The organism is Paenibacillus oryzisoli (assembly GCF_050467285.1).
GTDB lineage: Bacteria > Bacillota > Bacilli > Paenibacillales > NBRC-103111 > Paenibacillus_E > Paenibacillus_E oryzisoli_A.
Genome location: NZ_JBCMUN010000007.1, coordinates 288,358 through 346,028 on the forward strand (window position 1 = coordinate 288,358; position 57,671 = coordinate 346,028).

At 52.2% G+C, this 57,671-nt stretch carries 45 protein-coding genes (1 of these 45 running past the window's edge); 1 reads left to right on the forward strand and 44 read right to left on the reverse strand.

The window, feature by feature from the left end:
* Positions 1 to 128: 128 nt before the first annotated feature.
* The 10 genes from ABE504_RS13700 to ABE504_RS13745 all read right to left on the reverse strand — a co-directional run bounded on the left by ABE504_RS13700 (position 129) and on the right by ABE504_RS13745 (position 17,510).
* Entirely contained in the window at positions 129 to 1,769 is a 1,641-nt protein-coding gene (locus ABE504_RS13700; RefSeq protein ID WP_430089185.1) for an extracellular solute-binding protein, read from the reverse strand.
* 57 nt (positions 1,770 to 1,826) lie between these two features.
* Entirely contained in the window at positions 1,827 to 2,723 is an 897-nt protein-coding gene (locus ABE504_RS13705) for a carbohydrate ABC transporter permease (RefSeq protein WP_430089187.1), read from the reverse strand.
* Between the two features lie 13 nt (positions 2,724 to 2,736).
* Positions 2,737 to 3,705: an ABC transporter permease gene (locus ABE504_RS13710; protein ID WP_430089190.1), complete on the reverse strand. Its 969-nt coding sequence runs from the start codon at positions 3,703 to 3,705 to the stop codon at positions 2,737 to 2,739.
* A gap of 287 nt (positions 3,706 to 3,992) precedes the next feature.
* Positions 3,993 to 8,786 (reverse strand): hemoblobin-interacting domain-containing protein, encoded by a 4,794-nt coding sequence (locus ABE504_RS13715; RefSeq protein ID WP_430089192.1) that lies wholly within the window; start codon positions 8,784 to 8,786, stop codon positions 3,993 to 3,995.
* 136 nt (positions 8,787 to 8,922) lie between these two features.
* Complete coding sequence (locus tag ABE504_RS13720; RefSeq protein ID WP_430089195.1) at positions 8,923 to 10,545, reverse strand: response regulator transcription factor; 1,623 nt, start codon at positions 10,543 to 10,545, stop codon at positions 8,923 to 8,925.
* Complete coding sequence (locus ABE504_RS13725; protein WP_430089197.1) at positions 10,523 to 12,418, reverse strand: cache domain-containing sensor histidine kinase; 1,896 nt, start codon at positions 12,416 to 12,418, stop codon at positions 10,523 to 10,525. The genes ABE504_RS13720 and ABE504_RS13725 overlap by 23 nt, the downstream gene beginning before the upstream one ends.
* A gap of 195 nt (positions 12,419 to 12,613) precedes the next feature.
* The gene (locus tag ABE504_RS13730) at positions 12,614 to 13,420 is read right to left on the reverse strand and encodes a M55 family metallopeptidase (RefSeq protein ID WP_430089198.1); all 807 of its coding nucleotides are present in this window, start codon (positions 13,418 to 13,420) and stop codon (positions 12,614 to 12,616) included.
* A 52-nt stretch (positions 13,421 to 13,472) separates the two neighbouring features.
* A complete protein-coding gene (locus ABE504_RS13735; protein ID WP_430089201.1) occupies positions 13,473 to 14,381 on the reverse strand; it encodes a sugar phosphate isomerase/epimerase family protein in 909 nt (302 codons plus the stop codon).
* An 86-nt stretch (positions 14,382 to 14,467) separates the two neighbouring features.
* Entirely contained in the window at positions 14,468 to 16,222 is a 1,755-nt protein-coding gene (locus tag ABE504_RS13740) for an exo-alpha-sialidase (protein WP_430089204.1), read from the reverse strand.
* A gap of 37 nt (positions 16,223 to 16,259) precedes the next feature.
* Positions 16,260 to 17,510 carry a sialidase family protein gene (locus ABE504_RS13745; RefSeq protein WP_430089207.1) on the reverse strand — a complete coding sequence of 417 codons (1,251 nt, stop codon included), beginning with the start codon at positions 17,508 to 17,510 and terminating at the stop codon, positions 16,260 to 16,262.
* Between the two features lie 217 nt (positions 17,511 to 17,727).
* Between ABE504_RS13745 and ABE504_RS13750 the strand changes: the two genes are divergently transcribed.
* Positions 17,728 to 18,630, forward strand: a complete 903-nt coding sequence (locus ABE504_RS13750) for an AraC family transcriptional regulator (protein ID WP_430089210.1) — start codon at positions 17,728 to 17,730, stop codon at positions 18,628 to 18,630.
* 137 nt (positions 18,631 to 18,767) lie between these two features.
* Here the strand turns inward: ABE504_RS13750 and ABE504_RS13755 are convergent, their stop codons facing one another.
* From ABE504_RS13755 to ABE504_RS13920, 34 genes are all read right to left on the reverse strand, one after another.
* Positions 18,768 to 19,589: a sugar phosphate isomerase/epimerase family protein gene (locus ABE504_RS13755; protein WP_430089213.1), complete on the reverse strand. Its 822-nt coding sequence runs from the start codon at positions 19,587 to 19,589 to the stop codon at positions 18,768 to 18,770.
* A gap of 13 nt (positions 19,590 to 19,602) precedes the next feature.
* Positions 19,603 to 20,766, reverse strand: coding sequence for a dihydrodipicolinate synthase family protein (locus ABE504_RS13760; protein WP_430089216.1), 1,164 nt, complete (start codon positions 20,764 to 20,766; stop codon positions 19,603 to 19,605).
* The gene (locus ABE504_RS13765) at positions 20,767 to 21,930 is read right to left on the reverse strand and encodes a Gfo/Idh/MocA family protein (protein ID WP_430089219.1); all 1,164 of its coding nucleotides are present in this window, start codon (positions 21,928 to 21,930) and stop codon (positions 20,767 to 20,769) included.
* Between the two features lie 111 nt (positions 21,931 to 22,041).
* Positions 22,042 to 22,839 carry an AraC family transcriptional regulator gene (locus tag ABE504_RS13770; RefSeq protein WP_430089221.1) on the reverse strand — a complete coding sequence of 266 codons (798 nt, stop codon included), beginning with the start codon at positions 22,837 to 22,839 and terminating at the stop codon, positions 22,042 to 22,044.
* The gene (locus tag ABE504_RS13775) at positions 22,836 to 23,921 is read right to left on the reverse strand and encodes a Gfo/Idh/MocA family protein (protein ID WP_430089224.1); all 1,086 of its coding nucleotides are present in this window, start codon (positions 23,919 to 23,921) and stop codon (positions 22,836 to 22,838) included. Before ABE504_RS13775 ends, ABE504_RS13770 begins: the two co-directional genes overlap by 4 nt.
* 108 nt (positions 23,922 to 24,029) lie before the next feature.
* Positions 24,030 to 28,904, reverse strand: coding sequence for a DUF7594 domain-containing protein (locus tag ABE504_RS13780; RefSeq protein ID WP_430089227.1), 4,875 nt, complete (start codon positions 28,902 to 28,904; stop codon positions 24,030 to 24,032).
* A gap of 105 nt (positions 28,905 to 29,009) precedes the next feature.
* A complete protein-coding gene (locus tag ABE504_RS13785) occupies positions 29,010 to 30,650 on the reverse strand; it encodes a hypothetical protein (protein WP_430089230.1) in 1,641 nt (546 codons plus the stop codon).
* A 44-nt stretch (positions 30,651 to 30,694) separates the two neighbouring features.
* Complete coding sequence (locus tag ABE504_RS13790) at positions 30,695 to 31,696, reverse strand: NAD(P)-dependent oxidoreductase (RefSeq protein ID WP_430089233.1); 1,002 nt, start codon at positions 31,694 to 31,696, stop codon at positions 30,695 to 30,697.
* A 46-nt stretch (positions 31,697 to 31,742) separates the two neighbouring features.
* Positions 31,743 to 32,588, reverse strand: a complete 846-nt coding sequence (locus ABE504_RS13795; protein WP_430089236.1) for a sugar phosphate isomerase/epimerase family protein — start codon at positions 32,586 to 32,588, stop codon at positions 31,743 to 31,745.
* Positions 32,589 to 32,599: 11 nt separating this feature from the next.
* Entirely contained in the window at positions 32,600 to 34,933 is a 2,334-nt protein-coding gene (locus tag ABE504_RS13800) for an AraC family transcriptional regulator (protein ID WP_430089239.1), read from the reverse strand.
* 27 nt (positions 34,934 to 34,960) lie between these two features.
* Positions 34,961 to 35,848, reverse strand: coding sequence for a carbohydrate ABC transporter permease (locus ABE504_RS13805; protein ID WP_430089243.1), 888 nt, complete (start codon positions 35,846 to 35,848; stop codon positions 34,961 to 34,963).
* A gap of 14 nt (positions 35,849 to 35,862) precedes the next feature.
* Positions 35,863 to 36,771, reverse strand: coding sequence for an ABC transporter permease (locus ABE504_RS13810; protein WP_430089246.1), 909 nt, complete (start codon positions 36,769 to 36,771; stop codon positions 35,863 to 35,865).
* 120 nt (positions 36,772 to 36,891) lie between these two features.
* The gene (locus tag ABE504_RS13815; protein WP_430089249.1) at positions 36,892 to 38,499 is read right to left on the reverse strand and encodes an extracellular solute-binding protein; all 1,608 of its coding nucleotides are present in this window, start codon (positions 38,497 to 38,499) and stop codon (positions 36,892 to 36,894) included.
* A gap of 298 nt (positions 38,500 to 38,797) precedes the next feature.
* Positions 38,798 to 40,348 (reverse strand): extracellular solute-binding protein, encoded by a 1,551-nt coding sequence (locus tag ABE504_RS13820; protein ID WP_430089251.1) that lies wholly within the window; start codon positions 40,346 to 40,348, stop codon positions 38,798 to 38,800.
* Positions 40,349 to 40,384: 36 nt separating this feature from the next.
* Positions 40,385 to 41,266, reverse strand: coding sequence for a carbohydrate ABC transporter permease (locus tag ABE504_RS13825; protein ID WP_430089254.1), 882 nt, complete (start codon positions 41,264 to 41,266; stop codon positions 40,385 to 40,387).
* Positions 41,267 to 41,288: 22 nt separating this feature from the next.
* Positions 41,289 to 42,230: an ABC transporter permease gene (locus ABE504_RS13830; protein ID WP_430089257.1), complete on the reverse strand. Its 942-nt coding sequence runs from the start codon at positions 42,228 to 42,230 to the stop codon at positions 41,289 to 41,291.
* Positions 42,231 to 42,444: 214 nt separating this feature from the next.
* Entirely contained in the window at positions 42,445 to 44,631 is a 2,187-nt protein-coding gene (locus ABE504_RS13835) for a helix-turn-helix domain-containing protein (RefSeq protein WP_430089260.1), read from the reverse strand.
* Positions 44,632 to 44,815: 184 nt separating this feature from the next.
* Positions 44,816 to 45,346 carry a hypothetical protein gene (locus tag ABE504_RS13840; RefSeq protein ID WP_430089262.1) on the reverse strand — a complete coding sequence of 177 codons (531 nt, stop codon included), beginning with the start codon at positions 45,344 to 45,346 and terminating at the stop codon, positions 44,816 to 44,818.
* A 79-nt stretch (positions 45,347 to 45,425) separates the two neighbouring features.
* Positions 45,426 to 45,974 carry a CBO0543 family protein gene (locus ABE504_RS13845; RefSeq protein WP_430089264.1) on the reverse strand — a complete coding sequence of 183 codons (549 nt, stop codon included), beginning with the start codon at positions 45,972 to 45,974 and terminating at the stop codon, positions 45,426 to 45,428.
* Between the two features lie 97 nt (positions 45,975 to 46,071).
* On the reverse strand, positions 46,072 to 47,016 hold the full coding sequence (gene mdh, locus ABE504_RS13850; RefSeq protein ID WP_430089266.1) for a malate dehydrogenase: 945 nt from the start codon (positions 47,014 to 47,016) through the stop codon (positions 46,072 to 46,074).
* Positions 47,017 to 47,034: 18 nt separating this feature from the next.
* Positions 47,035 to 47,415: a BMC domain-containing protein gene (locus ABE504_RS13855; RefSeq protein ID WP_430089269.1), complete on the reverse strand. Its 381-nt coding sequence runs from the start codon at positions 47,413 to 47,415 to the stop codon at positions 47,035 to 47,037.
* Between the two features lie 4 nt (positions 47,416 to 47,419).
* Positions 47,420 to 47,692, reverse strand: coding sequence for a EutN/CcmL family microcompartment protein (locus ABE504_RS13860; protein WP_430089272.1), 273 nt, complete (start codon positions 47,690 to 47,692; stop codon positions 47,420 to 47,422).
* Positions 47,693 to 47,706: 14 nt separating this feature from the next.
* Positions 47,707 to 48,387 (reverse strand): hypothetical protein, encoded by a 681-nt coding sequence (locus ABE504_RS13865; RefSeq protein WP_430089275.1) that lies wholly within the window; start codon positions 48,385 to 48,387, stop codon positions 47,707 to 47,709.
* Positions 48,388 to 48,389: 2 nt separating this feature from the next.
* On the reverse strand, positions 48,390 to 49,046 hold the full coding sequence (locus ABE504_RS13870) for a phosphate propanoyltransferase (protein WP_430089278.1): 657 nt from the start codon (positions 49,044 to 49,046) through the stop codon (positions 48,390 to 48,392).
* 43 nt (positions 49,047 to 49,089) lie between these two features.
* Positions 49,090 to 49,383 (reverse strand): BMC domain-containing protein, encoded by a 294-nt coding sequence (locus tag ABE504_RS13875; protein ID WP_430089281.1) that lies wholly within the window; start codon positions 49,381 to 49,383, stop codon positions 49,090 to 49,092.
* A gap of 27 nt (positions 49,384 to 49,410) precedes the next feature.
* Entirely contained in the window at positions 49,411 to 50,943 is a 1,533-nt protein-coding gene (locus ABE504_RS13880; RefSeq protein ID WP_430089284.1) for an acetaldehyde dehydrogenase (acetylating), read from the reverse strand.
* A gap of 43 nt (positions 50,944 to 50,986) precedes the next feature.
* Positions 50,987 to 51,637 (reverse strand): ethanolamine utilization microcompartment protein EutL, encoded by a 651-nt coding sequence (gene eutL / locus ABE504_RS13885; RefSeq protein WP_430089287.1) that lies wholly within the window; start codon positions 51,635 to 51,637, stop codon positions 50,987 to 50,989.
* Positions 51,621 to 52,568: an ethanolamine ammonia-lyase subunit EutC gene (eutC, locus tag ABE504_RS13890; RefSeq protein ID WP_430089943.1), complete on the reverse strand. Its 948-nt coding sequence runs from the start codon at positions 52,566 to 52,568 to the stop codon at positions 51,621 to 51,623. The genes eutL and eutC overlap by 17 nt, the downstream gene beginning before the upstream one ends.
* Before the next feature lie 37 nt (positions 52,569 to 52,605).
* Positions 52,606 to 53,982: an ethanolamine ammonia-lyase subunit EutB gene (locus ABE504_RS13895; RefSeq protein ID WP_430089290.1), complete on the reverse strand. Its 1,377-nt coding sequence runs from the start codon at positions 53,980 to 53,982 to the stop codon at positions 52,606 to 52,608.
* Between the two features lie 17 nt (positions 53,983 to 53,999).
* A complete protein-coding gene (locus ABE504_RS13900; RefSeq protein WP_430089293.1) occupies positions 54,000 to 55,463 on the reverse strand; it encodes an ethanolamine ammonia-lyase reactivating factor EutA in 1,464 nt (487 codons plus the stop codon).
* A 33-nt stretch (positions 55,464 to 55,496) separates the two neighbouring features.
* Positions 55,497 to 56,000 carry a EutP/PduV family microcompartment system protein gene (locus ABE504_RS13905; RefSeq protein WP_430089296.1) on the reverse strand — a complete coding sequence of 168 codons (504 nt, stop codon included), beginning with the start codon at positions 55,998 to 56,000 and terminating at the stop codon, positions 55,497 to 55,499.
* A gap of 14 nt (positions 56,001 to 56,014) precedes the next feature.
* Positions 56,015 to 56,356 carry an ethanolamine utilization microcompartment protein EutS gene (gene eutS / locus ABE504_RS13910; RefSeq protein WP_430089299.1) on the reverse strand — a complete coding sequence of 114 codons (342 nt, stop codon included), beginning with the start codon at positions 56,354 to 56,356 and terminating at the stop codon, positions 56,015 to 56,017.
* Positions 56,357 to 56,419: 63 nt separating this feature from the next.
* Positions 56,420 to 57,199, reverse strand: coding sequence for an MgtC/SapB family protein (locus tag ABE504_RS13915; protein ID WP_430089302.1), 780 nt, complete (start codon positions 57,197 to 57,199; stop codon positions 56,420 to 56,422).
* 68 nt (positions 57,200 to 57,267) lie between these two features.
* Positions 57,268 to 57,671, reverse strand: partial view of an HAD family hydrolase gene (locus tag ABE504_RS13920; RefSeq protein ID WP_430089305.1) — the 3' portion only. It continues 403 nt past the right edge of the window; only the last 404 of its 807 coding nucleotides appear in the window; its start codon lies beyond the right edge, outside the window; its stop codon occupies positions 57,268 to 57,270.

Consider the following 57,671-nt stretch of genomic DNA (forward strand, 5'->3'; position numbering starts at 1 on the left):
TTCATCGGTATACTTGTTCGGGAAGTCTACATTGTGAAAATAATTTTACATTAAACGAAAGAAACGGAGCTAAGCACAAACTAGCGCTTAGCTCCGTTTCTTTCAACTATATCAAGCTCCGAACAGCTTCACTTGGACTTGGCGTACTTCTCGTTGTACATCTTGACAAGCTCGTCGGTTTTCAGCTTTTTGAAGCCGTCGACGAAGGCATCCCATTCCGTCATCGGTTTTTGGCCAAGAATGAACTTCGTCAGGTTTTCGCTCATATACGTCTTTAACGGGGTCGTGATCTCAGCAAGCTTCGACGATTCGTCTTTGGACCAGTTAATGGACGGTTCGGGATCGCGCAGCGCGTTCATTTCCTTCAATTTTTTCATCCGGTCTGGAATGACGGCTGCCTGTTGATCCTCGCCTGCCTTGAACCCGAGCAGACCATAGCGGTTGTAGGAAGGAATGACGCCGGTCAGCCACCAGCTGCCATAGCCGTAATCCGTTTGTTTCTTCATCCCTTCAGGATACTTGCCGTCAGCTCCGACCGTCCAGACGCTTTGGGTTTTGTCGAGCTTATACCCGGAAGGCGTCGTCTTATCGCGGGTGAACGTCTCGTTTTCAACGCCAAGCATAAAGAATTCAATGCCCTCGTCGCTATACGTGTAATCCATCGCTTTGATGATCTGGTCGATGTATTTCGATTTTTTATTAATCACCATTGGCGAGCGGTACCCAATGTTATAGTGCGGATCGAGATTTTGCGTATAAACTTTGCCGTCGATGCGAAGCGGATAAATCGGCTGAATGTCACGAGCCGGGTCTTTCTTCGGATTGAGATTATTCGACATCGCGAGCTGCTCCATCATGAGCGGGAACTGACCGCTCTCGTAACCTGCGAACAGCTCCTGATCTTTCATCGTCAGGAAATTCGGATGCAGCAGCTTCTCCGTGTACATCCAGCGCATCAATTCCGTCCACTCCTTGTACCGGTCCTTGAAATCAACTGGCGCAAAAACAAATTTCTTCGTCTCAGGGTCGAGCATGATGCCGTTGCCCGGGCCGTTATTCACGTTAATGCCAAAATACATTTGTGTCCGCTCGGCAAAATAGTCGAAACCGAGCCGTGTCGAGGTAATGTAGTCGCCCGTCTGCTTCTTGAGCGCGAGCATCGCTTTCTTGAAGTCGTCGATCGTCTGAATCTGGCTGGCGTCCATTCCCTCTTTCTTCAGCAAATCATTGCGCACAAGCCAGAGCGTGGTAGCAAAATCGAAATCCTGCACGAGTGGAAAACCGTACATCTTGCCGTCATCGGGATTCCGCATTACCTTCTCGACTTCAGGGTATTTCTTTAACCATTTTTCCAGATTCGGCAGCTTGCCAGCCTTGATATAATCGTCAAGCGCCACGAACAGCTGCGGTCCGTAATCCTTGAAGGTCCGGTCGTCCTGGAAAAATTTCATCATATCCGGCAGTTGGCCGGAGCTGAGGACGATGTTCATTTTTTCCTTAAACGCATCGCGGGGCGGGCTGTTCACGTTGAATTTGACGCCTGTCCGCTTGCCCCACTCGACGAACACCGGCAAATCGCTGCCGATCGGCAGACCTGGATCCCACGGCGTCAAGACTTCCACTGTCGGAATTTCGGTGGCGGCAACTTTGCCATCCCCGGTCGAAGCGGTCGGTGCGGCGGCTTTGTCTGTGGTCTGGCAACCTGCCAGCACCGTCATGCAGATGGATAAGGCGGCGGCTGTCAGCCGCCAGTTCGTGGTTTTACGCATTAGAACCCCTCCTGAATCGTTTATACAAACTCCGCTCGATGCCCTGCTCCGCTAACTTCAGCCTTTCACGGAGCCGACAAGCACGCCTTGCACGAAAAACCTTTGAACAAACGGGTAGATAAGGACGATGGGACCGATTGTTACGAAGATCGTCGCCATACGCACACTGATCATTCGCCCTGCGCCGGCGACCGGATCAACCTCCAGCGAATTGGCCTGGTCAAGCGCTCCCTGCGACAGCACTTCATTGGCGACAAGAATGCGGCGGAGAATGATCGTGAGCGGCTGCATTTCCGGCGACGTTAAGTACATGAGCGGGCCGAAGTAAGCATTCCACAAGCCAACTGAAGCGAACAGCGCGATGGTTGCCAGAATGGCCTTGGATAGCGGAATGACGATGCGGAACAAAATTTGCCAATCGTTCGCGCCGTCGATAAAAGCAGATTCATACAGCTCCTGCGGCATCGCCTGGAAATTGGTGCGCAGAATAATAATGTTCCAGAAGCTGAACGCGGCCGGCAGCGTGATGGCCCACATCGTGTCGAGTAATCCGATATTTTTAATAAGCATAAAACTTGGAATGAGACCTCCGCTAAAAAACATCGTGAAGGTGAACAGCACGGACAGCGGCCGGCGTGCCCGAAATCGGTTGATCGACAGCGGGTATGCGGTAAGGCAGCCGATGAGCAGGACGAGGAACGTACCGAGCAGCGTATAGCGAATGCTGTTCCAATACGCCAGTACAATTTGATTATCCCGTAAGACGGCCATATAGGCCTCCCAATTGACACCCTGCGGCAGCAGCAGAACCTTGAACAAGCCAACCGGCACCGGGTTGCTGATGGAAAGTGCGAACATATGCACAAATGGCAGCAGGATCGACAACGTCAGCAACAGCAGCGCAACGATATTTGCCGTATCGAAGAGGCGGTTGGCGAAACCGGTATTTTTCACTTACAAATTCCTCCTACCATAACGAATTTTGCTTCAGCGCGCGGCTGGCACGATTGGCAACGTACAGAATAAAGAATGCAGCAACGCTATTGAGCAGGCCGACGGCGGTGGCGTAGCTGAAATTGCGGTCGATGATGCCCCTACGGTACACATACGTCTGAATGACGTCGCCAACCTCATAGATGGCCGGATTGCTCATCAGGTAGGCTTTCTCAAAGCCGACGTTAATGATATCGCTGGCGTGCAAAATAAACAAAATCGTAATGGTCGGCAGCATGCCCGGCAAGCTGATATGCCAGACGCGGCGAAACCGATTCGCGCCGTCCATATAGCTGGCCTCATATAACTCGGGATCAATGCCGGTCAGCGCGGCCAGATACAGAATCGAGCCCCAGCCGATGCCCTGCCAAATGCCGCTGCCGATGAACAACGTACGAAAGTACGATGACTCGTTAAAGAAGGCAATGGGCTCTAACCCGAACGACCCTAGCAGCAAATTCACAGGTCCGTTCGCGCCCAGCATTTCCATCATCATGCCGACGACGACAACCATCGCAATAAAATGCGGCAGGTAGCTGACCGATTGAAAAAACTTTTTCAAGCGATTGCTCGTCAGCTCGTTCAGCAGCAACGCCAGCAGAATAGGCGGCCAGAACCCGAAAAGCAGACTATACAGGCCAAGCAGCAGCGTATTCTTAACGACTCGCACCGCATATGGATCGGCGAAGAAACTTTGAAAATGCTTGAAACCGACCCACGGGCTGCCGTCAAATCCGAGAATAAGATCGTACTGCTTAAAAGCGATTATAATGCCGTACATCGGGACGTAATGGAACAGCAGAAACCCGATTACGCCCGGCAGCACCATCAAATATAAATGCCCACTCTGCCGCAACTCTCGCAGCCAGCTTGCTCCCCTCCGACGCTCCTGCGGAACGCCGAGCGCAGCGGCCGCCCTGTTCTCTTGTAGTTTGTCGTTCATTCCGCTTTTGTTTCCTCCCTTTCTCCGGCAGCCCGCTCCGTCCGGGCGGCAGCCGCTGCAGCGACGCCTCGTACGGTTCGGTTCATGTCGGTTGCGCTTACATTCCTATTATATAAGCGCTTTCATTAAGGAGAAATAGACGAATCGAAGGCGAATATGGATGAATAAAAGAAAAGTCAAGGCCTGCTGTGCAGCGGACAGCGCAGCAGGGGAGTCCTGTAAAGGGCTCCCCTGCTTTCCTGTGCGCAAAGGTGCAGAACGGCGCCTGTATTGCCCAATGGGCTGACTTATTCCGGCGCTCCTGCGGTCACCTTCACATTGTTCCAATACAATTGTGTATTGACGCCGGTTGTGCTGCCGCCAACCATAATCTTCGTAATATCGTCGGCCGTCTGACGGAAATTGCCCTGTGACACAACCTGCGTGCCGTCCAGATACATATCCATTTTCTGCGTTTGCGGATTAACGACCAGACGCACTGCATACCACCGATCGGACTCCAGTGGAGCAGCGACAACCGTCTGCGTACCGTCCAAATACCAGAAGCCGGTCTGATCGGCGAGCAAGGACACGGCGTTAGCGCTGCCCTGCGACTGCACATACACGGCAATTCCGCCGCCCGTCGCCGGATTCGTGCCCAGATTAATACGGAAATCAAAGTCTATCGTCACTGTGCGTTTCTGCTGCACGAACTCCGCTGTCGCGCTTGGGAAGCTGCCGCCCGTGTTGTCGTAGACGTTCAAGCTTTTGTCGGCAGCAGACGGGAATTCAGCGATTTTAATATAGGACCCGCCGTCCAGTACCGGCTTATATGTCCAGTGCAGCGGTACGTCGGTTTCGCCGTAGCTGTCAAACGATTCGTCCAACAGGACCGGATCAGCTTCCGTCACTTCGACAGCGAGGGTACCGGTCACCGTCACGCCGCCGGCGGTAAACTGTGCCGTAAGCGTCGTTTCGCCAACGCTTAGGGCGTGGACAACGCCCTGCTCATTCACAATGGCAACAGTCGGGTCGGAGCTGGCGAAGACCATATGCTCGCCGGTAATATCCGCTTCCGCAACCGTCCCGTTATCGTTGAACAGCGCTTTCACCGTCAGCGGAGCGCTGGCATCCAGTACGAACGGCTCGGGCAGTCCGTCGAGATTCACGCCCGTCAACACGCCTGGAGGCAGCGTCAGTCCGCCATAGTTCAACGCTAGTCCGGTCAAGGATGCCGTGAATTCAGATGCTTGTTTGCCTGCGGCTGCGAAGCCACCCCCGAGCAATGTGCGCATGGCCAGCTCATGCGAGCCAAGTGCCGTGCCGTACGATACACCATCAGCCGAATAATAGGCGCGGTAGCTGCCACCTTCGCGCGCTAACTTCAAATATCCGGACGTGGCGCTTATATCAAGATTTGCGGCGCCTACCTGGCCGTTGTCTTCATCGCGCCAGTAAAGCTTCCAGCCGCTGCCCTGCACATTGGCGGCTGCGACGAACTTGGCGTTAGAGGCAGGCGTCTCACGCACCATCAAGCCCGACAAAGCGCCGAATGTCTCACTGACGGGCGGCTCCAGCTTAACCGTGAGCTCATAATTTTGCCTTGGAGTCGCGTCAATGTGGCGGTAGACGTAAGAGATTTGGTCCATCGAGCCGTTGTCTCCCGTGACCGGGACATCCAGGCCCCGCCCCTTGCTCACGAGCTGGTATGTCGCACCGCTCACTGTAGCGCCGCCATTCCTGGCCGGGTTGCCGATCGCAAGCCCGGACCATGGCGCCGGCAACGCAAAGTCGTCTGCCGCCGTCAGCGATGCGGCTGTGCCGCTGCCGATGCGCAGAATGCCCCACTCGGTCAGCTCCGGCACCGTCAGCTCATGTTTGCCGCTTCCTGCGCTCGTCACCGCGAGTGGCAGCGGGTCTTGACCAGGCCGGTACAGGACCGCCTGAAGTGAAGCGCCGCCGAAGAAATCCGCATCGGTCAGCGTCACTTTCGCCCCCGTAACAGCTTCACCGCTGCGATTGAGCAGATGCACCGACTTCGGCGCATTGGCGTCGGTAGCGGACCGAACGATCGCATAGACCTGATCGACGACGCTGACGCTCACGGCGCTGTGCGCGGAAAGCCACGTCGCATCAATCGTCGGCACCGACACGACCTGAGCCCCTGTATCCGCAATCCGCTGCTGATCGTCCGTGTCAAAAGATGATACCGGCGAATACGCGATCAGCGTATCCAGACCGTCCAACGTCTGCGCGCGCAGATCGTAATGCGGCAGACTTTCATTCGCGGTCACCGTACGGAACGGCACACCCGCCTTAAACAGCTTCATCGACAAGTCGGTCAGCGTATTGCCGTTCAATTCGTCCCATTTCAGCAGAATTCCCACTTTACCCGGCGGCTCGTGTCCGTCGAACAAGAAAGGATATTGCCGGATAAAATGAAACATATCCCCATACTGCTCAACGGTTCCGAAATAGCGGGTCGAACCTTCCAACCAGGCGTCCCATGGCACCAGCATATATTGGCCAAGGGCGTAAGCGGCGGCAAGCGATTGCCGGATATTTCCTGCCTGAAACGGCAGCGGCGACATGATATGCGGTTTGCCGAGCCCGGACGCAATGGTGCCGTTCGTCACGATGTTGTTCAAACTCATGGCACCTTCGTTATGCTCACCCATGCCATAATCGAACAAATCGTGAATGAAATGCGTCTGGGCGCTCGCATCGCGAATAAATGAAGCATTGTTCGAATATTCGATCGGCCGTCCTGCGTACGTCTCCATATCTTCGCGCATGCGCGTGTGGAAGTTGATCGTTTCCTGCTTCATAAACGCGCCGAAGATGCTGTCGAGCGGCGTAAGCGCCTTTTTCGTCATATAATCGGCATTTGTCTCAATGTCCAGTGTCGTTTGCAAAAAGGTTTTATAGTTGAACGTCTCAATATGATCGATGCCGAAGCCGCTCAGCTCCGCAGTTGTATAGTGCTCCTGCAAATAATCGCGGAATGCGGTCATGCATGGCTCACAGAAATCGCCGCCGAATTTGTAGGCATCTACGCTGCCCACCCAGTCATCGAACTGGAACGACGACGCCCCAGCGTCAATGGCGCTTTTCGCCGTAGCCAGCACCTGGTTGTAATACACGGGGTCGCTCATGCTGCCCCAGGTTGCTCCCCAGGTCATCCACGGCGCGACGATGTCGGTGCCGTCGAAATATTTGGCCCGGCCGCCCGAGCCGTTGTTCATGTTCAGCGAGCCCTGGAAACCGACGCCCAGCCGCACGATATTCGAGATTTTATCCTGCTCCGTCAAATACGTCCATTTGTCATCCGTCGCCATAAACCGTTTGAGTACGTCCAATGTGCCGAGCTGGCCGTCCTGGCCATCCGTCCGCCACCAGCGGGAAGACAGGAAGACGCTCGAATAGCTGTCGAACGAATTCGTTTCTACACCGGGAGCAGGCGGAACGACTGGCTCCGACACAGAAAGCTCGGGCACTCCCTGATAGATGCGCACGTTATCCAGGTTGACGATGCGCACATAGTTCACTGCGTCGCCGTAGTAAGCGCCGCTTACCCGAAGCTGCGACAGATTGGCCGTTCCGTCATAACGGAATGGAATCGCGCTTTTCTTCAGCGTCCCATCCACATAGACGTCATACGATACCGTCTCCGGATGGACCGCGATGGTCAGCGTACGCCAGGCATGTACCGGCAGAGAAGTCGCTACATCCGTTGTTGTCGTCGTTGTGCCGACCGTGCGGAACGATGTAATCTTGGTCGGCAGCAGGTTGAGCGCCACCGCCGTTTTGCCTGTCGTATCATTCACGTAAAACAAGATGTTTTCTTTTCCCGCTGTCGCGCCATCGGGGAGCTGCACATCGGCCTGAATCGTAAAAGCGCCGCTTTGCGGTGAGAACGTCTTCGTGATCCCCTGCGTATTTTGACGGCTGGCGTCATAAATTTGCAGATAATGGTCGCCGTCGAGCTTCTCCTGCACCTTGACGTACGAATCGCCACTCACCGAAACGCCCCAGCCGGACGGGGTCGAACCCAGTGCCATAGGATTGAACGTTTCGTTCAGCAGGTCGGCGTAAATGGTCTGTTGCACCGTCGTGGTGAAATAACCGGCTGCTTGCACGGTGACGGTGTACGTTCTGCCTTCCGGAAACAGCGATGCGTCCAGCGTCAGCTTGCCGGCAGAAGCCGAATACTCGGAGGCAGCTGCGACTGCGCCATCGACGGTCACCTTCGTGATCGCCGTCCGCCAGGTCGCATCGTCCGTGAACGTTAATTCGATCGGCTGCCCCGGAACGGCCGACGTCGTATCGGGCGATAGCTCCGGCGGCGCCAGCAGCCTGATATCGCCTGTGTATATGTTTACCTGATCCAAATTGACCACGCGAACCGGATTCGACGCCTCGTTGTAAAACGCGCCTGTCACCTGCAACCGGCTGAGATTCGTCACATCGTCATAACGGAACGGAACCCCCGATGCTGCCAACGAGCCGTTCAAGTAAAAGTCGAAGGTCTTGGCTGAAAAATCCGCCGACACGATGATATGCTGCCAGGACGACATCGCCAGCCCCTGCGCCAGCGTCGTAGAGGTCGTCGTGCCGCCTACTGTGCGATACGATAGAATCCGGGAGGGTTGAAGGTTCAGCGCCACTCCTGCCTTACCGCTTGAATCAAGCACATAGAACAGCACATTTTCCTTGCCGGCCGTGCCGCCAGGCGGAAGCTGCACGAGCGCCTCGATGGTCAGCTGTCCGGTTTGCGAGACGAACGATTTCTGAATGCCCTGCGTATTTTGCTGACTGACATCGTAAATTTGCAAATAGTTGTTACCGCTGCTCTCCTGCTTCACTTGCACGTAAGAATTGCCTGTGACCGACACGCCCCAGCTGGGCGGCGTTGAGCCGACCGTCATGGCCTCGAACGATTCGTCGACGAGCGGCGTGTCGCCAGTCACACCGTCCGCATAAGCAGCCGGTACACCAAAGGCCGGCAGCAGCATCACCCAGACGAGCAGCCAGACCAGAACCAGCCGTAGTTCTCGCTTGCCCTCCCCTTTCATTGTGAAACGTAGATGTTTACTGTTCAATCCCTTGCACCTCCACGTAAAATGATATCGCTTACATGGCAAGTATACGCTTCGGCTTTTCGCCTTGAGAATGGACGAATCCGAGCACGACATGGACAAATGGACGACATTTACGAAGCATTGGGGATAAGGAGGCTTATTTCATAAACTCTGAGGGCGATTGCCCGGTCACCTTCTTGAACACGCGGCTAAAATAAAGCGGATCGGCGTAGCCGACGCGGTCGGCAATATCCTTTAACAGCAGCTCCGGCGAGTTGGCCATGAGCGATTTGGCCTGCTGCACGCGCCATACCGTCACATATTCGCCCGGCGTCACACCGCGTGCTTTCTTGAAGATGGCACTCAAATAATTCGGTACCAGTCCGAACTGACGGGACAACTGCTGGAGTGTAATCGACGAAGCATAATGCGCTCGCAGGTATTGTTCGATGCGGGCAACGGTATCCTCCTGATGAGCGGATAGACGGGCTTCAACCGACACGTCTTTTACCTCGCTCAGCTTCATCAGCTCCGCGAACAGAGAGGCAGCACCTTCCCGCAGTTCGATGTAATCCAGCGAGTGCGACAGCAGCGTGTCCAGCTCCTGATTCGCGAGGATGAAGGTCTCGTCGCGAAACGTTGGCCAATGCTCCTTCAAATCGTACAGCGTCTTCCTAAGCAGCATATCCACGCGCAACTGCGTTGCCGATTCCGCCTCCCATATCTGCGTCAGCCTCTCCAATTCCGCGCGCATCGCCTCAGGCTGCCGCCGCAGCACCGCCTGAGCCAGCCGGCGATAATCGTCACGGGGCGCTTCCGCTCGCCCACGCTCCGACCTGGAACCGAAGCCCGAGCGCCCGATACCCGCCGCCAGCGGCAGACGGCTGCGCAGCTCCTGGGCGATGCGACGGAGTTCGCCAAGCCCTTGCAGACTGCCGGCGACAACCGTCAGCGGCATGCGACCGCTCGCGGCATGCGCCAGCAGCGCATGGGACGCGGCTTCCGCGTACGAGGACGCTTCCGCGTGAAACCTCGCAGCGTCCGTACATGCCCCCACGTTTGACGCCCTCTCCGCGATATCCCCGTCCACAGCTTGCGATGCTTCTCCCGCCCTGCCGTTTGTCCCGACCAGCAGCAGCCGCTCATTGGCGCGCTCGCCCTCAAGCACCCACCAGCCCAGCCGGCCCGTCTGGGGCTCAGGCAGGCTTGCCGCCCATGGCGCCGAGGTCCAGAACGCCTTGCCTGGATGCAGCGCATCGTCCGGCGAGACACAGTACGGTCCCGCACACCAAAGCGAAAGCGCATACGACGCATAGTTCAAGCCCCCTGGAATCAGTTGCCCTTGCAGCGGTTCCCCTTGATCCAACATCTCCTGGAGCCAGTCGGTGTCACGCCGCTGCTCGGCGTCGTCCAGCTTGGCCGCGACCCGCTCCAGCACCTCGCGTAAATCCTCCTCGCGCAGCGGTTTCAGCAAATAATCCTCGGCATGGAGCCGGATCGCCCTTCGGGTATAATCGAAATCATCGTACGAGCTGACGATAACCGGAATCAGCCCGGCATATCGCCGCTTCGTCTCTGCGATTAATTGCAGGCCGTCCATGACCTGCATCCGAATATCGGTAAACAACACATCCGGCTTTAGCTCGGCTATCTTCTCCAACGCCTCCTCACCGTCGTAGGCTTCGCCGATGACGCGGTAACGCGCATCGGTCGCCTCGATCCATCGACCAAGCGCCCGGCAGAAACGGATTTCATCGTCAACTACGAGTACTGTCGGCATTCTGCATCCTCCCCCCGTTTCCTGTTCCCTGTGTCCGTTCGCCGGGCAACCCCGGCTGCAGCCAACCGATCCGCACGATCGCGCCGCCGGCCGGATCGTTGCTTAGACTGAAATCCAGCCGGCCGCCTGCATCATACTGCAGCCGTGCGTAAGTGTTATACAAGCCGCTGACGCCAAGCTCCTGCCCGCCGCCAAACGATTGTCCCTTCGCTGCAGAGGCTTCGCCATGGCCGAAGCGCTCCAGCAAAGCGTGTGGAAAGCCCTCGCCGTCATCCCGGATTTCAATAGATGCACAGCCATTCTCGAGCAGCGTTCCGCGGATGTCAATACGCCATGGATATCGTTTGGCAGCGAAGCCGTGCTTGAAGCAATTTTCGACGAATGGCTGCAGCGACAGCTTGGGCAGTCGAAGTTCCAGCATCTCTTCGGGAACATCGATCGCAAATTGCAAATGCGCCTCATAACGGAATTTCATAATATTCAAATAATTCCGTGTGTGTTGAATTTCATCTCGCAGCGTAACCGTCTGCTCTGCCGAATATGTCATATAGCGGAACATGTCCGCCAACATCGCCGTCAGTTGCACAATTTCCCGGTTCCCCGTCTCCTGCCCGAGCACGCCAATTAGCGAAAGCGTGTTGTACAAGAAATGCGGGTGAATTTGCGCCTGCAGCGCGGTAAAATGCGCCTGCAGTTCGCGGGAGCGCGAAAGGATTGCCTCCTCCTTCGACGCCTCGAGGCGGTCCAGCATTTTTCGAAAGGAATGATGGAGATGATGGATTTCGTTATGCGTATTATGCGGCACGACACCCCCGAAGGCCAGCCGCTCATGCGCGTCTGGAAGCGAATCGAGCTGGACCTTGTTCATCGAGTCACGCAGCCTGCGCAGCGGCTTCACAAGCATTTTAACGGAAAAATAGGAGGTTAACATGGTCAGCACAATCACGATCAGACCTGTACCCGCGAACAAATACCCCGCCTGGCGCTGCGGGCGCAGAAGCTCGCTCTCCGGCTGAACGATCATCACCGTCCAGCCCGAATATGGCGCCCGGGCGTAGACGACAAGCTGGCGGGAGCCGTCCGGCAATCGTTCGTACGTCTGTCCTTCCGAGGCTTCGCTTTGCGCCTGCACCCCGGACATCGCTTCCCGAACACGCGTCAACCCGGTCTCCGGGGAGAAGGGATAGATCGTTTGTCCATCGCTGCCGGCAATGAGTACGCGCTTGCCTCCCGTTTGCGACTTGACCGTCATCGTCTCAATGTAGTCGTACGGAAGCTGAATTTCAATCAAGGCATTCGGCGAGGAGGCGTCGCCCAGCTTGCGGATAACAGATATGACCAACTTGCCCCCGTTGTCCCAATCGTCGCGATGCGGCGGCAGCAGCAGCCGGTATTCGGACTTTTCGAACTGACGGAACCAATCGATCGTTTGCAGCCGATCGCGAACCGTCACTTTATCGAAATAAGCGCCGGTAGCCAGAAATGCGCCGGATCGGCTCAGAATCGAAACGCGGTGAAAAATTTGCGGATCGACACCAACAATGGAGGAAATCGCCTCCTTCACCTTGTAGGCATCCTCCGGATGATCGTCAAAGTACGTTTGCGCATTCGACACGTACGGAAGATAATAGAAGGTATTGGCAATCGTCGGATTAAATTTCATCTGCATGACGAGCCGGTCCATCGTGTAGATCGAGTTGTCAAGCTGCTGCGCCAGACTCTGCGACTCTCCGCGAAATGTATGGACCATCGATTCAATGTTTACCTTCTGATAATACCAATAAAATACAGAGAAAGCGCTAACAATAATACCGGCGATCCCCATGGAAAAGACGATAAACAGCTTCGTTTGAAAACTGATTCTACGATTCATTCTTACCTCGCGTCCTTCCGGCCAGACGAACAAAATGGATAGCATACCCGAACGACAGGCGGCAGCGCACCGACAATGGGCACGCTGCTTTGCTATCGTTATTGTCTTTTTCGCTACATGTGCCGCATTCCCTTCTCTTGCTCGAGAATACTACCCTTCCGCCCGAAATTCCCGCTGACCTCCCGACTATCACCGTTACTCCGCTTTGGCAATCAAATACTGCTCCCATACCTCCAGTACCGATGCTCCGCGCAAAATAAGCCGGTCCGGTCCGACAAAACGGTCTGTCAACCGGGCCTGCAGCCTGTTGAGCAGCTCCCCCGGCTTAAACTGCATCTCCAGCTCGATCGGACCCTCGAGCCGGTACGGTTTCATCCGGGGCGCAGCCGCTGCACACCGAAGCGCGCCTTCCTTGAGCAGCGAGGCCGTCCGCGCCGGCGGCAGGCAGGCCGCCGCCGAATCGCCAAGCGATTGCTTGACGCTGACCGTTATCGTATCCGGGAGCAACGCGGCCGTTTCCTTCGCGCCCTCCGAATCCGCAGTGACCATCACAAGCGGCACACCGGCCTCGCCGGCCAGCAGCGCTTCAAGACCGATCTCCCCGACAACGACCCCGTTGACGCTCATTGTACGAATGTCATGCTCATAGTTATGATTCAGCAGCGATCCCGGCATCTCTGCCCGCGCATGCAGGCCGAGCAAAATCATGCCGTCGAAGCTTTCATCGAGATACGCCCGATTGTCTGGCGTATAGTGCGGCTTGCCGCAAATCGCGGTCACCCGCGGGTCCAGTTGGTGCAAGTCGACATTCGTTCCAAAAAAATGAATATCGTACAGCACGACTTCCTCCTCGGGCGATTGCAGCAGCCCCTTCAGTACCGCGAGTAAATCGTGCATCAGCATGCCTCGGCCGAATTCGTAATCGACTGCGCCCGGTATTACCTGCTTCATATTGACAACACCGGTGACGCCCTCCATATCCACGCGAATCATCCATTTCATTGCAGCTTTCCTCCATACGTCCATTGATTCATATATGCGTATCCGCCTCAGGCTACACTGCGCGCCAGGCTTTTTCCAGCTTTTCCAGAAAAATATCCACACTTTCCCGTTCGCTGCGGCCCGGATACGGGCGCATTTCCAGTGTAACGGTCGGCCGCTCTCCGCTTGAGCCCAGATAGCCCGACGCAAACAGCGCTTTCAAAAACTCGACCAGCTCCGGCACGTCGTTCTCGCCCCCAGGATAACCCCACGGCGGGTGCATATCGCCGTAAAGCGGATCAGCCGGATCGCGCTTCACGCAGCTTCCGAGATGCACGTGACGAATGTACGAGCTCGAGTCGGCGACTGCTTGTGCGAACGTCTCTTCCATGAGAGGCACATGTCCCATATCGATCAGCAGACCGATATTCGGCTTGCCCGCCTCCTGAACGCGGCGCACAACCTCAGCCGCCTCGCGGGTCGAGCCAATCAGCAAGTTTTTGCCGATTGACCGGTCAAACGGTTCGATCATCAGCGTCAGCTCAGGCACCGCAGCGCATAGCTTCGCGACGTAGTCGACAAAGGCCTCGGTCTGCTCCGCAATTTGCGCAGGTCCCGGATTTGGACCGCTGGCAATGACGGCCTTCTTCGCGCCGATTGCCTGCGCCCTCTGCAGATGCGACGCCGCTGCCGCAACCGTTTCATTGCGAATAGCTTCGTCGGGGCTGTTCGGATTAAGCCGCGGCCCACTCAGCAGGGGACAGTTGTACACCGGAATACGGCCGCTATCCCGCACCTGCCGTATCTGTTCGACTGCAATATCCGCCTCCTCCGACACGAACAGATCGATAACCTCAAACTCCGGATAGGACAGCACTTCGGGCAGCGAAACGCGATGCGCCTCCGCCGAATCAAAGCTGGCGGGGAATAACAAATGATGATTGATGCCCAGCTTAAAATAGTTGCGGTATGATTGCTGCATGTTAAGCTCCTCTCTATGCATCGATGAATAGGACCGGACCCGCAGGGCTACAAGCGAGCCTCACTCGCTGCAGCCGGTCGACTCCACTATCTCCCGGAGCGGTAATTGCCAACTGCCTCCGACGTCAGCAAATAGCGGTCGTACAGACGCAAAGCCCCCACCGTCACCGTTTGAGCGCCACCGATGACCGCCAGCTCGCCGCCATTGACGTCGCGAAGTTCAGGCGAGAAGCGCCCCCAGCCGAACTGGCGCTGCGTGCCGCCATCGCACAGCTCGCCGTCGATCACCATCGTCATGATATGTGGACCGCCATCGACGATGATGGCCGCATGATGCCAGCGGTTCGGGAGCAGCAACCCTTCATCCGATTCCCACGACGATTCTGAACGACCGTCATTCATCGTCAACCGGAGGGTTCCGCGCGCCGTCAGCGAAGCGGCAATCCCTTTGCCGTCCGCTCCACGCGTATCAAGAAGCGGACCGGCTGCGCTGCGGCTTCCGGCCAGCAGCCACAGCTCTACCGTGAAGCTGCCCCCGTTCTGCAAAGACGGCAGCTTCGGAAGCGCTGTCGGCTCACCGGCAAGCGCTGCGGCGTCCGCCTCGTACAGCAGACCGCGCTGCGTCCGCTCGGCTGCGCCGGAATCATGCTGCCCCCACATCGCTTCAAGCAGCGCCCCGTCCAGTTCGTGGATCCGGGCAATTGTTTTTTGCGTTTCCGAGATGTAATACTTTCCCCCGTCCTCGATGAAATCGGGGTAGCTTACGCGAATTGCCGGATCGTCGTCGTACAGCACAATCTCCGGTTGCGACCAGTGAATAAAGCCGTCCTTCTCGACCCCTCCGCACATCCAGACCGGATTGCGGTCCTGGTACGCTAGCGACGGTGTTGCCCGGTTGTCCTTGCCGTGGTTATGGAACCACAGAATGAATTTACCATTGCTGAATTTCCGTACGAAGTTCGCCGCCCGCGGATGCTTGATCCGCCGTCCGCCCGGAGAATATTCCGCATACTGCGAGGTCGTCCACGTATGCCCGCCGTCTCGGCTGTAAGCCTGTCCGTTATGACCCTCGACGGTGCGAAATGTGCAGTACAGACTGCCGTCGGAGAGGCCCGCCGGGTTATGCTCATCGGCTACCCGCCCGTGCGGCGCTCGTATGCCAAATTCGCCATCCGGCAACGTTTCCCACTTGATCCTGGAAGCGTCGCGCTCGTTCACAATATTGTCGCTCTTCATAAAAATGCCTTCCGACGACGCCATGAAACCTTCCCCGAAGCTGCCGACTTTGGCCAGCCCCATATATACCGCACCCTGGTGAATGATCGGTTTGCCGACGCCCCAGAAAAATTGCGGCTCGCCGCCATACGGATTGTTGCGGTCGATCGCCATGGACCGGATCGGCACCTTGTACCGCTCAGCCGACCAGGTGCGCCCGTCGTCGTCGGAATACTTAAACATCAGATCTCCGAGCGTATCAACACGCGAAATCAGCTCGCCGGAGTCGCTAATCACATCCTGGCGATTGTCGGTATTGTACGTATAGAACGCATAGATACGCCCCCCTGGCACTAACAGCGGCATAACCCACGAAGCTTCCGGTCCGTCAGCTGGTTCAATGTCAATCAGCTCCGACCATGTCTGTCCACGGTCCCGGCTTATCGTGGAGACGACGTGCTGTCCTCTCTCGCCTTCAACACCCTGACCCGTTGTCATGACGCAAACCCATTCGCCTCGCTCCGTCACAACAATGTAAGGCTGATCGCAATAAAATTCACGAGGGATTTCCAACCCCCATTTAATATTTCTTGCATCACGCCACTCGCTGACCATCTTCTCGTTCATTGCTCCGACTCCTTTGCGCATTATTCAATCTCCCTATTTACAACGCTCCATCCGCCAACCAGTTGTCAGGTATGTCCTTACCGAGCAGAAAATGTTTCCGGTCCGGGTACCACAGCACGCGCCGTTCCCCCCATTCTGTCAGACTTGGATACGTGGCGATCTCACTCGTTCCCTTCGGCCCGAAAGTCACACCGTCGGTATCGAGAATTTGTCGTGGCTTCGAAAACCAGAGTGGCTGCTCCGCTTCAGGGTGAAACTCACCGACTGCGATAAACGCCGGACGACGGTTGTGCAGCGCATGCTGCGGCTTGTATTCGCCGAGGTGGCCGTCGTTATTGTGAAACACAAGCAGTACCTTGCCGCTTGCCAGCTGGTACAACGGGCATGACGCAATCGGCTGCTTGATCGGCTCCCCGCCATCCTGGTAGCGCAGCACCTGCGTCGCCGACCAGCTTCCACCGTCGTCAGACGATACACTGTACCAGATGAAGCCGGTAAAGGTACGCATCACACACAAGATTCTTCCGTCCGGCAGCAGTACCGTACTCGGTTCCTGCGCCACCGAGAGGTGCGGCCTATTCGGGAACGGCACCGCCAGCCCTTCGTTGTCGTCCGGAAGCCACGTGATGCGCAGATCCGCCGGATCAGGCCCTTCGTCCAGGTTATCGAAACGCATAAACATCGCGCGCGAGTCCTTGCTGTACCATCCAAGCGGAGTTTCCGCTGCGTGAAACGGGCTGCTCCACTGGGTATAGCCGACCATCCAGCGTCCATTGCTGTCGCGAATCGGCTTTTGCCAGACGATCCAGTTGCGCGGCACGTCCGGGTCAGGATGATCGTACCGGTTTCGCTTCATCGGCACATCTGCACCGGACGCCCAACTGTGTCCGTTGTCGTCGGAGTAGACACAGCCCATCGTACCCGATGTCTGTGGGTCCAGGTCATGAACGCCCACGTCCCTCGTGTAAAAGACGTAGATGCGCCCTTGCGCGGAAACGACGGGAAATCCCCAACTTGCCTGGCCGCCTCGGCCGCCGGGCTTTGTTCCCGCTACATATTGCGGCCGGCTCCAGGTCACCAGATCACGGCTGCGCGCCAGCACAAGATGGTTGTCGCCATGCCCCTCGACCGAGCTTTGCGTCCAGAGTGCCAGAAGCTCATCGCCTTCCGGTGATTCAAATACAAGAAAATGCTCGTTGTCGCCCGTATAGGCGTCCTCCGGCGGAATATAGACGACGATGTCGGGATGACTGCGCTTCCATTCCGTGGTTTTATCGATAGCCGTCATAAAAGAAAGGCCCCTCCTTTGTTCGCTACGTTGTTGAATGCCGTCTTGCAAATGTCTTGATGTGTACGGTCTGTTTGCTTTGCCGTACGTTAAGCTTATCAGGATGCGGCACGGAGTGATGGTCTTTTTTTTGGGGCTTTTGCAAACAAAATTTAGGATTTGTAGTATACTGAACTCGCAGCCGGCAGTAGGGCCGGTACGCTGGGAGGTGAGCTTTATGCAAGCGTCATTTGAAACCGCCGAAGAGCTGAGCGGCGAGGTCGAACTGATTTTTCGGGAATCTCCCGTCCTGCTGTATTACGAGCTCGATTCGATTGCACCCTTTCCAGGCTTTCAGAGTCATGACGGCGTAGAGATGTATTATATCGAACAAGGACAAGGTCGCTATTTGGTCGGAGACCACGCCTACCCTCTGCAGGAGGGCACCCTGATGATGATCCCGCCGTTTACGCTGCATAAGGTGATGCAAACGGACATGGACCGAATGCTGTGCCGGAACGTGCTGATGTGGAAGGAAGCGCTGCTGAGCGAGGACTGGGAAGAGGAGCTGCCGAACCCGCTTAGCTTGCTTAAGGGGGACTGCTGGAGAATGCAGTTCGACGGGCGTGACCGCGAGCGGATCAGACAGCTGTACGCCGTCATACACGAGGAACTTACGGGACGAAGTATCGGCTACAATGGCGTCATTCAAGGAGCCATTCGCGAGCTGCTCATTCGTTGCTACCGGGCGCACGAAGCAACTGCGTCAAGCGGCGGCACAGCGGCCCCCAACGATTTGCCCGAGGAAATCGCGTATTTGGTGCAATATGTCGGCGCGAATTTCCAGCACGAGCTGTCGCTGAATAAGCTGAGTAAGCTGGTCCATATGAATCCCTCGTATGTGAGCAGCATTTTTCATAAATATACCGGTACGACGCTCACTAAACTGATTACGATTAAGCGCTTGCATCATGCCAAAAAGCTGCTTCGCGAGACGAAGCTGCCGGTGACGGATATCGCCTACCAATGCGGCTTTAACAATCATTCGTATTTCATCAAGCTGTTTAAACGAATGGAGAATTGCTCGCCGCTGCTGTATCGTCGCCAGCACCAGCCGTCGGAGACGGATGTGCAGGCTTAGGCGGCCGTGACGATAACACAGGCGCGTAGCCTTCTGACCTTCCGCTTGGTATGAACTTTGCAAATCTGCATTTTTGAAGCTTGCAAAAAGCCAGCAGACCCGAAGGTTTGCTGGCTTTTTATTGGAGACGCAATCAATCAAACATGCTCCAAATATCGTGCTTGCATGGTTGCTAAGACGTCATCTCCTGGTTGATTCCAGATCGCTTGATTGAAGATTTCCACTTCAATCGGCCCCTGGTATCCCGTCGCTTCAACGGCGTGCCGAATGGAACGAATATCAATGACCCCGTCTCCCATCATCCCTCGGCCGAGCAACATATCAGGTGTAGGGACGATCCAATCCGACACATGGAACCCGAGAATGCGTCCGGCTGCACCACGAATTTCTTCATACAACTCTGGGTCCCACCATACATGAAACACATCAACGATAACACCGACTTGATCAGCCGGAAATTGGCGCGCGATTTGATTCGCTTGCTTAAGTGTGTTGACGACTGAACGTTCAGCAGCATACATGGGATGCAGCGGCTCGATGCCGAGCTTCACACCACACGATTTGGCATAATCGGCCACCTTGGCGATGCCTTCTTCCACCATCGATCTCGCCCCGGCGATATCCCGATCCGGCGCAGGACCGCACACGAGCACAAGCACGTCGGTGCCAAGCGCTGCAGCCTCTTCGACTGCACGGCGGTTGTCGTCGATTCTCAATTGACGCTCTGCAGCTGTCGCGGCAGGAAACATACCTCCTCGGCACAAGCTTGAAACTTGCAGCCCATGCGCATCCACAATACGCCTGCTTTCGGCCAGTCCCGCAGCCGATACTTTGTCGCGCCAAAGCGCGATCGACGGAACGCCAGCGCGAGCACAACCTTCTGCCGCTTCCCGCACACTCCAGCGGTTAATCGTAATCTGGTTCAGACTTAATCTATCCAACGATTGAAGTGAGCTCATACGTATCTCCCCCCTATTCGATTCCCGCTAATATTAGCGCGTTCCTCATCCGTTTCATGGCCAACTCTGAGTCACGCAGCAGCCCCGCTTGATCGGCCAGAACGAAAAGCTTCGATAAATGGACGATTGAACGTGCCCCTTCCGCGCCGCCTACCATCCGGAAATGTGGCTGATGGCCGTTTAAATAGGCCATGAACACAATGCCAGTTTTATAAGCAAACGTAGGTTTCTGGAAAATGTGACGCGATAGTTCCACAGTTGGGTCCAGCAGTTCGTCATACAATGACAAGTTGCCATGATCCATTGCCTGGATCGAAGCAGCAGCAACCGGGGCGATGGCATCAAAAATACCGAGCAACGCATGACTGTAGCCTTGCTCATCGCCTTTAATCAGTGACGGATAATTGAAATCATCCCCCGTGTACATACGCACACTCTCTGGCAGACGGCGGCGCATTTCAATTTCTTTCTCCGCATCCAGCAACGAAATTTTAATGCCGTCGATCTTGCCCTGATATTCGTGAATGATCTGTAAGCAAACCTCCATCGCCTGCCCCAAATCCTCATGCCCCCAGTACCCTTTCAGGTTCGGGTCGAACATATCGCCCAGCCAGTGTAAAATGACCGGTTGCGACACTTGGCTTAATATTTTCCCGTAGACGCGCATATAGTCTTCCGGGCTCTGCGCGCAGCGAGCCAGCGCGCGGCTTGCCATGAGAATAACTTGCCCCCCAAGTCCTTCGATGTAGGCTACTTGCTCTTCATAGGCACGCTCTACATCAGCAATTGTCACTGTTGGCCCGGCCGACAAATGATCCGTACCTGCTCCGCAAGCTATCTTGCCACCCACAGCCTGTGCCTCTCGAACTGAAAGCCTAATGAGTTCTTTCGACGTTTCCCAGGTCAGTCCCATCCCCCGCTGTGCAGTATCCATTGCCTCGGCAACAGATAACCCGAGCGACCATAAATAGCGGCGGTATGCCAAGGTAAGCTCCCAATCCAATGCCGATTGATGAAGGGGATCCATGTCTGCAAGCGGATCGGAGACAACATGTGCCGCTGAAAATACGGTACGACTTTGCAGCGTACCCGTAATCGTCGGAATCGATCGCTGAGGCTGCAGTTGATAGGAGACAATCTCACCTAACGCATTCGGAAGTCGAATGGAACCTGGCATTTATAATTCCTCCTGTAACGTCAGCTTTGGAACGTCCACCCAACGTCTCTCTTTCCATGATTGCAGCCCGAGATCAGACATTTGTGTCCCCTTGGCTCCTTCAAGCAGATCCCAAGGGAACGGCGTATCGGCAACGACATGCTTCAGAAAAAGCTCCCATTGAATTTTAAACCCATTATCAAACAATTGGTTGTCAGGCATCGCCTGCCATTGCTCCGTGAACTTGAACGGATTCGGAATGTCTGGATTCCAAACCGGCTTCGGCGTGTTGACGCGGTGTTGTACTTTGCAATCTCGGAGCCCTGCGACTGCGCTCGCTTCCGTGCCGTCCACTTGGATCGTCAGCAAGTCGTCCCGATCAACACGCACCGTCCAGGATGAATTCGCTTGCACGACAATATCCCCTTCTAATAAGAACGTTGCATAGGCCGCATCATCGGCCGTGCACACATAGGGGTTACCATTCTCATCTATCCGTTCTGGAATGTGTGTCATACCCAAACAAGAGATGGCTTTCACTTCCCCAAACAAGTTATCCAACACGTATCGCCAGTGAGCAAACATGTCGACGATGATGCCACCGCCGTCTTCTTTACGATAATTCCAAGAGGGGCGCTGTGCTGACTGCCAATGACCTTCGAAAACCCAATAACCGAACTCCATTCGTACGGACAGGATTTTACCGAAGTAGTTCGCATCGATCAACCGTTTCAACTTGATCAGTCCCGGAAGAAACAGCTTATCTTGCACGACGCCGTTTTTCACGCCTGCCTTACGGGCCAATTGGGCAAGCTCGAGTGATTCTTCAAGAGACGTAGCTGTCGGCTTTTCACAATAAATATGTTTACCTGCAGCGATTGCCTTGCGCACGCAAGTTGCCCGATATACGGTTGACTGCGCGTCAAAGTAAATCGTATCTTCTGGATTGGCTAAGCAAGCATCCAGATCTGTGCTCCATCGTACAATTCCAAACTTACCTGCAAGCGCTTTCAATTTTGTTTCGGAACGTCCAACCAAGATGGGATCTGGGATCACGATATCCCCATTGGGCATCGTAATGCCCCCCTGCTCGCGTATCGCGAGGATAGAGCGGATCAGATGCTGATTCGTTCCCATCCGCCCGGTTACACCATTCATAATAATTCCGATAGTAGCCGTTGCCATGTTAGATCTCCTCTCGTATATGGGTTTGTTGCTTTCTATTTCACTATAAGCGCCGATGCCGACATTGTCCTCGCAATTCCGTATTCAAATTCTCAATTTCGGAACAACTGTTTAGGGTAGACGATCTTCCTGTTGCTTACGAAATTGTTCAGGGGACGTCCCTGTGAAATGCTTGAAGCTTCGATAGAACGTAGCGATAGACTCATACCCCACCTCGAAACAAATCGTAGCGACGCTCTTCGTCGTCTCAATCAACAATTTTTTGGCAACGGTATGCCGAACTTCATTGACATATTGGATCGGCGTTAATTGATACTTCTCTTTGAAAATGGTATGGGCATACCTGACGCTTACTTGAAATTTTTGCGCCAGCAGCTCAGCTGTCAACGACTCAAAATAATGTTCGTCCACATAGGCTCGAATTCGCTCTGCCCGTAAACTATTCGCATTATCGATGTGGACATGATGCCTCATCCTGCTAAGAAGCAGCAGAAGCTGGCCTACGTAAGAACGCATTGCCCAATCGCTGAATTTGAGCGGCTTTCGCGATTCAAACAGCAATTTACGCAGCAGAAGCCGACATTCATTCGCATATAGGGGTTGTAATCGGAAAGGTGCAGAATGATCCAGGTCGATATCCGACACTTGCATAGGCGCAATGATGGAATGTAAAAGCTCAGGCAGTACGGTCAGCACTAGCAGATTTAACTGGCTTTCGGAAGAAACCGCATGCTCTCTTTTTGGAGATACGAAGACCACATCGTTGTCTCTGATAAGATAGGGAACCCCTTCAAGAACGATCGTCCCTTCTCCGTCGATGACAAAAAGAACTTGATACTCATCATGATGATGAGACTGATAACGGTAGCTTTTGGTGTGCTTGTTTTCCGAAATGTGAATGCCTCTCATGTCTGGTCTCCTTCGTAATTCTTTCCCAATTCACGAGCCTCGGAAGATGTCCTGTCAATGTTCTGTGAACGAGCGTATCTCTTTTTCCGTAATCGAATACAATCCGCCACCTCTACAATTTGAGGAGCTAACTCTACCCCTCCCTCCTGCGCAGCATTGTTCCGAATCATATTAAAAAAAGATTCATTCTCAGCGTAAAAACCGTTTGTGATATACATATCGCTACTATCCGTAAACAGGTCTCCCCTTGTATCACTAATGATATGCCCATTCTTAAAATGGACTAACCTTCCGGGATTGTCGTGTGAAGCCCATATCGGAAGCTCTGCAAATATCGTCTGATGTAACGAGTTCACTGTCGCACGTTCAATAACTACACCTGCAACCGGACAAAAATGGAGATGTGCGATTACACCGGAGGCAAATCTACAATCCATGTAGATATTCGCAACATGCTCTCCTAAAGAAGGCAACTCCTGATAAGTAAAATGAATTTCATCAAAAGGGGACTCTGCCAAAAATGCAACTGCACTTATTCCATGTATCGCCGTGGTATAAAAATCCGGTTCCGTCCTACCCGTACGATAAAAATCGTAACGTATCTGGTGAACTTTTTCTAGTTTTAGATTCGCTTTCATCATTTCCTTTAGTTTTACCATGACTGGTATATACCAGCGGTTAAATGCAACTTTATTGGGAACTCGATTTTTTTCTACAGCAGCGACAATTGCTAACGTCTCTTCTTTGGAAAGGCCGGGCGGCTTCTCCATCAGAATTGGGTATCCTTTCTCAATAACCTTAACGGAAAGTGCAGCAATGAATGATTCTTTAACGACCAGACATACTGCATCCGGTTTCTCAGTATCCAACATTTCGTCGATATCGGTATAACAAGCTTTAAATCCGAACATATGCTGGAACTCCTTGGCCCTAATCGGGTCCAGATCACAGCAGGCCGCTAATATGGTACCGGGGTAAAGATCAGCATACTTTTTATAGGAAGGTCCATGAACTCGCGTGGAATGCCCGCCACACCCAATAACACAAACTTTAAAGCTCACCTGTATGCGCCTCGCTTTCATATAAAGTTAATAAATAAAGAACGCCAGACAAAGGAAACCCCTAGGCATTCCGTTCATCTGGCGCTACTCCTCTTATACCCGGGACACTATGCTCCCGCACCTTATTCGCTAATCCGCTGTCATCACCGTCAAATACGGGCGGTAAGTGGCGCTGCTGGTCTCCTTGCTCAGGATGGCTACATAGCCTTCGCTCGTCTGTGTGCCAATGCCGATGCTGGCCGCGCCGTCGCCGACATACTGAGCGTACACGTACGGCGTTACATCGAGCTCAATCCAATTCCCCGACGTCGTCGCGACGCCCGACGCAAGCGTTGTGCCAAGCGCCGGCCGATTCGCCTCTGACAACGCCGACTCGGTCCACATATCGTCGGCAACGCCGTACAGTGTGAGATCTACTTCATTACCGGAATAAAGCGACGGTTTTTTGACCGCGTACAGGTGCAGCTTGGCACTAACAATGCGACTCCCACTTGCTAGCGACGATAAGTCGAACTTCATATAGCCATAGCGGGATGTGCCAGGATCACTCGGTGACTGCTTGACCTCCATCGCCGTCAGGCTGCCAAAATTGTCGTTCGTTCGCCAAGTGATCGTATAGGCATCGTCCGTCGGCGCGTAATTCGCACTGTTCATGGAATAGACCGCGGCCGTAGCCGTGCCTGTATGGCCTGCCGCATCGGCGAAGTTGAATGTGAAACTGCCGTTGGCACTGAACGTGTAGCTGGACGAGCCGCCGTTATTCGTGATCGTCACCGGCTCGCTGGGCACCAGTGTAGCTACGGTGCCACCATACGTCACCTCCTCGACGCTGTAGGCGATCGTTGCCGTTGGCGCTGTCATGTCAACCGCGATCGTACGGCTCTGCACGAGACCAGGATTGCCGCTTCCGTCCTTGGCCCGGTATTGCAGCTCGTACGTACCGTCCTCATCGAACATAAGTGACGAGGCGTATGGCTGCCAGGTGTTCCCGGCGTCTAAACTGTATTCGAGCGTCGCTCCCGTCGGGAACGGATCCGTGTAGCCGAGCGTTGCAGTCACCGGTGTCGTATACCAGCCGTTCAGCCCGTTCGGCGATGCCGGAGACAAAGCAAGCGTGGCCGGCGATGCCCCTTCCCGCGTCGTCACCTCCAGATACGGCTGGTAATTGGCGCTGCTGGTCTCCTTGCTTAGGACAGCTACATAGCCTTCGCTCGTTTGTGTGCCGATGCCGAAGCTGGCTACACCGTCGCCGGCATGCTGCCCATATACGTACGAGGTGACGTCCAGCGTGAGCCAATTGCCCTGCGCCGTTGCGACACCGGATGCAAGTTCAGTACCGAGCGCCGGTCGGTTCGCCGCTGTAAGCGTCATCTCCGTCCAAGTGTCGTCTGCAACGCCGTAAAGCGTAAGATCCGCTTCATTGCCGGTGGCGAGCGATGTTTTTTTGGTCGCGTACAGGTGCAGCTTGGCGCTAACGATATTGCCCCCGCCTGCCAGTGAGGACAAATCGAATTTCATATAAGCGTTGCGATTGGCACCGGGGTCGCTGGGCGACTGCTTGACCTCCATCGTCGACAGGCTGCCGAAGTTGTCGTTCGTTCGCCATGCAACCGTATACGCATCGTCCGTCGGTGCAAAGGTTGCCGCATTCGTGCCGTCGTACACGGTAATGAGCGTTTGTGCCATCCGGGTCTGACCGTTCATCCGGATCACCACACTGATGTTTGCCGTGCCTAGACCATTGGCCGTCACGACGCCATTTCCGTCTACGGACGCAACCGACGGCAAGTCGCTCGCGAACCTCACGTCGGCGCCCGCCAGGTTAGCCGGGCTCGTATCGCCCATCGTGACGGACAGCGCGAGTGCGGCGTTGTGTCCCAACACGATGCGTGGCTGCGCAGCCGTAAGCGATACCTCTTTCATAAACGGCTCGCTGTCGAAAATGCCAGCTTCGGTAATAGAATTAAAGGCACTCTTGCTATTGCCTCGCCCAATCACTTTCACATAACGAGCGTTCGTTGCGGCGAAATCGAAGAACTGCAGGTCCTGTGTGGTGCCGCTGCTGCTGCCGCTGAATACCGTCGTCCAGTTGTCACCATCCGGAGAAAGCGCGATATCGAGATTGGCCGTTCGCGCATCGCCTGCATAGAATGCCAGCGCCACGCTGCTCACCTCACGCTCCGTCCCGAGGTCGAACTGCAGCCATTTGCCGATCCCTTCTTCCGACCAGAACGTGGCGGAATCGTTATCGATCGCGTTCATCGGATCGCTGGCTGCGGGGTCGCTCGACGTAACGCCGACGATATCGAGCGTACCTGCCCCGCGCGGATATTGATACACCAGGTCAAACGTATATACCGATTGCGCCGAACCGTCGGCCGATGTCACTACCACGGTCGTCGTGCCGGGCACCTGCTGCGCGGGGATCGTCTCCACGCTTGCCTTGGCGTCGGCGGGGATGCCGACGATGCTCGGAACGTTCGTTCGACCAACGACCGGTACCGTGTATGCGAACGTACCGGAGACAAACGTATCCAACGGTTTGCCGTTCACCGCCGCTGCCATCAGACTGGCGTTGGCCCCAGTGCTCGTTCCGTTCGATGTCATCCGCAGCATGGAGCTATTGCCGTCCCAGGACACAACGGAATGGAACACGGCGCCTACCAATTGCAGCGGCACATACACCGTATCATTCACCGACGAGGGCGCGTGCCGTAGCGTAACGGTGGAACCATCGACAAGCGCGTCTGGATCGCCCACCGTCAGCGCAAACGTGCTGCCGCCGGCATTTCCTGTCGCCGTATGCGTCGTTCCGTTCCATGTCCACGTGGCGCCGAGCGCATCGAATACGGATGCAAACGGTACCATGACCGTGCCATCCTCCGTACGGGCTGCCTCGGTTAGGGCATGAAGCTGGCCATCACGGACGATCTGCATCCCTTGCGTGCGGTAATCGTTCGTGCCCGACAACGAGGCCGTATCCGTAGCGGTATTAAGCGAGACAGTCTGATTCCCGACGGTGAACGTCCATTCATTGCCGCTTCGCGTGTAGCCTACCTGCTGCGGTGAATCCGTCGCTGCTGACCACGAGAAGGCGACGGCATTCTGCAGGTCATCTGTCGTTGCACTCAGCTTTACTGCTTGCCATGCCAGCGCGTCATAACGGGTCGGGACGCGACGCGTGTCGACGCCAATATCCAGCCCATCTTGCGTCAGTGGCACGATGCGCAGCGCGGATGATGTACCCGGCACCAGGAATCCGTTGTCCGACTGAGGAACGAGGTACTGGTTCTCCGGCCAGAAGCGGAAATCCAGCGTGCGGGGCGCATCGAGCGCAACGTCGTCAACGACAATCAGCACATCCGGTTTAAGAAACAGCAAGTGCCGCCTGTATTTGGTCAGCCCGAGCGAAGGGTCATACGCTGCGGTTGCGTCACCGACCATATAGTCAAGCCCAGGGGACGAAGTCGCTTTGGCCACATTCGGATCTGCCTGCAAGTCGTGATACGGCTGTATCGTCATCCAGTCGCCGCCTTCGCCAAGCTGTCCCTGACCGTCAATCGTCATGGAATTGTGATTAAGCGTAAGCTTCGGCCATGCATACCCGTCGTCGCGAATCAGCGACTCGCCGTTGCCAAACAGCAGGAACGAGCCGGCAGCCGGATCAACGTGGCCAGAGCCCCAGTCATACTGAGGACTGAGCCCATTGCTCAGCTCCAATTCCTTGTGCCCAAGCGGCGGGCCGGAACGGAAGAACAGCGCTGACTCATCCCCATCCCAGGAGCTACGCGCGTTTACGATATCGAGATCGCTGAAACGGTTCATCGTAGGCAGCGCTCCGGCTGCCGGCGAAATGGCCGGAACCGATGGATCGTACCAGAACAAATCCATGAACACCCGCTTGGGGGTGGTGATGCCGGCCGCAACCGTTTGGTCCGCCAGCCATTGCATATTGCCATCATTGAACCTGCTGGCCAAGAGCCGCAGCATATGCTCCATCACGTTACCGTTACCGGTGCTGTCGCCGAAGGCGAAGAAATATTTGTCCTTCGTCCAGCCGTTTACCGGCAAGAAATTTTGCAGCAAAAACGCCGATGTTTGCGAGAACCATTCCGTTGTAAGCAGATCCGTTCCGAGCAGTTTATTGGCCATGTCGGCATACGTAAACAAGCTTTCCATGCCATAGAACAAATAGTCCATTCCTTCGTGGTTCGCGCCGTCTTCCGGCAGCACGGACATCGTCGTGCTGAAGTTGCGATTCGCCGTTTCCAGCCACGGCAGCACCGTCGGCTCCTCGTCGTACATCGCCATCGCGGCTGCTGCCATTCCGGAAACGGCTACCCAATTATGATTTTGCAACCAGGAGCGGTTCCAGTAGGATTGTCTTGTTAACGTTGCCTTCTCGTACACCTTGCCGCCCTCGAGCAGCATCTTGGCACGCATCGTGGCCTTCGTCGGCTCGTCCAGATCCGCGAATAGCCAGTCGTAAGCCTGCGCGAGCGCCATCAGCGCCTGACCGGTTGCCAAGTCGGGCGCCGGCTGCCACTGCGGATAGCCGCAGACGGCCTCGATCCATTCCACTGCGGAATCGAGATACTTCTGGTCGCCGCTGAGCACATACGCCATGGCGAGTGTGGGGATGATGTCGGTAAGCGAGGAGAACACTGGATCGGCAGCGGCCAAGCTGCCGTCCACCGTTAACGGCGGATGGGTTGACACGGCGTCGTCCGCCTTGGCATACGTGGCCGCAACTACATCTGCGAATGCCGGCGTCGCGCTTTTCACGTGAATGTCAGCCAGTCCGGAAGCATCCATCAACAACCTCGGATGCGCGCCTTCGTACGACTCCAGTTGATCATAATCGATGGCGAACGCTTTTGTATCCAGCCCTTGGTAAATCGGATCTTCTTCCGCACGGACTGGTGCAGCGAGCCACGGGGCCAGCATCGTCAAGACTAGCGTTAGAACTAGCGATTGGCTAAGTAGACGAAATTTGCTATTCATTTTATCGAACTCCCCACTTATTCGATTTTATTCCTCCAATATCAGATGAAGATTGTAGTACGAGTCTCTCCAATTCGTTCTTGATTCCACTCCTCTCGCCTTTGTTTAATGACGCGTCTTCAATCGAAGTTCCAGCTGAGCAGCATATACAGACAGGGGCGCGATTGGACCATGATTAAGTGCTTCCACATATCCCCAGTCATCCGAACGGTTGTACGTACTCCGTTCTACCTTCACCTCCTCACCCGGATCACTCGCAAAAGCGCCGACTACGATACTTTTCGGATACATGCGGTGATCTTGCAGCGTGTCTATGCCCATATGGCAGCTCCAATACCAAGCATAGAACAATTCATCCCGGCGTTCCTTCTTTAAAAGTAAAGTTTCCGTCTTCGACCTCGCGTCGCCATACGTATTCCATCCTGGCTTTGGTTCGGAATGCGTATATCTTAGATTCCAAAAGGTATTGTATTGTCCCGTGTACGGCAGATTGAAGATCGCGCCACCTCCCGATATCTTGGAAACGCCAACCATATTCTCGAACAAATTGAAGCTTGGCGCTCCTCCGCCATGAGAGTCGATCTCGGTACCTGCTGCATGGAACCGTATGTCGGTAAAAACGTTCCCCTGCGTCGTCCCCTCGATGCCGACCCCATGCGTAAGAAACGAGCGAATATCAATGTCGGCGAACAGGTTGTCGCATGCGTGCGCGTAACATTTCATGCCGAAATGTCCAGGGTGTCCGTACATTTCGACCTGACATACCGTAACATTCCTGCTGTCTCTAAGCTGGATCCCCTGCGTGTAATTGTTCATCACGACATTTCGAACCCATCCGTGCGCCACGCGGTGCATACAGATCCCCGACCAACCGTAGTCGACTTCGTGGTTCTTGTGATGGTAGTATCCTCCTCCATCCCATGCGCTTTCCAATCGGAGATCTTCGATCCCCACCCCTCGCAGCATATCGATCCGGCAAACAAACGGTGCACAAGCGAGCAACACATCGCGACGCAACGGCTGCTTCAAGCGGATATGCCGTTCATCCAGCACGCGGTCGATTTCAACCAGCCACTGGTAGGAAGCGGCTCTACGAGTGCCGGCGGTATGTGCATCTTCCCAAGCCGGATCGAGCTCCAGCGGAGCAATCAGCTCGCGAATTAACGTTCCATCGTCGTCCGTATTTCGCATGCAGAGCAGGATACAATCGCCCTCCTTGAGCAGCGAAGTATCGGATAAAGAAAGGACGGTCTCACCCTTATGAGCGTTTTCGGAAATGGTGGCAACTTGCGGCAGTTCCTTCGGGCTTAGAAACTTCTCGTTCCCGAACAAGGCATCCCCTGTGTGGATGATACCCGGAGAAAGCCAGGGCATCTTCTCCGACAGGATGGGACGATGCTGATAGAACACTGTTCCATCGCTCCCGCTTCCTTCCCCTTTCAGAACGACATGACTGTAATTCATCTTCAGGTAATTGTCCTTGCCCGGATCCATTCGAAGATCATAGCGTCCCTTCGGGAAAAAGAGAACGCCGCCGCCACGCTTTCCGACCGTGTCGATCAGCTGCTGAATTCGCTCTGTCACATCCATTCCCGTATCCGGAACGATTCCGAAATCGCTTACCGGGATCAGAACCAAATGCTCTGGCATCTCTTCTTCCCCATACTTGTACCCGGCATAGGAAAAATCCGGCAAAATCGATTGGTTTCCTTTCGCCATATACTCGTCAAAAATTACTGCTTGCATCGTCATCTCGTCCTTCCGGTTTCATAATACGAGTCGTCAATCGGTTACCTCGGCGTGAGGCGGTTAAATTTATCCCTCGTTATGCTTCCATGCAGGCTTTCTCCCTTGACGAACCGCTCCAAATCGGCAATCACGGTTGCGCCTAGACGTGTCTTCCAATAGCCGGAGTACCCGCCGATATGGGGAAGACACATGACGTTCGGCAGCTTAAGCAGCGCATGATCCTTATCCAGCGGCTCTTGGGCATATACATCAAGCACGGCGGACAGTCTTCCCGACGCCGCATGCTCCAGGAGCGCCGATTCGTCCATGATCGGCCCCCTTGCCGTATTGACGATGAGTGATCCATCCTGCACCAGTGCAAGCTCGTTCCGACCAATCATTCCAATCGTGGCCGGTGTGAGCGTATTATGCAGCGAGATAATTCGGCTTCTGCTCAGCAAATCAGGCAGGCTGCACAATTCCACGCCAAGACCCTCCGCTTCAGCCAAGGAACAGTTGCGGGAAAATAGCAGAATCTTCGGTGCGTACGGTTGAAGGAGACGGATCACTTCCCTGGATATATCGCCGTATCCGATCAAGCCGATCACCTGGTTGTACAGGCCCAACACAGTTTCCTTGCTGTTAGCGGACCACCGCCCCTGCTGCAAACCTGCCTGATACCCATGAAGATTCCAAGCTCCGGCCATCATCATCGCGATCGCCGCTTCCGCAGTTGATTTGGCTAGCGCCGCATTGGCGTTGACGACGGCGATCTCATGATCGAATATGCATTCCTCGACGATCGGGACAACCGTGCCTGCCGCATGGCCCACAAATTTCAAGTTTCCAGCTTGCTCCAGAACCTGTCTCGTTACTTTCGGCGACCCCCAGGAGGTAAGGCAAGCATCGAACTCACCAATGTCCGCAGCCAACTGTTCGGATGTATACGGCTTTCCCTCTTCCACCCAAACGACCTCTGAAAATTGTCGCAAGGTATCAATCGCATCGCGTTGAAAAACCATGTTCTTCAAGCTGCTTTCATAAACGGTTATGAGTGTTTTCATACCAACCTTCCTTTTCTCGATGAGATGGCTGTAATTGCAGTTTTTCTCATCTTGTTCTCTCAAGCAGCTTGCGCATGTCATTCGCATATTTCGGCAGTACGACTTCAGCCTCCGCCCACGGAACTCGTAATTCTTCCCGCCATTTGGGCTCCCATTCGAGCGATAAGTACCCCTCAAACCCGGCTCCCTGCAAAAGTGATACGATACGGGGGATGGGTATATTCCCCTCACCAAAAAACGTATATTCCCAATCATGCTGCATCGGGTCGTCGAACGGTCGACCGTCTTTCAAATGAATGTGCACGCATCGATTACCAAGCATTGCGATCGTTTCTTCGGGCTCTTCGCCGTCCTCAAGGGAATGGATAACATCCCATATCACCTTGCAGTTTTCTCTGGCGACATCGCGAAGAAGCGGACTCAGCGCTTTGCCGGTAGCAAATTCATTGTGCGTCTCGATCCACACTTCACGTTCGTGAAGCGCTGCATAATCGCATGCCCATTGAATAAATTCCACAATTTTCCCATAGTCGAGCTGCTCCTTTGGTGCGTCGTACCTTCTGGCGAAATTGCCCAGGAAGATCCGGATGCCGGTGGCCTGCAAACCATTCGCCAGCGGCACCATTTGTTCGAACGCTCGCATGGCAAGATTCGTTTCTTCCACGGAAGTCCCTTTCACACATACGCTCGAGCCGATATTCGTCACGCTCACACCGGCATTGGCGATCATCGACGAGATCCTCTCCACTTCTTCCATGCGGGTAGAAGAAGAAATTTGGAATTCGTCTCCTTCCCGCAACTCGATTCCGGCAAATCCGTGCGTGGTGCAATAGTGGATCAGTTTTTCGGTACTCCACCCTTCGCAAGGCAGCGTGCTAAACGCAAGCTTCACTTTAACGCCTCCTATCCTTTCGCTTTGTATTGTCCCGGTGTAATTCCTTCATATTTCTTGAAGGTTCGAATCAAGGCATTGCTGTTATAGAAACCGACTTTCTCAGCCGTTTCGTATATACTTAATCCTTGCATATCGAGCAGTTCCTTCGCTTTATCAACTCTGACCCGGTTAATCGCATCGAGCATGCTTTCCCCTGTCTGTTCCTTGATCGTTCGCGACAAATGGCTGGTGCTGATGTCAAAATGGATAGCGATCGACGAGAGGCTCAAGTTGACGTCATGATACGATTCGGCAATATAAGCAAGCACCTCATCCTTCAAGTTGGAGCCTCGGCTCTTATTCGCCGACAGAGAACATACTTGCTCCAGAATGGCCGTCATTTCCTTCTTCATTGCAAAGGCGGTTGCACTTTGAAGAACCCGTGGGACCAGATTCAACGTTTTGACGAAAGCGTCTTGATCGCCAAAATGCATCTCATCGATCGTTTTCATAATCGTGCCGATCATTTCGAACAACAAGCATTTTACCATTTCGATGGGTAGGCCCGAGTCTCCCAGATTGGAGTCGAATATTTCGTCCACAACCTGTTTGGCTCTTGCGAAATCCCCGGTTTTGATATAGTTGATCAACTGCCGCTCCTTATCCAGCGGGTAGAAATATTTGTGTCCGCGATCCGACATACGAAGTTGGTCATAGGTAATGATCTGGTTAGCGCCGTACACCATCTTATATTCAAGCGTCTCCAGCGCATGCTGGTACGCTTCGGCAATACCGCCGATTCCCTGTCTGGCACCGCTGATCGAAACGGTAAGGTAGATATGGAACCGGTCTTGAATGATCGTCTTCGCCCTCTTGACGATTCCCTTCAACTCCGACAGTTCCTCGCTTGTAGATGAGCTCCCTTGCAGACTAACCAAACAAGCAATCATCCCGTCCATCTCGGCCGAATAACAGCCGTGACGTTCCCGGACCAATTCCTCCACGATATTCTGAATAATCATGTGCACAAATCGAAGCTTCTTCTCTTCGTCATCCTCACTCGAATGATGGAAAAGAAAAGCGAAATCTTCGATATAAAACAGCATCACGGCAAAGTTGTCGGAATGGAATTGCATCTCGTACGTCGACAAAGCTTCATCGATGGGGATGACAGATCCCATCCGGCCTTTCATCAGCCGCACTAGAAAGTTGGAGCGTAATATGGCACTTTGTTGTTCCAACTCCCGATGGATGCGATCCCGCTCGTCAAGTGTGCTGTATATCGCATCCTTGATATAATCGTATTCGTCTCGTGATCGTTCGACGGAGACTTTGGTTTTGCCCGAAAGCAAATGCATAAGCTCCCGCACCGGATTGTAGTTGCGACGTGCGAAGAGAACAGCGGCGATTCCCCCGATGAACGTACAGACGATCAAGCTAATAACGGTTAGGTTACGGACATACTTGGCTTTCTCCATAAAAACTTCGGAAGGAAGAATGGACACGTATTTCCATTTGACAACTTCCGATGATACATAGGACATCGTGACGTTCGCTCCGTCAAACTCCGCCGAGGTGATACCGCTTCCATTTGTAACCTTGCGATTAATGAGCGGGATTTGTGCCGTGTCGACCGGTTCCGTTGACGCAATCACATGATCACGGTCGTCCAGGATCAAAACATTCCCACGGTTTACCCATTGCAAATTGCGAATGGCTTCCTGAAAGCGCAGGGCATCGAACATGATCATGATTTTTGCCGACGCTTCGCCCAGATCGGTCAAAGGAATCGAGCGGGCAAATGCGATTGTCGGAACGGTGCTTCCCGCCTCTGTAATGCGGTTAAGCTTGATATAGTCGCCGAATTGATAACTTTCCACCAAATCGTGCCACTGTTGATACGTCATGTTCTCAGTTCCATGTGTCATTCGATAGAACAACTCGTCATCGTTAAAGTAAGTGTCCGCTGAAATGACCGAACGTTCATGTTGAAAATAAACATAGAACGCATCCACAAACCCGTTTAATGTGGCGTAAAGTTTGAAATCGTTCAAAATTTCCAGCCGCTTGTATTTTTGAGCTGGAGATAGCTGCCCGCGGGTCTGCGCGAGTTCGACGACTTTGGGATTGAGGGCAATCTGCAGGCTGAGACGTTCCACTTCCCGCAATTGCCCGTCCATGACTTGCTGCACCTGCTTCAGCAAAGCAAGATTGGAACGGTTGATTTCATTTTCGATAACGCTGCCCGAGCCAAAATACACCAGGATGCTGAAGATATTCGAAATGAACAGGATCAAGGCATATGAGGCAATCCATGAAAGTAATACACTGCGCCGAAGTGATCGATTGCGGTCTGCCTGCATATGCTGCATATCTCCTTCATCGTTGGTCTATTCCTTCAATGCGCCAATCATGACGCCTTTTACGAAGTATCTTTGCAGAAACGGATAAATCACCAATATCGGAAACGTCGCCACGACAATAGTCGCATATTTTATGCTTTCGCTGACGGATTGTTTGTCGAGGCTCCCTACTCCTGTCATCATACTGTCCGTATTATTCTGGATGAGAATTTCCCGCAAGATAAGTTGAAGCGGAAACAACTGCCGTTCCCTTAAATAAAGCATCGCATTGAACCACGCGTTCCAATGTCCTACGCCGTAAAAGAGGATCATAACAGACAGAATCGGCATCGAGAGCGGAATGACAATGCGAAATAGGAGACCAAAGTCATTCGCACCATCAATTTTGGCCGATTCCAGAAGACTGTCCGGAATTTGCTTGAACGAGGTTCTCATAATGATGAGGTTCCAAGTGGAAATCATTCCGGGAATGATCAAAGCAAATAAGGAATTTTTGAGATGGAGCGTCTTATAGACGAGCAAATAGGTCGGAATAAGGCCACCGCTGAAATACATCGTAAAGACGATAAGCAGCATCAGAATCTTGTTCCAATATACCTGTTTTCTCGACAATACATAAGCACCCATGGCGGTCATGAATACATTCAGAATTGTACCAAATACAACGATAAAGAGCGTATTCCGGAAGCCGGTCCCGATATTCGGATTGTTGAGTACAAGACGGTAAGCTTCCCATTGGAGGCCGAGTGGAAACAACAACGGGCCTTGATGGCTCATTAATTGGTCCGCATTGCTAAGCGATGCTGCAATCACATGAATGATCGGGTACAGCGTCGCGGCGCCCAGGAACAACAGGAGGATGGCATTGCCCCCGTCGAAAATATGCTCGGCAATACTTTTTCTATATACAGTCATACGGGCATGCTCCTTTACCATAAGCTGTTTTCGCTTGTACGTCTTGCAAGTCCGTTGGCAGCGATTAACAGGATGAAATTGATGAGCGATTGGAACAAGCCGATGGCGCTGCTATAGCTGTATTCCCCTCCCGTAAGTCCGCTTCGATAAACGAATGATGAGATAACATCAGCCGTTTCATACGTATTCGGATTATACAGCAGGATTACCTTCTCGAACCCGACATCCATCATATGACCGATTTTCAAAATCAGCAGGATGACGACAACCGGCATAATGCCCGGCAAGGTGACAAACTGCATCTGCTTAAATCGCCCTGCGCCTTCTACAGTAGCCGCTTCATACAGATCGGGATTGATGCCGCTCAAGGCAGCTAGGTAAATGATTGAGCCCCACCCGATTTCCTGCCAGATGCCGGAACTGATGAAGATCGTGCGAAAATTTCCTGCATCCGACAACAACGCCGTTCGGGACCCGCCCAGCCAAACCACAAGATCCGTGATAATGCCGCTTCGGCTTGTAAAATCGACCACCATGCCACACACGACGACCACCGAAATAAAGTGCGGCAAATACGCGACGGTCTGAATGATCCCCTTGAACCATTTGAGTCGTATTTCATTCAGAAGCAGTGCGAGCACGATGGGCGCCGGGAACCCCCAGAGCAATTGAAACACGTTCAGGAGCAGCGTATTTCTAAGAAGGCGCCAAAAATAGTAACTGTTCAGAAACACCTTGAAATGCTCGAAGCCCACCCAAGGACTGTCCCAAATGCTTTTAGCTATGTTGAATTCCTTGAACGCAATGACCGCACCGTACATCGGAAAATAATGAAAAATCGCATAGTAGGCCACAACGGGGACAGCCATGAAGTATATGATTCGATTTCGCAGGAAATCTTTCTTTAGGAATTGCAAGTACATCGCCTATCCTCCTCCCTCAAGCAGTGATCAAATGCAACAGCGATAACAGGAGGAAGGTTCCGTGTCTATCAACGGATGCACAGGATAAACACGGCAAACGATTCCTCTGCTGTGCATGGATTACTGCCGTTTGTTATAACGATCGAGGGCAGCCTGCTTCAGCTCGATTGCCCGATCCACATTCAGTTTTTTCAGCTGGCCGACGAATTTATCGTATTGATCGAGTGATTCCCCGCCCATGATAAACTTCGTCGTCATTTCGGTGGTGTATGTTTTCAGATCGTTCGCAATTTTGGAGAGCTCTGTGGCTTCGTCCGGCGAATTTGAAATCGGCGGAATTAATACTTTCAGTGCATTGTTCGAATACTTGGCCCATAAATTCAAGGCTTCCTTCTGCTGTGGGTATGCATAATACTGCTCCTGATAACGATCGTCGGAATAACCCGGAGCAGGGGCAGTCGCGCGGGTATACTTGGCGAGCGCACTCGCAACCGGCAATTTGTCCGGATTTTTCATGATTAAATCGGTATACGTAGGCAAGCCGTTCTCCATTTTATACGTTTGCCCTTCGATTCCGAAGGTCGACAGCAAATGGCCTTCTTTGCCATAAAAATAGTCCAGGTATTTCACGGTTTCGATCGGGTTTTTGTTAGCCGTCGTAATCGCGGCTGCACCGCCTGACGTACCGTAATCCCATTCGCGGCGGATGAATTTCGGCTCGTCGCCTTTTTTCAGAACCGGATACTGCGCGGCAACCAAATTAACGTTAGGCTCTTTACTCTTCATAGCGTCGATATATCTTCCGATGCTTCCCCCTACGAAGCCGAGAATGGCGCCGGATTTGTCGCCCGTAATATTGGCGTCGAGCATCTTGGAATCGTTTGTGGCAAAGTCCGGATCGATCAGCCCTTCCTTATACCACCTGCTGAACGTCGCGATGAAATCCTTATAGGCCGGCTCCGCCGGTCCGTATTTGATTTTTCCGTTATCAACGTAGAAGTCATTCGTAATACCGAATGCCTCGAGAAAACCGTAAACGACTCCCAATTGGCCATAGTTGAACGTATAAGGTGCTTTCGCGCCTTTCTTCTCTTTAAATGCACGAAGCGTCTTTTCCCAGTCATCCATCGTTTCCGGCATGCTTAGCCCCAGTTCATCCAGCCAATCTTTTCGAATAACAGGGCCGCTGAACACGCGGCTTTTCGTAACTGTGAGAAACGGAAACGAAAATATATCTCCGTTGTCCGTGCGCATTTGCTTTTTGATTTCCGGATTCTCGTCCATGATCTTCTTCAAATTGGGGGCATACTTGTCGATCAAGTCGTTTAACTTGATGATAACGCCATCCTGGATCGCCTTCGTCGGGCTGCCCGGATACGTAAGCCAGTTCGTCTCAATGACATCAGGCAAATCATGCGAAGCGATCATCAATTTAAATTGTTCATCCACCTGGTTGGCAGCCGGATGCTTAAATTGCATTTTGATTTGCGTCCGTTTCTCCATTTCCTTGTACATGTCAATCTGGCCCAAGTCGGATACAACTGCGCCTATAACCGGGTTTAATGGCGCCCAATACGTTAAGGTGATCGGCTTTGCCGGCTCCGATGTTTTACTGCTAGCCGAAGGTTCGCTCTCGCTGCCATTACTGGTGCAACCGGCGACGATGCCAAGCACTGCCACGAGCGAAACTCCCATAGCCACCGACCGTCTCAATTTATAATTGTTCATTCGGATACCCCTTCGATCTTGTTATAGTCTGGCGTTCGATGTGCGCATCATCTACCGCAAGATTACTGTATCCCAAGCGAGAAAGTAAATGTTCAATTTGCATCGCCGATCATCAAAAACGGGTAATTCCTTCACTATGATTAGGTTTATGATCATCAAAAAGAATCTGATATCTCTAATATTGTTTCCTCCCCCTGTTCCATGACAAATAAGTTTTGAAGTGCAAGAAGCCAGCAAACCTAAGCGTTTGCTGGCTTCTTTGCGCACCGGGGTAATACGTCATACTGTCAGTTAGTGTCTACTTCTTCCGCTTAGCGTACTCCGCGTTGATCTCCTCGATTCCCTGATCACCGCCGGACTTCCGCCATTTCTCGATCTCGCTATTCCAGCCGTTATCATCGATTTCGCCCAGAATGTATTTGACCTTCGCATCATTGCGAATTTTGTCCAGCTCACCGCTCTTCTCAGACAGTGTCGCAGAAATCAACGAAGCCGCCGGATTCGGAACCGCGATGGACACGTTCTCCTTGAACATTGTCTTTAACTTCTGCTCGAGGGGTGTACTCACGCCTTCGAGAGGAGCATCTGTATTCATGACAATGCTCAGCTGCGGCACAGGAAGCAGGTCGTCCACCTTCAGTTTCTGCTCCGACTCCGTGCTGACCGCTTTCCCGTTTTCCAGGTGGTAATGTTTGCCCTCTACGCCCCAGTTGAGCAAGTTGGCAATATCCGGCTGAAACATCTTATCGAAGAACGCCAGTATCGCTCGCATCTCGGCTTCGGTTTTAATTGACTTTTTCGGGAACATGAAAATACCGTTGTAACCGGAGGAAGCCAGAATCCGCTCTCCCTTTGGCCCTTGAATACGCGAAACGATATCGGCAGCTCCGTTCGGATTCAGCTTCTTGATCTCCCGGTCGTTGCCGACGACATCGTCAATCGCCGTGGAGATAATGGCCCCGCCCTTGCCATTCTCGAACAATGCCTTACTCTGATTCCCCTCCGACACGGCGAAATCCGGATTCATTAGCTTCTCCTGAAAGAGCCGGCGGTAAAACTTCAAAGCGTCCAAGTATGCTTTTGTCGTAAAGCTCGGAACGAGTTTTCCGTCCTGCAGCTCCCAGCCATTGCCCGCCCCGAAGAAACCGGAGAGCATGTCTAGATCGGCAATCCCCTTGCGTGAGATCAGCCCATAGGTATCGTTTTTGCCGTTTTTATCCGGGTCATTCAGCGTAAATGCCTTTAAGACGTTATACAACTCATCGATCGTCTTCGGCTCCTGAAGCCCCAGCGCATCGAGCCAGTCTTTGCGGAAAATGATGCCGCCGCGCGCAATGACACGGGGACGATATAACGCGTAAAGCTTCCCGTCGTGGGATACGTTCTCGAGCACGTCCTTGTTCAGCTTGGACAGATTCGGATAATCCTTGAGCATCGGCCCGATCTCCCAGAACGCTCCGGAGCGAACGCCGTTCAAGATGCTTGGCGCATAGTTGCCGCCATCCAGATTGGCAATGACCGTTACCTGAGGCAGATCATTGGAGGCCAAGCTGACCGACAACTTATCCTTGTATGCGGCATTCGGCACCCAGGTGATATTCATCTTCGTATTGGTCAGTTCCTCCAGCTTCTTGAAGACAGGGTTGTCAGCCTTCGGCGGCTCCGTTGAGAAATAAGGAAGCATGAACGAAATCGTCGCGGGCCCCTGCGAAGCAGCCGGGCTATTCGTGTTCTGAGCTCCCCCCGTCGCAGCCGGCGTATCCGTTGCATCTCCGCAGGCCGACAGCAGACTGAGTGAGAGCACTGTCAAGCATACTCCGGCTTTTACGCGCTTCTTCTTGTTTAACATGTTAAACCATCTCCCTATTCGTTATTATAATAGATTTCAGCCCTTAACCGAGCCGAGAAGTACACCTTTGGCAAAATGCTTTTGTAAGAAAGGATACACGAGCAGAATCGGCAGGTTGGCGAACACGATGACAGCCGATTTGATTGTCTGAAGCGGTGGCGGGACAAAGTCCGCGCCCATCTCCGATGCATCTCCGAAACCGCCTTGCGACAGAATGACGATTTGCCGCAGCAATACCTGGATCGGCCATTTCTCTGGATTATTCAAATACAACACAGGCGTCAGAAAGGAATTCCAATGTCCGACAGCATAAAACAAGGAAAATGTGGCAATCGCCGGCATGGATAATGGAATGACAATTCTAAGCAAGATCATCAGATCGTTCGCACCGTCGATTTTGGCCGATTCCTCAAGACCATCCGGCAGTTGCTGAAAGAAATTTTTCATCACGATGAGATTGAACGCACTGATGGCCCCTGGAAGAAGGACCGCCCAATAGCTGTTGAGCAGTCCGAGTTCCTTTACTGTCAGGTATGTCGGAATCATGCCGCCTTGGAATAGCATGGTAAACAGCACCATGAGCATAATTTTACTGCGTCCAATTAATGTCTTGCGGGACAAGGGATATGCCATCAACGTCGTCATTGCGATATTAAACAGCGTGCCGGCTACCGTAATGAAGATCGTAACCCCCATGCTGCGCGTAATGGTATTGGTCGTAAGGATATAGGCATAGGCGTCCAGTGAAAACACGGTAGGAAATAAAACAAATGCCCGTTGTCGCAGCTCCTCCGCCGTCGTGAAGGAAGACGCAACGACATGTATGAAAGGGATAATGGTGAACAAAGTGAATAAGCCGATCATGCCATAATTTATACAAGTAAACATTCGGCTGCCTAAGGAACGGTCTTGTACCATACCGCACCTCCTCCTGATTGATCTAGTAGACACCTTCTTCACCGAAACGCTTGGCTATGGCATTAGCCGTTACAACGAGAATAAGGCCGATAAACGAATTGAACAGCCCGACTGCGGTCGTATAGCTGAACAAGCCCTGCTGGATGCCGTTCGTGTAGATATACGTATCAAACGTCTCACCCACCTCGCGATTCATCGCATTCAGCATTAAGTAGATTTGCTCAAAGCCTAGCTCGAAGAAATGACCCAATCGGAGAATAAGCAAGATAACAATCGTGCTGCGAATCGCAGGAAGCGTAATGTGCATGAGCTGTCGCCAGCGTCCCGCTCCATCGATGCGCGCCGCTTCATACAAGGAAGGATCGACACCGGATAGCGCTGCCAAGAACAGAATCGTCCCCCAGCCGGTTTCTTTCCAAATGATCTGTGACGTAATAATTGTCCGGAACCAGTCCTTGCTCAGCAGGAAGGAAATCTTCTCTCCGCCAGCAGCTTGAATCAGCTCATTGACGATCCCACCCTCCGTCGTTAACAGGATGTAACTGAGCCCCGAGATGACAACCCACGAGAAGAAGTGGGGCACATAAATCATTGTCTGAGCGAGCCGCTTAAACAGCTCATTCTTCACCTCGTTCAGCATCAGGGCAAGCACAATTGGCAGAGGGAAGTAAAAGATTAGATTGTAAGAAGCGATGGAAAAAGTGTTGCGCAACAAGTGCCAAAACGAAGGATCCGTGAAGAATCGTTCAAAGTGTTTGAACCCAACCCATTTACTCCCCCAGAACCCAACGAAGGGCTGGTAGTCCTTGAAGGCCAGGAACACCCCCCACATGGGCAAATATTTGAATACGACAAAATAAAGGATACCTGGCACCAGCATCAGATACAGCCAACGGTCCATTCTTATTTGGCGAAGCTTCTGGCCACTCGAGCCTGCCAGTACTTTCGCTCTACTCGCATGCATGTCCTCATCCCCCTTGTTGTACTGAATTCTCGTCGGCGGCATACCGGCTGACGTCATTCATCGTAAAAGAGGCCGCAACGTGCCGTCTATAATCCGAGACGGTTATATGCGAAGAAGTGGCGATGCTGCGCATAGAATAATCCGGAACGGTTGCTTCATAATCCTTAGCGGCTCTGTTCATCCAGCTGTAAGTACAAAAAAAACGCAGCCGGATCTAATGCGGATCCACTGCGCTGTTGTTCGCCGAGCTTCGATACTGCCCCGGAGTCATGCCTTCCATTTTCCTGAAGTACCGAATAAAGTTCTGTGAATTATTATATTGAAGCTTCTCGGCAATGTCTGATATTTTCATGCTCGTCTCCACCAGCCATTTTTTCGCAATCTGCAGCCGATACTGGGCGAGGTATTCCCCGAAGGGCATACCTACCTCCTTACGGAAAACATGCCGGATGTAATCCGGATGGTAATTGATTCGAAAAGCGCACAACTCGATCGTTAGTTCCTTATCGTACTCTTTATGCACCATGCTAATCATTTCCTCGGAAATGCGAATATACTGTTTATTTCGCTGTTCCTCTAGAAGTCGAATGGATGGTAAAATAATGGATTGGTCAAACCATTCCACGATCTCCGTGGAAGTCTGCAGCTCGAACAGCCGGTCGAAGAGCGATTTCTCCTCTTCATACAAAGACTGCAGCAATCCGCCCGATTCCTGCAGCAACCGGATCAGGTCGGTTAGGAGACCGATCATCATCATCTGATACTCGCGATGCGTCAACTGCACGCTAAACACCTCATGCGAGAACTGCTGCAGCAGCAGGTACGCCTGCTCCCGGTTCGTCAGCTTAATGGCATCGATCAAATCGTTCTTCAGCTTCTCCGGATATTCGGGCAGCTTGCGGTCGTTGGGCTGGACATCCGCGATATACAGAATCGCCTCATGTCCGAGCTTAATCCGATAGTTGAGCGCCTCCAACGCATCCTTGTAAGCCCGATGGGTCCCCTTCACATACGTAAACGGGCGGCTAATGCCGAGGCTGACCTTGATGTGTAGAAATTTTTTGACCGTATCTTGAATTTCACGAGCCAATTCGTCGATAAACCGGACCGCTTCTTCCTGCGTAGGGTGCATGCTTCGGATAAGATTAACCTGCGATTGATCCATGAGAATGGGCTTAAGCAGCCGGTCCGATGCTTGGATCAGTTCGGTAACAATGTTATTTACGGCAAACAAAAGCAAGTCTTTGTCCTTCTTCTCATACTTGCTCCCCTCGAGCGTGTCGATTTGCACAACAATAACCCGTAAGCTGTTCCAGGTCTCCCCGCCAAGTAACAGCTTATCCTCCAGCTCATCCTGATGAACCTCCCCCAGATAGAGCTTCATGATAAAAAAATCTTGCAGCTGGCTACGCTTGTACTGCAGCTCACTGCTCAGCTGCTTCTCACTTAGGTAAAGTCTCAGAATCGGAATATACATCCTTCTTGAACCCAATAACGATACTATAACCCCAGCGGCCAATACCAAAGCGCACACGATCAGTGTGAACCATTGAATCGCCTTGGATTCCCGGTTCATCGCCTCCACAGATACAAAAGTTGCGTACGTCCAGCCATTATAGACCGATCTGCTGTAGATCAGATTATAGCGGCTTCCGTTACGATCGACGGGAAGGATGCCCTGTTCCAGCTTGTCTGCCTTCAATTGACTGATATAGGGCTCTTCGGCTTCGGACTGGCCGATCATAGACCGGTCCACATCTGCAATAATCCGATAGGAGGAATCCAGAATAAACGGTTTGCCCAGTCCTGTGTCCACCGTCAAATATTTGCTAATCTCTTCATAGGGGACCTTTAAAATGACCGCAGCCGGCGGGTCGATTGCTGTCGGAGGCAAGGTCTTGATCAAATCAATCGAGTTATCGCTTCGTCGCCAGAAGGAGCCCCGCTGCTCTCCCAGCAGTTGCTTCCCGTCAGACTCCTGCTGCGAGAAACGCTCGTAGCCGTTATTCGTTGCTTTCCATTGAAACCGGAATTGAAAAAACTGGACGTCGCTAAGACCTAAATCATACGTTTTCACCCGCCGAAGTCCTTCTTGCAGCTCCTCGATTAACTGAATGTTGCTGCTTTGTCCGACATCGCTTACATCGGTCGTCAATAGTTTGGACACCGAGGAGGACGCCGTGAATTGGGTCAATGCATTGTCCGCGGTACGAAGACTTTGCTCCACTCGCTGGTGCATCTGCTGCAGAATTTGCAGGGCTCCCGAGTTGACTTTTTCTTGAATGGTATGTGAGGCGCGAAGGTAAGAAAATCCGCCCACGGTGACGATGGGGAACGTAATAAGCAGGATCGAGAATACAATCATTTTATGGAAGTAATTTGTTTTCGCTGTTGCCTTCATATGGATGTGCTCCTCCCAAAATGCCAATGAGGTGTTACGTTCATCGTAGCTATTTTTGGAGTTACCGTCTATAATCACATCTGGCTTTTTTTGTTCTGTCGCGCGTTTCACGCACTCAACCGGCTGAAGCCTAAATAAGAAGAGCTAAGCTGGAATACGGCTTAGCTCTTCAAATCCTTGCTGCTCAGCGAGCACCTCGTCGGGAACGAAGTCCCCAATCGCGGTTCCCTCCCGAAAACGACGGCCTGTCAATAGTCCCTTTCATATCCGCGGAAGCCGTTTGCCACTTATAGTACGCGTAAATCAGCAACGAGATGAATGTATCCAAAACAAAGGTTTGCCAGGTTGCCATCCGTTCCAGCGATGTGATCCCAAACCGATCCATCAGCGGTAGAATGACGAACGAAAATGCCGCGTCAATCGCTAAATTCACCACCAGATAAAGCAGAAACCGTTCGGCCGTAAAATAGAAAATCCAGAACGTTCCGACAGGCAATAGCCCGTAAACAAAACTGATGTCAACAATATGACCCCAGGGGACGATTTGCTTATGAGTCTTCCACCAGTTAAATTCATATCCCATAACCGATACGATCGTGATCAGCAAGCTTGTGAGCACGACGGTCGGCATAAACCGTCTTACCGCTTCGCGCCTGGCTGCGAATAAGGTCAACCAAGGCAAGAGCAAAAACAGCCATTGCAGCGTCTTAATCAAGGCCATACCTCCAGGTAGCATTTGCTCCTATTGTGTGCAGCCTTGAGCTATTATATGCATTTCCTATTCCTTCAGTAGTTTATTCTAAATGCACCCTGAACGCGTACATCAGGAAGCAAATGATTACAATCGAGAGCAGATATGCTCTTCCAGGCCTACGGCTGTGCAATATCATCATCGGGAACATCATAATATCGAACAAAATCGAGTAGAAAAGGTTCCAATTGTTTTGATATGTGATTCGGCCTGTATGAACCATTACCCATTCCATCGAAGCATAAATCATTATCCATAAGGCAATATGACGAGACTTCTTCCAAAAACCATTCTCTGGAAGTGTGGCTAGAAAGAGAAGGATGTTTAGAGGCATCGTAAGTACCGCGTAAACAACTACCGTTAGCGTGTAATTGAACAAAAAATCAGGATGAAACTTCCACAACGTTTGATCTTTCGTCAAAAATTCATACAAAAATGCGCCTGAGGTTATATAAAGCATAGTTGAATGATATCTCTTCCAGTGGCTTCTGTTTGACCACCACAGGGCTGTTATTATACTTAGAATCGCTAATCCAACATGCATACGTTTTCGCCTCAACCGCATTAGATTTCTTTGTTTAATTCTACCCATTTATCCTTCTGTTATGCTTCCCCTATAGCTTAAAGAGGCTGCCGGTCAAATTTCAAGGAACCCCAGTTCAGTTGATTAACAACCATCTGTTTTTTCGTCAAACAATATTTACAATGTTCAGCACCTGACGAACGGTTTTAGCTGATTTGGTAAGATCGTTTTTTTCCTGCTCGGTTAGTTGCAGCTCCAATATCTTTTCAATACCGTCCCCGCCGATGATCGTCGGTACGCCAATATATAAGTCTCGATACCCGTACTCCCCTTCCAAATAAGCGACTGAAGGAAGGACTCGTTTCTTGTCTAAAAGAATAGCCTCCGCCATTTGGACCAGCGAGGCCGCAGGCGCATAATAGGCACTACCATTTCCAAGAAGGCTTACGATTTCACCACCGCCTTTACGGGTCCGTTCTACAATAGCATCCAAGCGATCTTTAGAAATTAGTTTTTGTACGGGAATGCCGCCAACGCTAGAATACCGAACTAACGGTACCATATCATCACCGTGACCTCCGAGTACGAATCCTGTAATGTCTTCAATGGATACATTCAATTCCTGGGCAATAAATGTATTAAACCTAGCTGTATCCAGCACACCCGATTGCCCTATGACACGATTTTTCGGAAAACCGGTCGTTTTATAACATACGTAGGTCATGGCATCTACCGGATTGCTTAACACGAGAATATAACTGTTTGGGGCAAACTTGGCCACATTTTCCGATACGGAACGCATAATGGCTGCATTGGTATTGACAAGATCATCCCGACTCATTCCTGGCTTACGAGCAATACCTGCGGTAATGATCACCATGTCAGCATCTTGTATATCTGAATAATCGGATGTACCTGAAATATGGACATTAAAACCTTGGACAGGCCCGGATTCGAGCATGTCCAACGCTTTTCCTTTTGTAGAATTCTCCAAGTTTGGAATATCCACTAATACGATGTCGCCAAGTTCTTTTTGCGCCATCAGCAGCGCCGCCGTCGCACCGGTGAACCCGGCGCCAATCACTGCAATTTTCTTTCGTTTAAACGCCATTTCTTTCACCTCGACAGCCTATTCAGTGTCCGTTTTATGATCGCTATTGGGGCTGAGTTCCGTTCGCTTTCTTCCAGCATTATTTTTTGTCGTATCTCCACGCTGCTGACTGGCCGAATCGGTCATTTCATTTTTTTGCAGCAAGTGATTGACTTCATCGTCCGGTCTGGCGATCATATGAGCTGCCACCAGTACCCCCACTCGCTTCGCGGCTTCTTTCCCTGCTTCAAGCGCCGCTTGAACGGCGCCAACATCTCCTGACACAAGGATCGTCATGAGTCCTGCATCGGCACTCTCCTGACGAACCAGCTTGACATTGGATGATTTTATCATGGCGTCTGCAGCCTCTATGGAAGCGATAAAACCCCTTGTCTCAATCATTCCTAACGCTTCTGACATCCCATCACCTGCTCTCTACATCAATTGAATCTACAATACCTATAATGACCGCGTCGATCGGCAATTCTTTATCCTTGATGACAAGCCGGGCTGCGCTCCCTTTGGTCACCATGACCTTATCTCCAATGCCCGCACCAATCCGATCCAGGGCGACTAGCGGAGCGTCAATCGGCAGTCCAGTTGGCCCTTCCGGCTGGACGAACAAAAACTTCAAGCCTACGAGATCATCCTCTTTCCGTGTTGCCCATACATTTCCAATTACTATGCCAACTTGCATATGTGTTCACCGCCTCAGGGCTCTTGGATAAGGATTGTCAATCCTTTATCTTTTGCAGTATCACGCGCTAACGGGGTAATCAAGGTATGCCGCGAGACCGTAATCGTCGGAACATGGCTGTCCTGTATATCTTTTTGCGTCAGTACTCTTTTATTGACATGCAGCCCCATCTCATGCTGCAATTCCAATTCGGTCAGCTTAGCAAACTTTGCCCCAAACGTGATCAGCTGATCCTTGTACGTTCGAATATGTGCGCGATAACGTTTGGCCGGTTCCGGCAACCCTTCATCCGAATCAACCGATTGAAGGATCCACGCTGCAGAAGGGGCGGGGACCAAGGTCACTGGCGTTCCGTTACGCAGCAGCGTGGCTAACAGTTTACTGGGAGCTGAATCTGTGAATCCTTGTGCTCCCCGAACGAGTAAGTCCTGATCGATATCCATCAGAACGGCATGACGGACATCCTTCTCCGCAGAGGATACAAGATCAGGCGCTTGATACGACTCAATACCAACCTGCCATTTTGCCAGTAAGGGGGCAATGATCTTATCGATTTCCGTTGTTGCGCGGCTTCCATCATGAACAAGAAGCAGACATGGTTTCGGTTCGACTACCCCCGATCCCCGGGCTTGCAAGCTTGCGATCACTTCACGAACGATGTGCTCAATTAAATTCTTATCCATAGATAATGTCATAATTAACCCGCATCATCGGAGGATTGCACTAAATTTCCGGCATCTCCCGTAGCGAGCAGCGCAGCATTCGCTTCATCGGTATCGATGTGCATGTCGAGCTTGTAACGCTCGGAAACCCGAATCAGCACCTTGTCATAAACCATCGATCTTTTGCCCGATGTTTGGACGGAAACTAGCTCACCATTCTTAACGCCGAAAACCATTGCATCTTGCGGCGTCATGTGAATATGGCGCTGGGCGATGATTAATCCTTCTGTCAAATACAGACTGCCATGGGGGCCTACGATCGTAACGGGCGAAGAGCCTTTCGTATCTCCTGATTCTCGGAGCGGCGGTCTATACCCGAGCCTCACCGCATCTGTCATGCTGACCTCAACTTGAGTAGCTCCTCGAACAGGGCCTAGTATTCTAACTTTCTCAATGCTTCCTTTCGGCCCCGCAAGGAGTACCGTCTCGTTAGCTGCAAATTGACCAGGCTGCGATAAATCCGCCTTTTTCGTCAACGCATAGCCGGAACCAAATAATACCTCAAGGTGTTCCCTGGATACATGCACATGTCGTGCCGAGACCCCAATAGGCACCGAAGGTGTTGGTTTGCCAGCCTGATGGAGTTGAAGCACTACTTCTTCTACAATGGACTGTACCATCTGATGATCCATGATTCATGCACCTCATCTTCCAGTCGACGTTGAACACTCGCTTTTATTTTTCTTGCTCAAATTTAGGCAGTATGCTTTCCAGTTCATTATGTGGACGTGCAATGACATGGACAGACAGCAATTCACCAACACGCTGTGCTGCTGCAGCCCCTGCATCGGTAGCCGCCTTCACAGCTCCGACATCCCCGCGAACAAGCACCGTAACAAGTCCTCCGCCTGCATGAACCTTACCGACAATATGAACATTTGCCGCTTTAACCATCGCATCTGCCGCCTCAATCGAGGCTACAAGCCCTTTGGTTTCGATCATACCTAACGCTGTAAGTTCTCTTGACATCTTAAATTCCTCCTAGGTTTTATGGGATTAAATTTGGGAGATCACTTGATGAACGAGTTTGACAACAGTTGCCTTATCGACACGCCCTGTTGCGCCAACCTTTTCCATTACTTGATTCACTACGTCTGTAATCTGAAGTTCTGTCGCGCGTTCTTCTGCGGGCCTCGAATACTCCGAATTAGCGGCTCTTCCTTGCTTGGGGACATCGACCTGTTTAATGCCGTAGGCGAGACGCTTCACATTCATGAGATGATGGGCCGTCAAGTTATCGGATGTGATGTTCCCTCCAAACGAACCGCAGCCAAGCGTAAAGGATGGCTTGAGTCCCGTCGTTCCGCCAACTGCGCCAAGCGCAGACGGGGTATTCACGACAATTCTTGAGACAGGCATACGTAAGGCGAAGGATCGAGCAATCTTATCGTCGGTTGTGTGAAGGGCCAGCGTATGCCCTCTTCCGCCTAAATCCAACAGCTGCTCGCAAATCTCGGCAGCGTCCTCCCAGCCATCTACCGTGTAGAAGGCAAACACCGGCGCCAGCTTTTCGATGGAGAACGGAATATCCTTTCCGACATGCTGCTCTTCCGCGATCAACAACCGCGTCTCGGCAGGAACCTGGACACCTGCCATCTCCGCGATCACCGCAGCGCTTCGGCCAACAATCTTAGGGTTGAGCTTGCTGGGAGCAGGGGAAATGATCGGTTCCAGCTTCTTCTTCTCTTCTGCATTCAGGAAATACGCACCCAGGTTCTTAAATTCGCGAACGACCATCTCACGGATATTCCGATCGACGATAACGGCCTGTTCCGAAGCGCAAATGGTTCCATGATCAAATGTTTTGCTATCGACAATGCGTTGCACGGCTTTCGCTATCTCAGCCGTTCTCTCAATATATACCGGCACGTTGCCAGGTCCTACGCCGTAAGCCGGCTTGCCCGAGCTATAGGCTGCTCTTACCAAAGCGCTGCCGCCTGTAGCTAGAATCAGGTTGATATCCTTGTGCTTCATTAAGCCCTCTGTGGCCTCCATCGTTGGCTGCGTGATCCAGCCGATGATCCCCTCCGGTGCCCCCGCTGCAATAGCAGCCTGCAAACAGATCTTGGCGGCTTCCACCGTACATTTGGCTGCTGACGGATGAGGGCTAAATACAATGGCATTTCGGGCTTTTAACGCAATTAAGCTCTTGAAAATAGCGGTGGACGTTGGGTTCGTTGTTGGAACGATACCTGCAATGACTCCGAAGGGCGCAGCCAGTTCAACGATTTGCTGATCCCGGTATTCATTGATAATGCCGACAGTTTTAAGATCGCGAATCGAGGCGTACACATCCCGGGATGCGACCTGATTCTTAATCACTTTATGCTCGATTACGCCAAGTCCCGTCTCCATGACGGCGAGAGAGGCTAATTCATAGGCTTTGTCAAACGCGGAATCTGCCATGGCTTTTACAATACGATCCACGTCCTGCTGCGAAAAGGCTTGAAACTGCTGTTGAGCCGCTTTGGCTTTCTTGACAGCCTCTCTCATTTCCTGAATGGCGTGCAAATCTTTGTCCAGCTCCATCTTTCAAGGACTCCTTTCTTTTAGCGATCCTGCTTCAATCGTATTAGTATGTGATCGGCTGTTTGGCAATTTCAATAATACTCGCTCTGAAAGCCTCCGCTGCAGCATGACATGCCGCTTGCGTGCCTGTCAGCAAGCCGCCTCCAAAGTTCGTCTCTGACGGCGGGCCAAAAAACTTCATGAGCCGCACATCAGCGGCCTTCAAAGCCGCGTCGAGTCCATACATCGCTTCGAGCGGCGGAGCAATTAAATAGGCGAGAGGCTCACCTTCTTGAATACTTGCCAAATGAGAAAGGTAGCTCCCCGTTCTGGCTACGACGTGTGCATACAAGGCGTGCGTACGATCCTCATTTAGCGATTCAAAGAACGCATCGTATTGAATCGTGTTCCGAATAGCTTCAATCCCGCTTGATACCTCGTCCGGATTCGGTCCGGCAATAATTCCGATGAATTCACCAGATAAGGGACCCGAAGCATGGCTGGCTCCGGCATAACAAGAACGTGCATACACAACTTCCACTTCCGCTCTCTTGGTCGCTTCGTCAAGGGCCGTGTAGCCGACATCGTCGATGGTCGTTGTTAGAATGCCTAAGCTTCGATATCCCGGTTTCAACGGAAACTGGGCAGCGAGCGTTGCATCCACATTCGGTATCATACGAACAGCCAATATTTCCGCTTTAATCCGCTCCAGCATGTCGGACTGCCGCCTCCTTCTGAACCAGCGATATCCCGCTTGCCTGAAATTTGAGCATTCTGGCCACGACGTCGCCTAAGTAAGCCCCTGCCTCGACGGGAGGAATACCTCCCGAATGAATGTTGGACACGACCATTCTGTCGGCTTCAATCGTTCCTTTTCCAGGCTTATAGCATAAGTACGCGCTTAGGGATTCCGCACTTAGCAAGCCCGGGCGTTCTCCGATAAGAAGCACGACCACCTCAGGCCGCAATACCTCGCCTACATCATCCATCACCGCTACGCGACCTTTTTGTATGTAGAAGGAAGTCCCATAGTCGATTCCAAGGCTCGTTAACGATTGCTGAAGGGATAGCAGCACATCCTCTCCATTTTGCTCAATCGCTTGCGAGCTGAGTCCATCGGAAACGATAATTTGCACTTTAGGTTCATGAGCACATCGCTTGGAAATGATTTGAATGGCCTCAGCAGATAGCCGTCTGCCAAGGTCCGGGCGCCGGATGTATTCTTCTTTATCCGAAACCTGCGTCTGGACAGCGAATAGGTCAAGACTGCTCAGCAGCTCCGTCGATACCTCCCCGTATACGGCATCTACGGCGGCGGCATGATCGAGTCGAAACTTGAGCCACGCCTCCGTTTTGGGCCGCAGGCCTGCTCTGCCGACGCCAATTCGGGCAGGCGTTTTACGGGCAAGCTCGGACAGCGCAGTGATGTCATGCGCATCCTCTATCCCCAAGCGTGTCTGCAATTCCTCCAAAATGTCATCCGGCCGATCAGGGATAGCAGTGTCCGGAGCTGATTCTCTGGATGGGGGAGAGCCAACACGATGCTCCCAAACCCTAACCATGCCTTGCGGCTCTTCTTCGTCTATACGATCTTTCATCTTGTCCAGCACGATTCGGGTAATCGCGTCTACGAGCTCCGCATTCATCATGTACTCACCTCCTCCACAACTTGTGCAATTCGGGCTATTGCCTGATTTTACGTGTAAAAATCGTGGGATCCCCGGCCCTACGGCTTAGTTTGCCCGCCTCCATAATCCCCATCTTCTCCAGCCAAGCCTCAAACAGCGGCGCTGGCCTCTTATTCATCGTTTGCCGCAACGCAGCCACATCGTGGTAACTCATCGATTGGTAGTTAAGCATACAATCGTCCCCCATCGGAGTAGCGATAATAAAGTTGACGCCTGCGGCTGTAAGCAGAACACCTAAATCCTCCATATCATTCTGATCCGCTTTAATATGGTTCGTATAACAAATATCCACACCCATCGAAATCCCATGCATCTTGCCCATAAAATGATCTTCAAGGCCTGCGCGTATGACTTGCTTACTGTCGTACAAATATTCGGGACCGATAAACCCGACAACCGTGTTTAAGATATAGGGATGATACCGCCGGGCGAATCCGTAGTTTCGCGACTCCATCGTCAGCTGATCGATCCCATGATGAGCTTCAGCGGATAGTTCCGAGCCTTGTCCCGTCTCGAAGTATAATCGCTGAGGGCCCGTCCCGGTCCCAAGCGTTCTTGCCATATCATTCGCTTCATCCAATAAAGCGGCTGTAATGCCGAACGAACGATTTGCAGCTTCCGTTCCCGCGATACTCTGAAAGATCATATCTGCAGGAGCGCCTTGTTCAATGGCCTTCATTTGCGTAATCACATGAGCCAGCACACAGTTCTGCGTGGGAATCTCCCACTCATTGATAAAATGATGCGTTGCATGCAGAAGCCGCTTCACGCTCTCAACGGAATCGTCAACCGGATTGATGCCAATGACGGCATCGCCCATTCCATACGATAAGCCCTCCTTTAGAGAGGCAAGCATCCCCTCCACATCATCCTTAGGATGATTAGGCTGAAGTCTAGAAGCCAGAACCCCCTTTTGCCCGATGGCAATGTTACATTTCGTGATCACTTCGATTTTGTTTGCACTATGAATCAAATCGAGGTTAGACATCAATTTGGCAGCGGCCGCTATCATTTCACTCGTAAGTCCTCTGCTGATCCGCATTAAATCTTCGCCCGTAGTGCGATCATCCAGCATGTACTCCCGCAACTCGGAAACCGTCCATCTTTGTATACTTCTATAAATCGGTTCGTTGACTTGTTCCTCGATGATGCGGGAAACCTCATCCTTCTCAGCGGGAAGTAAGGGATTGTCGCGAATGTCACTGAGTAACAATGCGCCCAGCACTTGCTTGGCCGCAATTCGCTCTTGCACGGTTTCCGCTGCAAGTCCAGCAAGTCGATCGCCGGATTTTTCCTCGTTTGCTTTGGCAAAAACCTCTTTCAGATTGTTGAATGTGTAGACATGACCCATAAGCTTCGTTTTCAGCTTCATTGAACAGCCTCCTTTCGCTATGAGTGGAAAACGAGCGTCTTCACAATAACGGGGACAACGTCCATATGCAGCGGGTTCCCGATATCCAGATAATCGCCATGCAAGGCCGCCACTTGATCAATACAAATGATGTCGCGTGCAGGGTTCTTTGCCTTTAAGGCTTGACCCAGCACTTTGGCGATATCGCTCGCTGTGACCACAACCAATGGTGCTAATTGATTCGGCTGCCTGCGATACGCTGCTAGCAGCCACTCCGCCAGCTGCTGTACCTCGCGAAATCGGAGATGAGGCAAGCCTGAGAGATAGAAAGCAAAATTGATACCTTCTCTCAACGGATCATAAAGTTGAAGGGCCCGTTCAACGGCCTCAACAATTTGGCACTCGCCATCGACGAGATGGTTTCGGAATGCCAGATGAAAGATCGGAAGGTTCTTGACGGGTAAACGGGAGCTTTCCACTTGAATGGTTGTGCCGCTAATCTCCGTTGTTTGCATACCTGCGCCAAGAACCGTTGCCCTAACCGTTTCGGCGGGAGGAACCCACTTCCACTTTTGCAATTCCGTACTCTGCCTTAATGCTTCAACCAGTCGCAAGCCGATATCTTCATACTTCACATGCTGTAGGCTACCGGTGTTGTTCTCCAAGTGGTACATACATTCACTAACGCCACCCGAGAACATAATTTCGTCAATCGACACCCCCCAGTCCGGCGGATGTCCCAATAGGAGCACCTGATCCGCAGCCTCAGTCGTGCCATGAAGTGTGTGTACTAAGGTTTGTACCATCGCTTTGACAACCTCATCGATAACACGCTGAATCCCCTCCGATTGAACGGGAGTTCCTAGTGGAAGATTTCGTCCAAGCTGCGTGAGCAGCCTTTGAACAGGCGGAGATACCGCTTTTATTCGGCCTTCATCGAATTCGATTAATCGGCCGCCGATATGAAGTGTACATGTTCCCCTCAAATTTCCTGCTTGATACACAGCAATATTCGCCGTTCCACCGCCTATGTCGATGTTTGCAATCGTCTTGTCCGATTCTTTCGAGTACTGGTAAGCACCTGAACCTTTCGCCGCAATCATGCCTTCCAAATCCGGACCGGCCGTCGCAACCAAAAACTCCCCGGCTTGTGAGGAAAGTCCGTGAACCATCTCCTCCGCATTTTGCTTGGTAGCCGTTTCACCCGTAATGATGACAGCCCCTGTTTTGATGTCCTGCGGTCGGATCCCGGCACGATCATATTCCTGCAGTACGATCGCTTGAACAGCTTCCATATCAATCCATGTCGGAGTACGCAGTGGAGTTCGATAAATCGGACTTTTATAAAAATCCTGCTTGTCGATAATTTCAATACGCGGTACTTGGCTGGAACCGGCCGTATTCATCAGTGTAAACCGACTCAAGACGAGCTTCGTCGTGCTAGTGCCAATATCGATGCCTGCGCTTATGATGGTTTCTGCTTCTTGCCGATACGATTTCAAGCCTTCCCACCTGCCTATGAATGAACCAGTAGCTTACTCATGAAAGAACACATGATGTACGGAAGCTCGGCCGCAGTATGCCTGCATGTCCTCGAATGTCGCGCAATGTACTAGCTCTTTAATCTCCTGAATACCTTGTCCTACAAAAGAAGAAGAAATTACGACAGCTCCCCTGGGCATCGTCCGCTTTAACTGGTTCACTGCTCGATCCACGTTAGCAAGAGGAGCATCGGCTTTGGTTATAACGCCAATTGGCATTTTATTAAATCCCGTTGCAAAGCCGGGAGGAAAAATACTTTTCGGGTTGGTCGCGTCTTGAACAAAAATGACGTGAGTAACTTCGAGAGCTGTTGCCATGATGCTTTTATAAAAAAATGGATTTTCTGTATACTCACCTGGCGTATCCACAATCCAATCCTTAAAAATCAGCGCTTGAGTTTTCACCGCTTCCACCCTATGACCAAGCAAAGCTTCGGTCAACGTAGATTTCCCTGCCCCAATAGAGCCGATCAGCATGGCACGATGATGAGTGTTCATTTCAAACACTTCCTTTAAGATTTTGTAATGCGGGCAGCCGTGTAACCGAGCTGTGCATAAAGAAAATCATTAATATGATGCATCGCGACTTCAACTTCAGAAACACTTCCAATCAATACAAGACTTCCGGTAAACCGATCAAGGAATCCAATAGAGACGTTTGCAGCTTTGGTCGCCAAATCACCGGCAATGATGACCGTTTCACTTGGCGTCAGTGTCAGGATTCCGATCGCCCCGGACTCCGCAATGCCTAATTTTTGAAACAAATCCGCATCCGGATTGGCAATGAGATGACTTAGCGTAACCTGCTTGCCAGGTACGAACTCCTGAATAAATCTTTTCTTTTCTTCTTGCATGGCAAATCCCTCTCCTGACAAGAACCTAATGATCTACGAAAAGATCCGTGCGTGTTTCATAAACTATATGCTCTCCTTTTTCGCTATAATACTCATGCCGTGTAATTTCTTATTGACGTTCGTTTCTTCGTCGCTCATTTTTGTTGTACTCATACTAATGACGTTCGGCATAGTAGGCAGCATTTCCACTGCTTGGTCCAGCTGTTTCGTTTTCGCTTTCACAACCATTTTGATGTAAACCGTACGCCTCACTTCATCGTTAACGCTCTTGTCACGATTCTCAATATGCGTTTCGCGAATTTGAATCCCCATCTCTTTGACCTTTGCGAAGATCAGACTTACATTCCTACTATCGTCCCAAACTTCAATGGACAGCGTCATCTTATTCCTTGAGTTTAGGAATCTTTTTTCTACTTTATTTAATAAAAATAAGCTGATTAGCATCGCAACTGTTGCTAATGCTGCACCATAATAAAATCCAGCCCCGACTGCGAGGCCAATGGCAGCGACAACCCATAGAGAAGCTGCTGTTGTCAAGCCTGACACGGAGACCCCGGTTCGCATGATCGTGCCCGCCCCGAGAAACCCGATGCCGCTTACGACTTGGGCAGCTAGCCGAGAAGGGTCTAATCTTACATTAGGTTCGTAAGCAAACTCAGCAAAACCGTAAATTGACAACAACGAAATGAGAGCAGAGCCCAAACAGACGAGAATATGCGTTCGAAATCCAGCAGCGTGATCGCCTAGCTCACGTTCGAACCCGACGATCCCGCCCAACACAACGGCAATCACAATTCGTATGCTTAATTCTAGATAATCAATTTGCCAGACCTCGGGATGCAAGGTGATCGAAACCTCCTGAATAGCAGCTATTTTCGCAGATGTGATATGACATCAATTGTTGCTTAATTTCACTTAAGCTGGATACGTCCAATAAGATCCGGCAATTCAAGCAAATTACCGACTTCAAATGTAGGGGCATTGTCCCCACTGCGCACGGATGACCCATGATGATTAATCCAAACGTTTCTCATGCCCACTCGATTCGCGCCCAGTATATCTGTGTTGGGATTATCCCCGACCATCAAGCCCTCTTCTGGTGAAATCTCAAGTAATGACATTGCGTAACGGAAAATTGATTCCGCTGGCTTCCCTGCACCGAAATCGCCCGAGATAATCATGTGATCAAAATACGAAACTAAGTTAGGAATGGATTCAACCTTTTCCCGTTGCAAATCAGGGGCTCCATTCGTTAATAAAAGCAATTTATATGTCCCTTTTAGCGCATCAAGAACAGGGAACGTCCCCTCATATA

Bases quoted from the DNA above. Each gene is read 5' to 3' on its own strand.
- ABE504_RS13845 (WP_430089264.1), bottom strand. From the start codon at position 45,974: ATGGGTAGAATTAAACAAAGAAATCTAATGCGGTTGAGGCGAAAACGT.
- ABE504_RS13755 (WP_430089213.1), bottom strand. From the start codon at position 19,589: ATGAGCTCACTTCAATCGTTGGATAGATTAAGTCTGAACCAGATTACG.
- eutC (WP_430089943.1), bottom strand. From the start codon at position 52,568: ATGAATGCGGAGCTCGTAGACGCGATTACCCGAATCGTGCTGGACAAG.
- ABE504_RS13815 (WP_430089249.1), bottom strand. From the start codon at position 38,499: ATGAACAATTATAAATTGAGACGGTCGGTGGCTATGGGAGTTTCGCTC.
- ABE504_RS13770 (WP_430089221.1), bottom strand. From the start codon at position 22,839: ATGAGAGGCATTCACATTTCGGAAAACAAGCACACCAAAAGCTACCGT.
- ABE504_RS13880 (WP_430089284.1), bottom strand. From the start codon at position 50,943: ATGGAGCTGGACAAAGATTTGCACGCCATTCAGGAAATGAGAGAGGCT.
- eutL (WP_430089287.1), bottom strand. From the start codon at position 51,637: ATGCTGGAGCGGATTAAAGCGGAAATATTGGCTGTTCGTATGATACCG.
- ABE504_RS13745 (WP_430089207.1), bottom strand. From the start codon at position 17,510: ATGACGGCTATCGATAAAACCACGGAATGGAAGCGCAGTCATCCCGAC.
- ABE504_RS13750 (WP_430089210.1), top strand. From the start codon at position 17,728: ATGCAAGCGTCATTTGAAACCGCCGAAGAGCTGAGCGGCGAGGTCGAA.
- eutS (WP_430089299.1), bottom strand. From the start codon at position 56,356: ATGCAAGAAGAAAAGAAAAGATTTATTCAGGAGTTCGTACCTGGCAAG.
- ABE504_RS13765 (WP_430089219.1), bottom strand. From the start codon at position 21,930: ATGGCAACGGCTACTATCGGAATTATTATGAATGGTGTAACCGGGCGG.
- ABE504_RS13870 (WP_430089278.1), bottom strand. From the start codon at position 49,046: ATGGATCATCAGATGGTACAGTCCATTGTAGAAGAAGTAGTGCTTCAA.
- ABE504_RS13725 (WP_430089197.1), bottom strand. From the start codon at position 12,418: ATGAATCGTAGAATCAGTTTTCAAACGAAGCTGTTTATCGTCTTTTCC.
- ABE504_RS13735 (WP_430089201.1), bottom strand. From the start codon at position 14,381: ATGCAGCAATCATACCGCAACTATTTTAAGCTGGGCATCAATCATCAT.
- ABE504_RS13855 (WP_430089269.1), bottom strand. From the start codon at position 47,415: ATGTCAGAAGCGTTAGGAATGATTGAGACAAGGGGTTTTATCGCTTCC.
- ABE504_RS13790 (WP_430089233.1), bottom strand. From the start codon at position 31,696: ATGAAAACACTCATAACCGTTTATGAAAGCAGCTTGAAGAACATGGTT.
- ABE504_RS13710 (WP_430089190.1), bottom strand. From the start codon at position 3,705: ATGAACGACAAACTACAAGAGAACAGGGCGGCCGCTGCGCTCGGCGTT.
- ABE504_RS13720 (WP_430089195.1), bottom strand. From the start codon at position 10,545: ATGCCGACAGTACTCGTAGTTGACGATGAAATCCGTTTCTGCCGGGCG.
- ABE504_RS13805 (WP_430089243.1), bottom strand. From the start codon at position 35,848: ATGACTGTATATAGAAAAAGTATTGCCGAGCATATTTTCGACGGGGGC.
- ABE504_RS13860 (WP_430089272.1), bottom strand. From the start codon at position 47,692: ATGCAAGTTGGCATAGTAATTGGAAATGTATGGGCAACACGGAAAGAG.
- ABE504_RS13800 (WP_430089239.1), bottom strand. From the start codon at position 34,933: ATGCAGGCAGACCGCAATCGATCACTTCGGCGCAGTGTATTACTTTCA.
- ABE504_RS13905 (WP_430089296.1), bottom strand. From the start codon at position 56,000: ATGAACACTCATCATCGTGCCATGCTGATCGGCTCTATTGGGGCAGGG.
- ABE504_RS13825 (WP_430089254.1), bottom strand. From the start codon at position 41,266: ATGGTACAAGACCGTTCCTTAGGCAGCCGAATGTTTACTTGTATAAAT.
- mdh (WP_430089266.1), bottom strand. From the start codon at position 47,016: ATGGCGTTTAAACGAAAGAAAATTGCAGTGATTGGCGCCGGGTTCACC.
- ABE504_RS13810 (WP_430089246.1), bottom strand. From the start codon at position 36,771: ATGTACTTGCAATTCCTAAAGAAAGATTTCCTGCGAAATCGAATCATA.
- ABE504_RS13865 (WP_430089275.1), bottom strand. From the start codon at position 48,387: ATGACATTATCTATGGATAAGAATTTAATTGAGCACATCGTTCGTGAA.
- ABE504_RS13820 (WP_430089251.1), bottom strand. From the start codon at position 40,348: ATGTTAAACAAGAAGAAGCGCGTAAAAGCCGGAGTATGCTTGACAGTG.
- ABE504_RS13760 (WP_430089216.1), bottom strand. From the start codon at position 20,766: ATGCCAGGTTCCATTCGACTTCCGAATGCGTTAGGTGAGATTGTCTCC.
- ABE504_RS13740 (WP_430089204.1), bottom strand. From the start codon at position 16,222: ATGAACGAGAAGATGGTCAGCGAGTGGCGTGATGCAAGAAATATTAAA.
- ABE504_RS13785 (WP_430089230.1), bottom strand. From the start codon at position 30,650: ATGCAAGCAGTAATTTTTGACGAGTATATGGCGAAAGGAAACCAATCG.
- ABE504_RS13830 (WP_430089257.1), bottom strand. From the start codon at position 42,230: ATGCATGCGAGTAGAGCGAAAGTACTGGCAGGCTCGAGTGGCCAGAAG.
- ABE504_RS13700 (WP_430089185.1), bottom strand. From the start codon at position 1,769: ATGCGTAAAACCACGAACTGGCGGCTGACAGCCGCCGCCTTATCCATC.
- ABE504_RS13730 (WP_430089198.1), bottom strand. From the start codon at position 13,420: ATGAAATGGATGATTCGCGTGGATATGGAGGGCGTCACCGGTGTTGTC.
- ABE504_RS13875 (WP_430089281.1), bottom strand. From the start codon at position 49,383: ATGTCAAGAGAACTTACAGCGTTAGGTATGATCGAAACCAAAGGGCTT.
- ABE504_RS13780 (WP_430089227.1), bottom strand. From the start codon at position 28,904: ATGAATAGCAAATTTCGTCTACTTAGCCAATCGCTAGTTCTAACGCTA.
- ABE504_RS13775 (WP_430089224.1), bottom strand. From the start codon at position 23,921: ATGAAAGCGAGGCGCATACAGGTGAGCTTTAAAGTTTGTGTTATTGGG.
- ABE504_RS13895 (WP_430089290.1), bottom strand. From the start codon at position 53,982: ATGAAGCTGAAAACGAAGCTTATGGGTCATGTCTACACATTCAACAAT.
- ABE504_RS13835 (WP_430089260.1), bottom strand. From the start codon at position 44,631: ATGAAGGCAACAGCGAAAACAAATTACTTCCATAAAATGATTGTATTC.